Raw genomic sequence first — 55,019 nt, 5'->3', positions numbered from 1 at the left:
GCCCCCAAGATCATCGCCATCTTCGTCTCCCTGCTTCTGTTCCTGCCGCTGATGGGCGGGCTGCTCGGGGCCTTCATGCGCACGATCGCGGCGCGCATCTCGGGCATGTAGGGCTGGCGGGACGCCAAAAAGATGGATCCCTACGCGACCGCCGATCAGGTCTGGGCCGGCGGGCTGATCTTCGCCCGGATCGGCGCGATCCTGCTGAGCCTGCCCGGCATCGGCGAAAGCTATGTGCCGCCCCGCATCCGGCTGTCCCTGGCGCTGGTGGTGTCGCTGGCGCTCTGGCCGATCGTGTCGCCGTCGCTGCCGGCCCTGCCCGAGACGATCGGCGGCATGGTCGGCTGGATCATCCGCGAGGTGGTGACCGGCCTGATGATCGGCGCGATCCTGCGGGCCTTCACCGGGGCCCTCGCCACCGCCGGGGAGATCGTCTCGCTTCAGACGACGCTCAGCTTCGCCCAGACCGCCAATCCGCTGCAGGCCCAGCCCGGTGCCACGATCTCTGCCTTCCTGATGATCCTGGGCACGGTGCTGGTGTTCGCGACCAACACCCATCACCTGTTCATCGCCGGCCTGGTCGGGTCCTATGAGCTGATCGCGCCCGCACGGCCTCTGATCATGGCCGACTTCACCGAACTGGCCATCCGCACCATCGCCGACAGCTTCATGCTGGGGGTGCAGCTGGCGGCCCCGGTCATCGTCTTCGCCCTGATCTTCAACCTGGCGTCGGGGCTGGTGGCGCGGGTGATGCCGCAGTTTCAGGTCTTCTTCGCCGCCGCCCCGCTCAGCGTCATCCTCGGCCTGTCGATCTTCGCCCTGTCGCTGGGGGTGATGGGCACGGTCTTCATCGACCGCTACCGCGCCCTCGCCCGACTGTTCGTCCCGGGAGGCAGCATTGGCTGAAGACGCCGATCCCGAGTCCAAGACAGAAGAGGCGTCACCTCAGAAACTCGAGGAGGCGCGAAAGAAGGGCGACGTCGCGAAATCCGCCGACGTCGCCCCGGCCCTCAGCCTGCTGTGCGTCACCGGCGTCCTCATCATGGGCGGGGGCTATTTCGCGACCAATATGGCGCAGGGTTTCCTGCCCTTCATCGCCGCGCCCCACGCCATGCTGGGCGGGCTGGAGGCCGGCGGCGGAGTCGAGATCGGGGCCCGCGTCCTGTGGGTCGTCGCGCCTTTCCTCGGCGCCGTGATGCTGGCCGCGATCCTGGGCGGGGTCGGCGGAAACGTGGCCCAGTCGGGCCTCGTCATCTCGGCGGAGAAGATGAAGCCCAAATGGAGCAAGGTCAGCCCCATGGCCGGCTTCAAGCGCATCTTCGGGCCCGATGGCCTGATGCAGTTCGCGCAGACCCTTCTCAAACTGGTGGCCGTGGGCGTGATCTGCTGGATGGTGCTGAAGCCGCACGCCCGACAGTTCGAGACCATGGCCGCCATGTCTCCCCTGACGATCCTGCCGCTGGCACGCGATCTGATGATCGCGCTGATGAGCTCGGCCCTGGTCTTCCTGGCCCTGACCGCCGGGGGGGACTTCGTCTGGCAGAAGATGCGCTTCGCCAAGCGGATGCGGATGTCGAAGGAAGAGCTGAAGGAGGAGTACAAGCAGTCCGAGGGCGACCCGCACATCAAGGCCAAGCTGAAGCAGATCCGCATGCAGCGCAGCCGCCAGCGGATGATGCAGAACGTGCCCAAGGCCACCGTGATCGTGACCAACCCGACCCACTATTCCGTGGCCCTGCGCTACGAGGCCGGCGACGCCGCCCCCGTCTGCGTGGCCAAGGGCGTGGACGCGGTCGCCATGCGCATCCGCGAGGTCGCGCGCGAACATGACGTGCCGATCGTCGAGAACGTGCCGCTCGCCCGGGCGCTCTATGCCGCCGTCGACATCGACGAGACCATCCCGCGGGAGCATTTCGAGGCGGCGGCCCGGGTCATCGGCTTCGTGATGAAGAAGCGCCAGCCGGGCATGCGCCGCGCCGGGGGCTGATCCCCGTCGCCGACGATAAGATCCGCAGGCCGTCGGCCATCAGGGCGGCCGGCGCGCGTTCCCGGAACTTGAAGAAGCCCCGGGTCGCCAGCGGCCACAGTCGGTCGTCCCACGATCGGCGCACCCGGATCAGGGCGATCCCCTGTTCCGTCAGCTCGGCCTCCAGCCGCTCAAGAGCATCCGCCATGGGGCCCACCGGGGCCTCCAGCACGACCACCCGGTCCACCGCGGCCTCCCTTGCGGCATCCCGGATGGCGTCGTGTGAGGCCATCGGCATAACCCGGGCGGGTCTGTCGAACCGGGCCGCGCAGCGCATGGCCGCATCCTCGGCCGCCGCGGCCGCGAACCGGCCTGGGTCGCCACCCGCCATGACGACGATCGCCTCGGGTTGCCACGCGACCGAAAAGGCGCTCTCCGGGTTCAGGTCTTCGCCGGTCACCAGCAGAAGGCTCCGTCCGGCCGGCGGCGAGGCCTCCAGCATCGGGAGCGGTCGGGCCGCCGGCAGAGGGTCTTCGCTCAGCGGCAGGGCCCGCGTCGCCAGCCCCCTGGGCTTGAACCGGCCGTTGGTGAACCGCTGGATGTTCTCGGGCGTCGCCAGATAGGTCTTGCCCACGGTCTGCAGTCCCGCCACCCAGCGCCAGGACAGGGTGTTCGAGGCCGGGTCGCCGTCCAGCAGATGGCGCAGAAAGAAGTCCGCACCCAGCGCCCAGGGCAGGCCGAGGGTGAAGATCCAGATCGAGGCGAACCACATCCGCGCGTGGTTGTGCAGGTAGCCGGTCCGGACCAGCTCCCGCGCCCAGTCGTCAAAGCCTTCGATGCCCGTCGCCCCCGCCTCGGCCTGGGCGACCGCCCGCTCCAGGCCCGACGCGCGCGGCGCGTCCCGTTCGGCCTGGTATCGGGTCCAGACCTCGGGGTTCATCTGCAGCCAGCCCTTCCAGTAGGTGCGCCACAGCACCTCCTGGATGAAGCGCTGGGCCGCGCGCGGGTCGTGGCGCTCCAGCACGCCGGCGACGACCTCGCGTTCGGTCAGCAACCGGTGGCGCAGCCATGGCGAAAGCCCCGACACTGCCAGATGTCCCCCGGGTCCGGCATCGGTGTTGCGCCCCATGGCATAGGCCTCGCCCGCGTGCGGCACGAAGTCCGCCAGCCGTTGAAGGCCGGCGGCACGGGTGGGCGGAAAGCGATCGAGCGGTTCGGGCATGACTGATGGCCATAGCGCAGGCCCCGCGCGTCGGGGCTGCGGCCGATCGCGCGGGGGCGGCCTGTCCCGCATTTCGCCAGTCGGCCGGATCGCGCGTATGCTTCGTCCCTGCGATTCGCGGGAGCGACCCCATGACCACAACCGGATCGACCCGCCCCAGCCCGCCGGTCGACATCACCCTGATCCTGATGGTGGCGGGCTTCACCGTCGCCATTGCCGCCCTGGCCTGGCCGATGTTCCGCGCCGCCCCGCTCTCGACGCCGCACATGATGCTGATGATGGCGGTGACGGGTGTGGCCCTGGTGGGCCTGTTCGTCTTCGGCCGTCGCGAGGTCCACAAGCCCGCCCGGCCCGACGGCGACGTGGCGGTCGAGATTTTGGACGCCATGGCCGAACCGTCGGCTCTGGTCACCGGGTCAGGCCAGGTCCTGGCCTTCAACGGGGCATGGGTGTCGCAGAACGGCGCGACCGTCGCCCTGCCGCGAGCCCAGTCGGCCCAGGCGCTCTACATGGCCTTCGCCCAGGCGCGGTCCGGCCGGCAGGGCCGCGCCATCGTGACCATCGGCAGCCGCGAGATCGAGGTCCTGATCGGTCCGGCCGGGGAGGGGCGGTTCCTCGTCCGCGAGGCTCCCGAGGCGACCCTGACCACCCCGCCGCCGCCGGTGGCCGGAAATGCCTATGTCGCCCAGGCGGGCGAGGGGCGGGCGATGGCTGCGGGAGCCCCGTTCGGCTCGGCGGTGATCGGCGGCGAGGACCTGTTCGCGGGGCGGGCCGAGGACAGCAACCCGGCCTTGGCGGTCCTGACCGGTCCTGCGGCGGCGCGCGACGCCGCCTTCGGTCATCTGTTCGATCCGACCGGTGTCGTCGAGGCGCGCGAGCGGATGGCCGCCGGATCGACGGGGCCGATCGAGCTGGTCGCCCGCGCCCACCCCGACCGGATGCTGCACCTGTATGTGGCCCCGGAGGGCGACAAGCGCCGCGTCTGGCTGTTCGACGTCTCCGCCCAGAAATCGATGGAGCTGCAGCTGTCGCAGGCCCAGAAGATGCAGGCCGTGGGCCAGCTGGCCGGCGGCGTGGCACACGACTTCAACAACCTGCTGACCGCCATCCAGCTGCAGCTGTCCGAGCTGCTGGAGCGCCACCCGGTCGGCGATCCCTCCTATGACGGCCTCAACCAGATCCGCCAGACGGGGATCCGCGCCGCCGACCTGGTGCGCAAGCTGCTGGCCTTCTCGCGCAAGTCGACGGTGCGGCGCGAGCGTCTGGACCTGGGCGAGCTGGTCGGCGAGTTCGCGGTCCTGCTGCGTCGCCTGCTGCGCGAGGACGTGCGGCTGGAAACCGACTACGGCCGCGACCTGCCGATCGTGCTGGCCGACAAGTCCCAGCTGGAGACGGCGGTGATGAACCTGGCCGTCAACGCCCGCGACGCCATGCGCGGCGTGGTCGAGCCGGGCGCCGGGGTGGTCACCATCCGCACCCTGCGGCTGACCCAGGAGCAGGCCCGGACCCTCGGCTGGCGCGAGGCCCCGGCGGGCGACAGCGCCCTGATCGAGGTGTCCGACACCGGCCCCGGCGTTCCGCCCGAACTGCTGGACAAGATCTTCGAGCCCTTCTTCACCACCAAGGCGGTCAACGAGGGCACCGGCATGGGTCTGGCCACCGTCTACGGCATCGTCCAGCAGGCCGGCGGCCACATCGGCGTGACCAACCTCGACGGAGCGGGCGCGGCCTTCCGCATCTTCCTGCCCGCCGCGACCGAACAGGAGCTGACCGAGGTCGCCCCCATCGAGATCAAGATGAAGGCCGCGCCGCGCGACCTGTCCGGCAACGGCCGCATCCTGTTCGTCGAGGACGAGGCGGCGGTGCGCGGCATCGCCGCCAAGCTGCTGCGCCAGCGCGGCTATGAGGTCATCGAGGCGGCCGATGGCGAGGAGGCCCTGATCCTGGCCGAGGAATGGGCCGGTCAGATCGACATGCTGATCTCGGACGTCATCATGCCGGGCCTGGACGGGCCGTCCCTGCTCAAGAAGGCCCGGCCCTTCCTCGGCGACGCGCCGGTCATGTTCATCTCGGGCTACGCCGAAAGCGACTTTTCGGACCTGCTGCAGGACGAGGTCGGCGTGTCCTTCCTGCCCAAGCCGCTGGACATCAAGACCCTGGCCGAACGGGTCAAGCAGGAGCTGCGGGGGGGCTAGGCAAAGAAAAAGGCCCGGTGTCTCCACCGGGCCTTCCTCAGATCAGCGATGACCTGAACAGATCAGGCCGCTTCGGCTTCCGAATCCTCGTCGGCCACTTCGGCGACGGGGGCGTTGGCCTTCTTGGCGCTCAGCGACTTGGACAGCAGCTGGACGGCGGCGTCCTTGTCGATGCGGTTGGCGGCGGCGACTTCGCGGGCCATCCGGTCCAGAGCCGATTCGTACAGCTGGCGCTCCGAATACGACTGTTCCGGCTGGCTGTCGGCCCGGTGCAGGTCGCGGACGACCTCGGCGATGCAGACCAGATCGCCCGAGTTGATCTTGGCTTCGTATTCCTGCGCGCGACGGCTCCACATCGTGCGCTTGATGCGAGCGCGGCCCTTCAGCGTCGACAGGGCCTTGGTCACGACGTCTTCCGACGCCAGCGAGCGCAGGCCGGCGGTCTTGGCCTTCTTGGTCGGGACGCGCAGGGTCATCTTCTCGTGGTCGAAGGTCACGACGTAAACCTCCAGCGACATGCCGGCGACTTCCTGGACCTCGACGGCCGCGACCTTGCCGACCCCGTGGGCCGGATAGACGACCGCGTCGCCAACCTTGAATTCCAGAACGCTCTTGGTGGTCATGTCATTCCTTTCCCGGACGCAGGGGACGGGCGAGACGCAGGCACGAAAGACAATTGCTCCGCCGACCGGTGAACTCGAACCGGTCGGGCTGTCTCAATCGTCAAACGTGGATACGGATCACCGAACCTCTGGCCGACCTCGTCTCGATGGACGAGGGTCTGTCGCAAACGCGGGCGGCGCGTGAAAAACGCAATCCGCCCGACCCAATGTGAAGGAACCTATCACAAAACGAGGCAATTTCAAAACGTCGCATGCAGACAGGCCGACCCGTGCCGAATCCCGGACCCCGGATCGGCGTTCGTTCAGGAGCCCTTGCCCGGCTCGGGGCTGAAGTATTTCTCGAACTTGCCGGTCTCGCGTTCGTACTGTTCACGATCGGCCGGCGGCGTGCCCTTGACGGTGATGTTGGGCCAGACGCGCGCGTACTGGGCATTGATCTGCAGCCATTTGCCGTCCGGTTCATCCTCGGTGTCGGGCTTGATGGCGTCGACCGGGCATTCCGGCTCGCAGACGCCGCAGTCGATGCATTCGTCCGGCGCGATGGCCAGGAAGTTCTCCCCCTCATAGAAGCAGTCCACGGGACACACCTCGATGCAGTCCATGAACTTACATTTCACGCAGGCGTCGGTGACGATGTAGGTCATGGGCAGGAAAATCGGCGTTTTGAAAGGATGGACGAAAGGCCCGTTCGGGCGTTCGGACATGGCAGGCGCGCCTCGCCCCTGTCAACACATCCGGCGGGCATCGATCGACGCATAAACCTTGCCCTTCCCGATAGCTCGCCTATTTGCATCAGTGCTGATTGCAGTTAGCGCTGTTTTTCCCACTCCAGGAGTTTGCCCCATGCTGAACCGTCGCCTGCTCGTTCGATCCACCGTCGCCGGGGCGCTTGCCCTTGGACTCGTCGGAGGTGGGGCCGTCGTCGCCCAGTCCGCCCTGACCCAGAACCCCGCCGAAGTCCGCGCCGGTGCCTATGCGCTGGATTCCGGCCACGGCAAGATCACCTGGTCGGTCAACCACCTCGGCTTCTCGACCTATTACGGCCAGTTCGTGAACGTGAAGGCGGACCTGACCCTCGACCCGGCCAACCCCTCGGCCAGCACCCTGACCGCCACCATTCCCCTGACCGACGTCGCCCCCAATGACGACCGGCTGAAGGCCCACCTCCAGACCGCCGACTTCTTCGACACGGCCAACCACCCGACCGCCACCTTCGTGTCGCGCTCGGTGACCGTGGACGCGGACGACGCCAATGAGGCCACGGTGGTCGGCGACCTGACCCTGCGCGGCGTCACCCGGCCCGTCACCATCGAGGTCGAGTTCAACCAGGCCGGCACTGCCATGGGCGGCTACAAGGCCGGTTTCGACGGCGAGGCCACCATCAAGCGCTCGGAGTTCGGCATCAACTACGCCCTGCCGGCCGTGTCCGACGAGGTGAAGCTGCACATCGAGGGCGAGTTCAACATCGCCGAGTAAGGCTGCTCAAGAGAGCTTGATGCACGCTTTCGGTGACCCACGAGGTGGGCCACCTCAAACGATCAAGCTCTACTCGGGGTCATCCCCGATCGAGACATAGAGGGCGCGGGCCTCCGCCGGGGGTCCGCGCCGCTCGCCCAGGGCCTCAACCCGCACGACCGTGATCCGGCCGTCGCGGGCGAAGACGATCTCGTCGCCCGGGTGAACGACCCGGCTGGGCTTGTCCAGCCGGGTCTGCCGTCCCTGATGCGTCAGCCGCACCGCGCCGCGCTCGACCAGGGCCGCGGCCAGCGACCGCGTCTTGGCGAACCGCGCCCGCCACAGCCAGACATCGATCCGGACGCTCTCGGGGCTCAATCGGCCGCCTTCCTGCGCCGTGTCCGCTTGCGGCGCTGCGGGGCGGCCTTCGCCGTCAGTTCCGCCAGCTTGGCGAAGGGCGAATCCTTCACGACCACGGGGGCCTTGCCGTCCCGATCCGGCATCTGGGCCCGCACGACCTTCAACGCCGCCCAGATCGCCTTCGCGTCCGCGGCGGTCCAGCCCAGGGTCTGCAGCGCCTCGTCCGAAAGGACGCCCTTGTTGTCGCGCCGCAGCATCTCGGCGCGTTCAAGGTCCTCGACGGGCACGGCCCAGCGCCCAGCGGCGCGCAGGCCGAAGGCCGCCAGCGCACGGGCGGACGGGGCGGGGCTCGGCAACAGGGTCAGGCCCTCCGGCCTGGCCCGGAACGGCTCGTCCGCGACGAAGGCCTGGGCCATCGCCCGGGCCCGGGGCTTCAATACGCCCGGCAGCCACACCGAATGGGTGCCCACCCGGATGGCAAAGGTCTTGATCGTGCGCCGCTCGACCTGACTGAGGGCGGCCAGGTCCCGCTCCACGTCGCGGCGGTCGATGACCCCGCCCGCCTCCAGCAGCCGGAAGGCGATGCCGCGCGGCAGGCCTTTCAACGCGCCGCTCTCGATCGCCGTCTTCAGGCGTCGCAGGTCGCGCAGCGCCCGTCCGGCCTCGGCCGCCAGCCAGGCCTCGATGCGCCGCTGGGCCCGGTCGCGGGCGGCCTGGGGCCCCAGATCCCCGATCAGGCGCACGCGGGGGCTGAACGGTTCGGTGTTGATGATCCGGGCGGCCAGGGCCCCCGACCACAGCACGTCCCCCTCGGGCGTGACCGAGAAGGCCTCGTCGCCATCGCCGGCCAGTCTGCCCAGCCGCCGCGCGATCTCGGGCCCCACCGCGCGCAGGGCCGCGGTCTTCAGCGTCCGGTCGGCCAGGGCCGAGCCGCCGGCCGCCACAGCGAACCGCACGCCCTCCAGATGCCCCACCGCCTCGCCGTCGACACTGACCACGCCGTCGTCAGCGACCTCGGCCATCGTGCCCTCGCGGTCGTGGAGGGATCGCATCAGGGCGGTGGTCTTGCGGTCCACGAACCGCGCGGTCAGCCGTTCGTGCAGCACATCCGACAGCCGGTCCTCCAGCGCCCGCGTCCGTTCGCGCCAGCCCTTCATACCGTCCAGCCAGTCCGGTCGGTTGGCGATATAGCTCAGCGTCCGCACCCCCGCGAGCCGCGCGGACAGTTGGTCGATCTGGCCGTCGTCGCGATCGACCTCGGCGAAGCGCGGCGCGAACCAGTCGTCGGTCAGCCGGCCGTGCTTGCCGGTCAGGGCGTGGAAGACGTCGCGCGACAGTCGGACGTGCTCCTCCAGCGTGGTCTTCTGGAAGTCGGGCAGCTGGCAGGCTTCCCACAGCCGCATGATGGTCCCGCGCGATCGGCCGATCCGCTTGACCTCGTCGTCCTGCAGGGCCCGGCGCAACAGGGTCTCGTCCAGCGCCTGTCCGGTCAGCTTCAGGCCCGGGACGCCGGGCGTCTGGACCAGCGAGCGCAGCAGGTCGGGCAGGGTGTCGAAATCCAGCCGGGCGTTGCGCCACTCGATCGCCTGGATCGGGTCGAAGCGGTGCTCGACCACCTGTTCGACCAAGTCCTCGTCCAGCTCCTCGGCCTCGCCCGTCACCCCGAAGGTGCCGTCGCGGATGTGGCGACCGGCCCGGCCGGCGATCTGGGCGATCTCGTGGGCGTGCAGCCAGCGGGTCCGCCGGCCGTCGAACTTGCGCATCCCGGCGAAGGCGACATGGTCGACGTCCATGTTCAACCCCATGCCGATGGCGTCGGTGGCGACCAGGAAGTCGACCTCGCCGGACTGGAACAGGGCCACCTGGGCGTTGCGGGTGCGGGGGCTGAGCGAGCCCATCACCACGGCGGCCCCGCCGCGCTGGCGCCGGATCAGTTCGGCGATGGCATAGACCTGCTCGGTGCTGAACGCGACGATGGCGCTCCGTCTCGGCAGACGGGTCAGCTTCTTGGACCCGGCATAGGTCAGCTGGGACAACCGCTCGCGGGTGACGATCTCGACGTCCGGGATCAGCCGGCGCATCAGGGGAGCCATGGTGGCGGCCCCCAGGAACATGGTCTCGAACCGGCCGCGCGCGTGCAGGAGGCGCGAGGTGAAGACGTGGCCGCGCTCGGGGTCGGCGGCCAGCTGGATCTCGTCGATGGCCAGGAACTCGACCTCGCGCTCCAGCGGCATGGCCTCGACGGTGCAGACCCAGAAATGGGGCCGGGACGGGATGATCTTCTCCTCGCCCGTGATCAGGGCGACGGCATTAGCCCCTCGCTGCCTGACGATCCGCTCGTAGATCTCGCGCGCCAGCAGGCGCAGCGGCAGGCCGATCATGCCCGAGGCGTGACCCAGCATCCGCTCGACCGCCAGATGGGTCTTCCCGGTATTGGTCGGCCCCAGCACCGCGACGACGCGGGAGGGCGGCAGGCCTGTCGAGCGGTCGCTCATGATTTCAATAAGGTGGCGATTCGCCCGGGGTTCCTCAACCCGCGTCGTGGACCGATCGACGCGCCAGACCCGCCCGAACCGCCATATAGGTCAGAAGCCCGACCGGGCCCGCCATCAGGGTCAGGAACAGGACCGGGATCATGGCCCAGTGCGGCACGCCCCGCTTGCCGGCATCCTCGATCGCCCAGGACCCGACCCACAGGTCGAAGGCCAGGTAGTGGACCCAGCCGACCAGCACGGCCTCCGGCTTGCTGAATCCCTCGGTCAGGCCCGACAGGGTGGTCAGGTCGCCGCCCAGCCCGCCATTCGCGACCGCCTGGACCAGAAGCACGCTGTAGGTGACGGCGAGGGCGACGGCGATGCAGCGCGCCGCCGCGATCACCAGGCCGCGCAGTAAGGGGGCCAGCGCCAGGACGATCCACCCGACCAGGGCCACGGTGTTGGCGACGTTGAACAGGGTGTCGAGGGTCATCGGCGTCTCCTGGGCAGCGGAGCTTAACAGGCTGATGCGGCTCACCGGAACAGGGGCGAAACGAATCAGGACCGAATCAGTGACACCGGCCGATTCGGGATTTGTTCACCCCAACATAGTGTAGCTTAAGGGCGATTAACCACAAGGGCGGACCGGTTCGCGCGAGCGTTCCAGACCGGGTGTGGCGCTCGAATTCGCCGGGCCATCTTCCCCGTCGGGGCGTGACCCGCTAGGACGCGGCCAACGGCTCCGTAGCTCAGCTGCATAGAGCAAGGCTTTCCTAAAGCCGAGGTCGGGGGTTGGAGTCCCTCCGGGGCCGCCACGTCCTCTGTGAGCCACAGCGAGGCAACCCGGACTCCGGGCCGACCATCCCGCTCCAGGGGTCGGCACAGACGGTGCCGTGCCCGCTCAACCGCCTCGAGGCTCAGGCCGCGTCGAACGCGAACCGATCGACGAGCGCCCACGGCCCGCCGAGATAGCGCCAGAGCAGCAGGCCTTCGGCGAAGATGGGGAAGGGCTCGAACTCCAGTTGCAGCTGCTCGAGCAGCCGGCGGGCCTCATCCGGCTCCGCCTTGTTCTGGACGGTGATGTGCGGCCGGTACCGGGCCTGATCCTGGCGGGTGAGCCACGGTGCGAACGCGCCCGCCAGTTCGGCCCGCAGCTGTTCGAGGTCGGTCGAAGCGAGCCGGTAGGCGACGCCGTTCCCCAGGAACCACGGGCCCCGCACGTCCACCTGCACAGGACGGCGGCGCGCGCACGCCGCCCGCAGCGTCTCCACGACCGCGTCCTCGTGTTCGCCGGGCAGGGCGTGAAAGAGCGTCACATGCGCCGGGACCTTGTTGCGGTGGCGCGGGAAGTGCGACTGGCGCAGATCCTCGAACCAGGCGAACGCCCCGTCGTCGAGGGCCGCCGTGACGATGAGGGGCGAAGGGTCGGCCATGGCTCAGACGACCGGTCGGGCCAGGCCGCGGCGCCAGGCGTCGGCGGCCGCGCGGTGAAGGATGGCGTGGCGTCGCGCCAGGCGGTCGATGTCGTCGTCATAGCCGCCGCCGATGACGCCGACGACGGGCGCGGCGGGCAGGCAGGTTTCGAGTACATAGGCGTCACGCGCGGACAGCCCTTCGTTGCTCAGCCCCAGCCGGCCGAGCCGGTCCTCCCCGTGCGGATCGACGCCGGCGAGGTAGAAGACGAGGTCGGGCTCGACGCGGTCCAGCAGCCCGGGAAGGACCGAACGCAGGGCGGCCAGGTAGGCGTCGTCGCCGGTGCAGTCCGGCAGGTCGATGTCGAGGTCGCTGGGCCCCCGCCGGACGGGATAGTTCTTCTCGCCGTGCATGGAGAAGGTGAAGACCCGCGGCTCATGCTCGAAGATCGAGGCGGTGCCGTCGCCCTGGTGGACGTCCAGATCGACGACCAGGGCCTGCCGGATCTCGCCCGCGTCGATCATCGCGCGGCCGGCCACGGCGATGTCGTTGAAGACGCAGAAGCCTGCGCCGCCCTTGGGCCCCGCATGGTGGCTGCCGCCGGCGGTGTTGCAGGCCAGCCCATGGCGCAGCGCCAGGCGTGCGGCCATCAGCGTTCCGCCGACCGCCGCCTGGACGCGATCCGAGACCTCGCGGGTCACCGGCAGCCCGATCACCCGCTCGACCTCGGGCGGAACAGCGGCGTCCAGCACCTGGCGCACATAGCCGGGGTCGTGCACGGCGGCGAGCATGTCGAAGCTGGCGGGCTCGGGCGTGTAGAGCCCCTCCGGCCCGACGAGACCCTCGTCCTCGAGCACCTGGGCCAGCCGGGCGTATTTGAGCATGGGGAAACGGTGACCGGGCGGAAGCGCCATACTGTAGGCCGGGTGGTAGACGACCGGAGGAAGGGGGCGCGCCGTGCTCATGCCGCCTGAGTAGCAGCCCGGGGGCGTCGGGGAAGCGGCGTCGAGGCCGCAGCCGTGTTCGGAGCGATGGTTCTGAGAGGGGCTCATCCATCCCCGACCCCGGCTGAAGGGGCCCCGACCGGCGACCCCTAACGGGATCCGTCCCCTACTGTGTGTCCAGCCGGGGTCGGAAGCCGGGATCGATCAGGCAGGCCTCGGCCGAGCGCTCGACGAACGTCGCGCAAAGGGCGGAGACGTCCGAAGCGGACGGTCGCTGTCCCGTGTCCAGCCAGTGCGTCAGGGCGGCCAGGATCGCGAGGTATTGCGGGGCGCTCAGACGGCTGTGCAGGGCTTCGGTCGTGAACACCTGGCTGAGCAGGTCGGATCGACCGGCCAGGCCCACCGTCCGGGCATAGATGGCTTCGTGGGTCACCGACACGGTTGGATCGTAGCGCGCATGCAGCGTCACGGTCGGCAGGACGATGTGGCCGGTCAGGTCGGCGTCATAGGCCAGGGCCGCGACGGCGCGAGGGTCCGCCTCGAACCGCTCGACGCCCTGGTTTAGGGCGACGTCGTCGTCCGCCCCGACATAGGTCGTGCCGGCGTTGGAAAAGGGATTGGCACCGCCCAGCCGCTGCCGGACCATGTCCTGAAACAGGGTGGTGGACCAGGCCAGATGCGCCACCAGGGTGTCGGCCGTGACCCCGGTCACCGACAGGATGTTGCGCAGGGCCGTCGCCTGGGCCGGTGTGCGGGTCTCGGGCGACAGGCTGAGACCGGTGCATTCCTCGACCCGGGCCGCCAGGTCCGCGCGGGGCATGGACGCGCCCTCGGGGAGTCCCTGCCACAACGGATAACGGGTCTCCGAGGGGCGCGGATGGTTGTGGCAGTAGAATTGGTAGACCGCGCGCAGGTCGGCGCGGAAGGTGTAGCCCCGCGTGCCGCCCGCCAGCAGGCCGCTGGTCAGGATGACGCCGTCGTAGTTGCGGCTGCCGTCGGCTGCGACGGCGTAGAGCTCCGCCGCCTTGGCCGCGACATTGCCGCCCCAGGACTGGCCGTGCAGGATCGTGCGCCGGGGTTTGCCGAACTGATCCCAGACGATCTGGCGCAGATCGTCGGTGTCCCGCGCCGCCATGCGGACGCCATAGCCGCCCCGGCGATAGGTGGATCCGGCCCAGGCATAGCCTTCGCGCACCATCATCGAAAACCGGTCCAGGTCCTCGACCGGATCGTCGCGCCGGGGCTCGCCCGTGCGCGGCCCCCCGTGGGCATGCACGACCAGGGTCCCGTTCCAGTCGCGCGGATAGGCGACCCAGTACCAGGCGCCGTCGACCGACCGGCCGGAGGAACAGCGGGTGCCCTCCGGCAGGCTGGCCGGACAGGTCGCGGGCTCGGGATCGACCGCCTGGGCCGAGGCGGGCGTCGGGACACCCACCCCGGTCAGGCCCGCGAAGGCGAGGATCGACAGGACTGCACGCATCGTTCCCGGCCGTCGCGACATGGGCTCAGAACTCCTTGGCCAGGCTGGCGTACCAGTAGCGGCCATAGGGGCGATAGAGGGAGCCGAGATAGCCGGACGAGGCGAGGGGCGGGGCCTCGTTGGTGATGTTGCGCACGCCCAGCCGGATGCGGCTGTTGGAGGCGAGGCCGGCATCGTCCTCCCACTCGTACTGGCCATAGAGGTTGCCGGTGATCTGGCTCTCGACCTCCCAGGCGTTGCCGGCCGCGTCGAGGAAGCCCGTCTCGTCCACCGCCGAGATGTACTGGGTGAAGGCCCCGAACTGCCACGGTCCCTGGCTCCAGGTCAGGGAGCCCGACAGGCGCCATTCCGGGCGACCGTTCTGGGCCAGCAGGTCGCTCGAGTCGGGCAGGGGCGTCGCGGCGTTGATCACGCCGGCGGTTCGGGCGGCATACAGTTCGTCCACGGCCGGGCCGGCCTCGCGGCCGAACTTGATCAGCTTGGCGGCGTCGACATTGACCCGGAAGTCGCCCCAGGGCGTGCCGCGCAGACGCCAGTTGAAGCCGATGTCGAGGCCCTCGACGTCCTGCGGCAGCAGGTTCACGAACCGGTCGCTGATCGAGATGATCTGACCGGCGGGCGCGATGCCGGTCCCGGCGAACAGGGCGATGTCGTCGGCGTTGACCGGCGCGCGCGTGACCAGCGGATTGGACCGTCCCTGCACCCGCTCGGCATAGTCCAGCACGACCGCGTTCGGGCCGCCGAACAGACCGACGATCTTCTCCTGCTGGATCCGCCAGCGGTCGACGGTGAAGGTGAAGCTGCCCCATTCGGCGGGCAGGAACTGCGGCTGGAAGACGACGCCGTAGGACTGGTTCTTGCTCTCTTCCGGCTCAAGATCCGGGTTGCCCGAGACCAGCAGCGACGCGCCGATCGACCGCGAGCAGGCCCCGAAGGTGGCGATGCGCCCGGCCCGCAGATCCGCCTCGCAGCGGATGTAGTCGGGGTTGGTGGACAGGCGGCCGTAGGTGGCGGTGTTGACCTGTTCCAGGTTCGGAGCCCGGAAGCCCTCGGAATACGAGCCGCGCAGGCGCAGGCCGTCGAAGAGGTCCCAGGCGGCCGCGATCTTGGGCTTGGCCACGTCGCCGAAGTCCGAATAGTGCTCGGCGCGACCGGCGATCTGGACTTCCAGATTGTGGACCAGAGGGATGTTCATCTCCGGCGACACCAGCGGCACGGCGAACTCGATATAGGCCGAGGTCACGGTGCGTTCGCCGTGCGTGTCCGGGTTCTGGCTGACGGCGATGGCGTTCGACTGCTGGACCGCTCCGGTCACGGAGTCCCGGAAGACATTGGTGCCGTCCAGATTGGCGTCGCGGTCGTCGTTCTGGTTCTCCTTGCGGGCCTCGAAGCCGAAGGCCACGCCGACGTCGCCGGCGGGCAGGCTGAACAGGTCCGCCCGCGAGACCTTGAAGTCGTACATCGTCAGGGTCGTGCGCGATTCCCGCTTCAGGCGGAAGGTGATGGCATCGAGCGCCGTCTGGGAGCTGGGCGAACAGTCGCCGAAGCTGGGCTGGCCCACGCAGCCGCCGCTGAACGGGTTGTACGCGTCCGGGGTCGACAGGGCGAGCGAGGCCTGCAGCGCCGTCGTGTTGACCGCGTCGGATTCATCGACGGCCTCGGCCTCCGAATAGACCAGCGCCGTCTCCCAGTCGAAGCCGCGCCATTCGCCGCGCAGACCCGCGAGGGCCCGGGCCTGGTAGTTGCTGACGTCGACCTGCTGATAGCCGGCGTCGACGAACCGGTACTGGTTCAGGGTGATGGCCAGCCCCTGCACGGGGACGTTGGTCAGGCCCGCGATGCGGTTGGGGTTCGCGCGGCCGTCGGCGAAGGTCACCGGCCCGAAGGGGTTCCAGTAGTTGGTCGAGGGGATGGTCAGGGTGTTCAGGTTGATCACCGGCGGCTGGATCCGCTGGGTGTCGGCCGTGTAGTAGCCCAGCTCGCCGAAGGCGGTGATGCTGTCCGTCAGGTCGTAGTGGCCGGTCAGGAACAGGTTCAGCCGCTGGGTGTCGGGCTGGATGGTGGTGCCCGGCGCCGTGTCGAAGCGCAGGTTGCGCTGGGCCCCGTTGAAATTCAGGGCTCCCGAGCCCAGGCAGATGTCGCCGTTGGGCACCAGGCAACCGGTCAGGGTCGTGGGCTGGATGTGGAAGGCGCCGGCTGCCGTGGTCAGCGCCGTCGTCCCGCGCCGGATCGCCGTCGTCGCGCCGACCACCGCCAGGTTGGCCCAGGCCCCGCGCGTATTGCGGCCGTCGGGGGTCAGGCTGGACCCGAAGGCGGGATCATTGGCGAACAGGAAACGCAGATCGTCGGTGGCCGTGTACTGCTGGTCCTCCGCGCGCAGGGCCGTGCGGTCGGTGTAGTCGATGAAGGCCGAGACATTGCCGCGCTCGAAATCCTTGCCCGCGAAGACCCCGATGTTGAACTCGCGCAGGTGGGTCCCCTCCGCTCCGCCGTACTGGGTGTTGATCTTCAGCCCGTCGAAGTCGTCCTGCAGCACGGTGTTGACCACGCCGGCCACGGCGTCCGCGCCGTAGATCGCGGCCGCCCCGTCGAGCAGGACTTCCAGCCGCTCCAGACCCGTCACGGGAATGGCGTTGGAGTTGTAGGACAGCACCGGCACCGTGCCGGTATCGGAGGTGCCCTGGCTGGTCGGGTGCTGGACGATCCGGCGACCGTTCAGCAGCACCAGGGTGTTGCCGACGCCGAGCGAGCGCAGGTTGACCGAGTTCACGTCGCCCCGCGCCGCGTTGGAGGTCTGGGGGTTGTTCGCCGCGCTGAACAGCACGTCGCCCATCTGGGGGATGGAGCGCAGCAGGTCGTCGCCGTTGACCGCGCCGGTGGCCAGGATCTGCTCTTCGCTCAGCACCGTCACCGGCAGGGCGGCCGTGACGTCGGCCCCCCGGATCTGAGAACCGACGACCACGATGTCGTCGACGGACGAGGCGTCCTGACCGTCGTCTTCGGCCTGGTCGGCGATGGCCTGGGACGCCTGCGACAGCTGGGTCGTCGAGGGCACGGGGGCCGGCGTCTGTTGCGGGGTCTGCGTCTGGGCCCAGGCGGCGGGCGCGAGGCTCAGCAGGGCGGCTGCGGCGGTGGTCGCCAGCATCGCGGTCTTGTTGGTGTTCATGTTCATCCTCCCAAAGTCTTTTTTGTTTTCAGGCACGTGAAGCGGTTTCAGTCTTTCGCCACCACCAGATCGTCTCCCGGACCGGCGGCCGGATCGGGCGCGGCGGCCAGGGCGCGGGGTTTTCCGTCGAGGGCCTCGCGCAGGGCGTCGCGGTCCAGCTCGCCCTCCCAGCGGGCCACGACCAGAGTGGCCACCGCATTGCCGATGAAGTTGGTCAGGGCCCGGCATTCGCTCATGAACCGGTCGATGCCGAGGATCAGCGCCATGCCCGCGATCGGCACCGAGGGGACCACCGCCAGCGTAGCCGCCAGGGTGATGAAGCCCGCGCCGGTGATGCCCGCCGCGCCCTTGGAGCTCAGCATCGCCACCAGCAGCAGCAGGATCTGGTCCTGCAGGCTCAGGTCGATGTTCAGCGCCTGGGCGATGAACAGGGCCGCCATGGTCATGTAGATGTTGGTGCCGTCCAGATTGAACGAATAGCCGGTCGGCACGACCAGCCCGACCACCGACTTGGACGCCCCGGCCCGCTCCATCTTCTGCAGCAGACTGGGCAGGGCGGCTTCCGACGACGAGGTGCCGAGCACCAGCAGCAGCTCCTCCTTGAGGTAGCGGATCAGCTTGAAGATGGAGAAGCCGTTGGCGACCCCGACCAGGCCCAGCACCCCGATCACGAAGATGGCGGCGGTCAGATAGAAGGTGGCGACCAGGGCGATCAGATTGGCGACCGTGGCGATCCCGTAGGCCCCGATGGTGAAGGCGAAGGCCCCGAACGCCCCGATCGGCGCGGCCTTCATGACGATGGCAACCAGCTTGAAGAAGGCGCTGGAGACGGCCTCGAGGAAGGTCAGGACCGGCTTGCCCGCGTCGCCGACGCCGGCCAGGGCGATGCCGAACAGCACCGAGACGAACAGCACCTGCAGGATGTTGCCGGTCGAGAAGGCGCTGACGAAGGTGTCGGGGATGACGCCCAGCAGGAAACCGATGATCGTCGTCTCGTGGGCGGCGGTCGAATACTGGGCCACGGCGGCCGGATCCAGGCTGGCCGGATCGATGTTCAGGCCCCGGCCCGGCTGGACCAGATTGCCGACCTCCAGCCCCACGATCAGGGCCAGGGTCGAGAACACCAGGAAATAGCCGAAGGCCTTGGCCGCCACCCGGCCGACCCGGCCGAGGTCCCGCATGCCGGCGATGCCTGTGACGATGGTCAGGAAGATCACCGGGGCGATCACCATCTTGACCAGCTTGATGAAGCCATCGCCCAGCGGCTTCAGGCTCTCGCCGAACGCCGGGAAGAAATGGCCGATCAGACCCCCCAGCAGGATCGCGCCCAGAACCTGAACATACAGGTGGCGGTACCAGGCGCGCTTGACGCCCGTCTCGTGCACTCGATCGCTGGCGTGGATCACCCGAACTCCCTTGCGACCATGGCCGCCGTTTCCTTCACGGTCTGCGCCGTGTCTTGCGGTCGAGTGTGGCCGCAATTCCGCCCCGCACAAGCGCGCGGCCTTGGCCGTTCAAGTCTCTGTAAAGGCTGATGTTAGACTCGCCGGGAGTGCGAAGCGTGCAGTTTTTCACACCCGTATCTGGCCAGTTTGTGCGGAAAACCGCATACATCGCGTATGGCAAGCGGGGGCACAGCGTTGAGGGGGTTTGCGGGCCTCGCCCGGTTGTCCCCCGTCTGGATCGGGCTGATCCTGATGTGGCTGATCGCCACCGGCCTGGCGATGACGGTGGCCGGAGAGGTCGCGCGCCGGGGTGCCCAGGCCGATCTGGCGCGTCAGGCCGAGGCCGGCGCCGCTCTCCATGCCGCCGTGCTGCGCAGCGAACTGGAGAAGCATCGATCCTTTCCCCTGGTCCTGTCCCAGGACCCCGCCGTGATCGCCATGCTGGGCAGCCGCGATCCGGAGCGGGCGGATGCGGTCAGCGCGAAACTGCAGACCCTGTCCGAACAGGCACGCGCCGCCGCCATCTATGTGCTGGACGGTCGCGGCGTCGCCCGGGCCGCCAGCAACTGGCGCGAGCCCACCAGCTTCGTGGGGTCCGACTACAGTTTCCGGCCGTACTTCAGCGGGGCGATGCGCGACGGCGCGGCGGAGTTCTTCGCGCTGGGCACCGTCAGCGGTCGGCCCGGCCTCTATCTGGCGCGCCGCATCGGCCCCGCCTCGGCGCCGCTGGGCGTCGTGGTGGTCAAGGTCGAGTTCGACGCGCTGGAGGCCGAATGGCGGGGGTCGGGGGAACCCGCCTATGTCACGGATGGGCGGGGCGTCGTCCTCGTGACCAGCATCCCCGAATGGCGCTTCCGCCGCAGCCGACCGCTGACGGAGGCCGAGCGGCAGTCGATCATGGCGGACCAGACCCTGAGCGGACAGTCGCTGGCGCCCCTGCCGTTCGACCCGCCCGTGGTGGACGACCGCACCATGGTTCGCGCGGCCGTCGACGGTCCCGCAGAGGACTGGATGACCGCGCGGGCCGCCACCGACACCCCCGGCTGGACCCTGCATCTTCTCAGCCCCGTGGGCGGGGCCATCGTCGCCAACGTCGCCAGCGCCCGGGCCGTCGCCGGTCTTCTGGTGACCCTGCTGGCGGTCGGCGCGGGCGTCCTGCTGCGCCGCCGCCAGCAGGCGATGGCGAAGGCCCTGGCCGAGGAGGCGGCCCGCGCGGAACTCGAAAGCCGGATCGACGAGCGCACCATCGAGTTGCGGGCCGCGAACGCGCGGCTGAGCGAGGAGATCGACGAGCGGCAACGCGCCGAGGCCAGCCGCGAGATCCTGCGCGAGGAACTGGTCCAGGCCAACAAGCTGGCCACGCTTGGCCAGATCGCCGCCGGTGTCGCTCACGAGATCAACCAGCCCGTGGCGGCGATCCGCACCCATGCGGAAACCGCGGTCGCCTATTCGGACCGGGGCGATGTCGAGGGGGTCCGGCGCAACCTCGGACGCGTGACCGATCTCACGGAGCGGATCGGCACGATCACGGACGAACTGCGCGCCTTCTCGCGCAAGTCCAGCCAGGGCGTGTCGCCGGTCAATCCGTGCGAGGCGATCGACGGCGCCATGCTCCTGATGGGGGCCGGTCTCCGCGCCGGCATGGTCGATCTGGTCCGGACCGGGCTGCGTGACGTCCGCGTCCTGGCCGAGCCGATCCGGCTGGAGCAGGTCATCGTCAACCTGGTGCAGAATGCCTTCGAGGCCATGGTCGACCACGCCGTGCAGAGCCCGCAGGTCGTGATCGACGTGGCGCGCCGTGATCAATGGGTCGAGATCTCGATTTCCGACAACGGCCCGGGTGTCGATCCGTCGGTCGCCGACGCCCTGTTCACCCCCTTTGTGACGACCAAGACCAAGGGGCTGGGCCTGGGTCTGGTGATCTGTCGCGATATCATCGCCGGGTTCGGCGGCGAGCTGAACCTGCAGCCCGGCAGGACCGGCGCGGATTTCGTCATCGCCCTGAGGCCGGCCTGATGAAATTCTGCCGCCCCCGCGCCGTCGCCCTGATCGATGACGACGACGATTTTCGTGAAGCCCTGCACGAGCGCCTCGCGCTCGAAGCTTACGAGGTCCAGGCCTTCGGCTCGGCCGAGGCCGCGCTGAAACGGATCGGCCCGGACTTTCCCGGCGTCGTCGTCACCGACCTGCGCATGCCGGGCATCGATGGCCGGGCCCTGCTGTCGCGCCTGCAGGCGATCGACGACGGCCTGCCGGTCGTGATGATCACGGGTCATGGCGACATCGCCGAGGCCGTCGACGCCCTGACGCAGGGGGCCTACGACTTCGTCGCCAAGCCCTTCGCGTTCGAACGCCTCGCCACCAGCCTGAACCGCGCGCTCGAAAAGCGCGGCCTCGTCCTCGACAACCGGGCGCTCGCGGCCGCGCTGCCGCCTCCGGAAGCCTCGCTGGCCCTGCTCGGCGAGAGTCCGTCGATCGTGCGGTTGCGCGGGGTCATCGACCAGATCGCCGACGCGGGCATGGACGTCCTGATCGAGGGCGAAACCGGCGTGGGCAAGGAGGTCGTCGCCCGCGCCCTGCACAACAGCGGCCGGCGTCGGGTCCATCCGTTCGTCGCCGTCAACTGCGGCGCCCTGCCGGAGGGTCTGATCGAGACCGAACTGTTCGGTCATGAGCCCGGGGCCTTTCCGGGGGCCCTGCGCCGGCGGATCGGGCTGGTCGAACAGAGCCATCGCGGGACGCTGTTCCTCGACGAGATCGAGAGCATGCCGGAACAGGCGCAGATCAAGCTTCTGCGTGTCGTCGAGCAGCGCGAGATCCAGCCCCTGGGGGCCGAGCGACCCCGGCCGCTGGACCTGCGGATTCTGGCCTCTTCAAAGACGGACCTCGAGGACGCCGTGGCCCGCGGGGCGTTTCGCGACGACCTGTTCTACCGCCTGAACGTCCTGAAGCTGGTCGTCCCGCCGCTGCGCGAGCGCCGCGAGGATGTCAGCCTGCTGTTTTCCCACTTTCTGTCGCGGGCCGCCGCGACCCGGCAGCTCACGCCCCCCGCGATGACGCCCCGCGTGCGCCGCATCCTCATGGATCACGACTGGCCCGGCAACGTCCGCGAACTGGCCCACTTCGCCGAGCGGGTCTGTCTCGGACTGGAGGGGATCGCGAACGACACGGTGGCCGTGGACGACGGCAGCCTCGCCGACCGCATGGACCGGTTCGAACGCGAGCTGATCGAAGAAGCGCTGCGGCACCATCAGGGCGACGTGGGCGCGATCACCCAGGCGCTCCGGATCCCTCGCAAGACGCTCTACGACAAGTTCCGACGCCACGGCCTGCGACCCGCCGCGTTTCGATAGGGCCTGCGCTCGGCCGCCGGGCCCCGATGCCGGGCTGCGACTGATGGCCCGGTCGGTGCGGTTTTGACTTCGGTCAAGGCGCGCGACCGGCCTTCCCGGCATCAAGGTTGCAGCCACAGAACCCAAGGGGAAGATCATGACCGATTTCCAGCATATCCGGCTCGCCCTGGCGCGCGAACCCGGGCACCCGAACGGCGATCCGGGCAACGGCTGGGACATCGTCGCCCCGCTCGACGCCGGAGGACGGCTTGACCTCCGGGCTTGCCGGGCAGAGCCGGAGCGGTGCCACGTCCGCCGCTTCGTCGACGGCGAGACCCTGGCGACCGGGCGTCTGCATCACGGCGTGGGCGACCGGTGGCGGCTGGACCTGGACGGACGCGACGACCTCGACGCGCGGGGCTTCCGGCTGGGCGAGGAGCGGTTCGTGGTCGGGGAATACGTCTCGATCCTCTCGGCCGACGACAGCGCCCACACCTATGTCGTGGAACGGGTCGGTCCCGTCGCCGGCGGGCCGGAGCGGGCGGGCGCCTCATGACCCGGGTCCTGATCCTGGACGGCCATCCGGACAGCAACCCCGCGCGCTTCTGTCATGCCTTGGCCGAGTCCTATGCCGCGGGGGCGACGGGGGCGGGGCATGAGGTGCGCCGGGTCCGTCTGTGCGATCTCGACTTCTCCGATCTGACGCGGCGCGACGACTGGCAGACCCCGTCCACCCCCGCCGCCGTCGTGGCCGTGCAGCAGGACATCACCTGGGCCCAGCATCTCGTCATCATCTATCTCCTGTGGCTCGGCAGCATGCCCGCGCGTCTGAAGGCCCTGTTCGAACAGGCCTTCCGTCCGGGCTATGCCTTCGGCCAGGGCGAGCGGTCGATCGGCGACGGCCGGCTGAAGGGCCGGACCGCCCGGGTCATCGTCACCATGGGCATGCCCGCATCGATCTATCGCGGCTTCTACCTGTCGCATTCGCTGAAGGCGCTGAAGCGCAACATCCTGGCCTTCGTCGGCATCGGCCCGACGCGTGCGACCCTGGTGGGCAATGTCGAGGGGATCGACGAGGCGCGACTGCGGCGCTGGCTGGGCGAGGTCTCGGCTCTCGGAGCCCGGGCGAGGTAGCCGGCAGCGGCACCAGCCCGACCGCTTTGACGCAGGTCAAGGCGGGGGCGGTGCCAGGCCTTCATCGTGGTCCCCTGGAGGGACCACCGTCATGCGCCTGCCCACGACCGCTGCCGCCAGCCTGTTGGCCGGAATCCTGATCCTCGGCTGCGCCCCCGCGCCGACCCCGCCCCGGCCGGCCGCCCAGGCGGCCTCCGTCCCGATCTTATTGGGGGCGTCCGCCCGCGATCGCGAGGCGACCGCCAGAGGGGCCCGGATCGCCAACGGGGTCTGCGCCGGCTGCCATGCGGTGGGAACTTCTGGAGACAGTCCCCATGCCGCCGCGCCACCCCTTCGTGACGTCGTGAGGCGTCGCTCGCTGGAGGACCTCGAGACCGCCATGGCCGAGGGCCTTCTGACGCCGCATCCCGAGATGCCGGCCTTCGCCTTCCGGGCCGGCGAAATCGACGATCTGATCGCCTATCTGGAGACGCTTCGTCAGGACGGACGGCGCTAGCGCCACTTCGTCCCGTCGCCGTGGCCGCCGGTGCTTTCCCATTCGGGCGGCGCGGCCTTGTGGACGTACTGTTCCGACACAAGCCAGCCCTTGAACGGCCGCAGGACCAGCAGACACGCCGCCGCGATCAGCGGGAAGGTGACCGCGAAATGCACCCAGATCGGCGGGTGGACGGTGAACTCGAACCCCATGAAGGCCATCATGCCCAGGATGCCGATCGCGGACATGGCGAAGAAGGCCGGGCCGTCGGCGGGCTCGGCGAAACTGTAGTCCAGACCGCAGGCGGGGCAGGCCGGGCGGATGGTCAGATAGCCCTGCAGCAGCGGTCCCTTGCCACAGCGCGGACAGCGGCACCGCAGGCCGGTCGAGAGCGTGGACAGTCTGGGATATTCGGGGGCGGCGGGGGATGACATTCTGAACTCCTGACCGGCATCACGTCGGCCTTATTGGACAACGCTTCAAGGGCCGATCGGTCACAAGCCGTTAACCGCGTCGAAAGGGCGTTCGCGCGAGTGTGCGCGCGTATGGCCGCTGCCCGCTCCAGGACCGCGTTAGGACGAACCACGGTGGCGCTCGGCGCCGCCGGGACGATCGCGTTCGCCCCGATCGCCGGGGCCGTTCCCGCGATCGCGCAGGAAGTCACCGCCGCCCTCGACCCCATCACCATCCGGATCGGGGCCAACCAGGGCTTCACCCGGGTCGAGTTCGCCGGCGTCGTCGGCTCCCGGGCGCGCATCCGCCGCGACGGACAGAGCGTCATCGTGCGCATCGGCTCGACCGCCGCGCCGGACGTCACCCGCCTGAAGGTCGACCCGCCCCCCGGCGTCGAGAAGGTCGAGACCCGCGCGGCCCTGGACGCGACCGAACTCGTCCTGACCCTGGCCGAGGGGGCCGAGGCCCGCTCCGGCACGGCCGACGGGGCCGTGTGGCTGAACCTCTATCCTACCGGATCGGCCGCAGCGACCGCGGCTCCGGCCAGCGCGGTCCCTTCGGGCGGTGTCGTGCCGGTCACGGCGACGAAGACCGACCAGCAGGTGGCCCTGAAGTTCGGCTGGGCGGCCCCCGTGGGCGCGGCGGTCTTCCGGCGCGGCGCGGCCGTCTGGGTCGTGTTCGACACCGCCGCCCGCATGGACCTGTCGAAGGCGACCGACCTGGGCCCGGGGCGCGAGGCGCGCTGGGCGGTCGGGCCGGACTATACGGCCATGCGGATCTCGGTGCCCGAGGGTCAGGCCGTCACCGCCGTGGGCGAGGGCGCGACCTGGACCGTCGTCATCGGCGGTACGCAGGGGGCCGCGAGGGGGGTGGAGGTCACGCGCGACGACACCACCGACGCCGCCATCATCGCTCGTATGGCGGGCGCGACCAAGGCCATCTGGCTGACCGATCCGATGGTCGGCGACCGGTTCGCCGCCGTCACGGCCCTGGCCCCCGGCAAGGGGTTCGGCGACCGGCGCCAGAGCGTCGACCTGACCTTGCTGCCCACCGCCCAGGGTCTGGCGGTCGAGACCCCCACCGACGACCTGTCGATCCGGGCCGAAGGCGATCTGGTCACCCTCACCCGACCCGGCGGCCTGTTGCTGTCGGCCCCCTCCGATGCGCTCGACGCGGCCGCGCCCGCCGAGGACACGGGCCCGCGCAAGGCTCCGTTCCCGGGCCTGATCCTGTCCGACTGGGCCAACCCCGGCGCGGAGGGCTTCGCCGCCCGCTATCGCAAGCTTCAGGACGCGGCGGCGCAGGAGACCATCGCCGCCACCGACAACCCCCGCGCCCCTATCGAGGCGCGGATGGCCCTGACCCGCTTCCTGGTCGGCTCCGGCCTGGGGTACGAGGCCATCGGCGTCGTCAACGCCCTGATCGCCGAGACGCCCGCCATGCAGGGCGAGCCCGAGGTTCGCGGCCTGCGCGGCGCGGCGCGGGCCGCGATCGGCCGGCTGGAGGAGGCGACCCTCGATTTCTCCGCCGGCTCCCTCGCCAACGATCCCGCCACCAAGGTCTGGCAGGGCTACCTGGCCGCGGAACAGGGCGACTGGCTGGCGGCGCGCGCGGCCTTCGCCGGCGGGGCCTCGGTGATCGACCAGTTCCCGACCGAATGGCGCGCCCGCTTCGGGGCCGCCCATGCCATGGCGGCGCTGGAGACCGGCGATCTGGCCGCGGCGCGCGCCCTGCTGGAATACAGCTTTTCCCAGAACGCCCCGGCCGCCGACCAGCTGACCGCCCGCCTGGTCCAGTCGCGGCTGTTCGAGCTCGATGGTCAGACCGACCGGGCCCTGGCCGTCTACAAGGCCGTGGCGCGCGCCCCGCTGGACGGGATCGCCACGCCCGCCAAGCTGGGCGTCATCAAGATCGAGCTGGCCAAGGGCACGATGACGCCCGTCGAGGCGGCGGCCCAGCTGGAACAGCTCAAGTGGCGCTGGCGCGGCGACGCGACCGAACTGGCCGTGATCCGCACGCTGGGCGGCCTCTATCTGACCCAGGGTCGCTATCGCGAGGCCCTCGATGCCCTGCGCGGCGCGGGCAAGCGGCTGGGCGACCTGCCGGGCGCGGTCGAGCTCCAGGCCGATCTGCAGAACGCCTTCCGGGCCCTGTTCCTCGATGGCGCGGCCGACGGGCTTCAGCCGGTCCAGGCGCTGGCGCTGTTCTATGACTTCCGCGACCTGACGCCGGTCGGGGCCGACGGCGACGAGATGGTCCGGCGTCTGGCGCGACGGCTGATCGACGTCGATCTGCTGGACCAGGCGGCCGAGCTGCTGAAGCACCAGGTCGACAACCGGCTGGAGGGCGTGGCCAAGGCCCAGGTCGCCACCGACCTGGCCACCGTCTATCTGATGGACCACCAGCCCGAACCGGCGCTGCAGGCCATCTGGGCCTCGCGCACCACCCTGCTGCCCACCGCCCTGAACGCCGAGCGCCGGGCCCTGGAAGCGCGCGCCCTGATGGATCTGGGCCGGTTCGACCACGCGCTCGAGACGCTCGCCGACGACCAGAGCCCCGCCTCGCGCGATGTCCGGGCCGAGATCTTCTGGAAACAGGAAAACTGGGCCGGCGCGGCCGCCCTGTACGAGGCCCGGCTGGGCGACCGGTTCAAGGACACGGCCACGGCCCTGACGCCGGACGAGGAAAGCCGGGTGATCCGGGCAGGCGTGGGCTATTCCCTGGCCCGCGACGCGGCCTCGCTGGCCCGCCTGTCGCGCAACTATGCGCCATTCGAGGCCGGGGCCCGGTCGGGTCCGGCGCTCCGGATCGCGCTCGATGGTCTGGACGGGATGGCGGGCGCCGCCAGCGCCCAGGACTTTGCCGGGCTGACCGCCTCGGCCGATACCTTCACCGGCTGGGTCGCCCAGATGAAGACCCAGCTCAGAGAAAGAACGGGCGGGAATCGTGCTGCCACGACGCCCGCCCGTCCTGCACCTCAAGCCGCCGCGAGACCCGCGGGCGGCTAGGCTTTCAGTCCTACTTGTTGACCGCGTCCTTGAGCGGCTTGGACACGCGGAAGCGCACGGCCTTCGACGCGGCGATCTTGATGGTCGCGCCCGTGGCCGGGTTGCGGCCTTCGCGGGCGGCGCGGGCGGCGGTGTCGAAGACGCCCAGGTTCGAGATGCGAACGTCGCCACCGGCGATCAGCGAGGAATGGATGTTCTTGACGAAGGCTTCCAGCACGCGACCGGCGTCGGCCTGCGAGACACCAGCGTCCTTGGCGACGGCGGCGATGAGTTCAGCTTGGGTGGTCATAAGGGTCGTTTCCCGAAAAGCTCGCTCGATTCCCGAGCGATGACGGGGGGATCAACACGCCTTTTGGTCGGCTTGGCAAGCGCCACGGCGCGGAAAGCCTTTGAGGGTGGGGATTCACCCCGCCCCGGAGGCCTGTCGGAAGCTCTCGACCAGGCTTCCGGCCACCAGTCTCCAGCCGTCCACCAGGACGAAGAAGATCAGCTTGAACGGCAGGGAAATCACCACCGGCGGCAGCATCATCATGCCCATGGACATGAGCACGCTGGCGACCACCAGATCGATCACAAGGAACGGAACGAAAAGAAGAAATCCGATCTCGAAGGCCTTCTTCAGCTCGCTGATCATGAAGGCCGGCGTGACCACCCGCAGGGGCAGGTCGACGGTCTGGGTCGGGGCCTCGATCCGGCTCAACCGGGTGAACAGCGCCAGGTCCCCCTGGTCCACCTGGGCCAGCATGAAAGTCTTCACAGGTTCCGACGCCAGATCGAACGCCTGGGGCAGTTCCATCTGCTGATCCATCAGCGGCCGGATGCCCGAATCATAGGCGTCCTGCCACGTCGGGGCCATGACGATGGCGCTCAGGAACAGGGCCAGCGACACCAGAACCGCGTTCGGTGGCGACTGCTGCATGCCCAGGGCGGTCCGCAGCAGCGACAGGACGACGATGATCCGCACGAAGCTGGTGGTCATGATGACGATCGACGGGGCCAGCGACAGGACGGTCATCAGGCCGACCAGCTGCACCACCCGCTCGGTCAGCCCGGCCCCGGTGCCGAGGTCCAGATTGATCGCCGCCCCCGACTGCGCCGCCGCCGCCGCGTCCTGGGCGAAGGCCGCGATGGGCCAGGCCAGGCAGATCAGCGTGGTCAGCACGGACAGCTTGAGCGCGTTCTTCAGCTCCGCGCGGCTGGGGATCTGGAACCACGTCTCCTCCCCGCGCCGAAGGCGTGGGGAGGTGTCACGGCGCCACTTCGCGCCGTGACGGAGGGGTTCTTGACGCGAGGAAGAACCCCTCCGTCTCTTCGCCTCGCTGCGAGACACCTCCCCATCGCCAAGCGGCGACGGGGAGGAGACGATATCGCCGCCCCTCATTTCCCGTCCCCCCGCGGCTCGATCAGCTCGCGCCCCTCGCCCAGCAGGATCAGCCGCTCCTCGTCGTCGATCTTGACCAGGACCAGACGCCGGGCGGGATCCAGCACCAGGGTCTCGACGACCGTCATCCGTCGTTCGCCGCGCTCGGCGCTCAGCCTGGCCATGATCTGGGGCGCGTAGCGACGCGCCGCCCAGGCGGCCAGGCCGATCAGGCCCAGGGTGAAGGCGAGGCCGAAGATGGCCCGCGCGAGATCGAGGAAGTTCATGCTGTGGCGGCCCCGGAAAGCCCGCCGAGACTTAACGATCAGGGTTAACGCCGCGTTTAGATAACCCCCTGTTAACCACGCAGACGGCATTTTCTGCCTATCACGGGCGTGGTCGGCTGAGGCGTTCGCGCCGACGCCGGGAATCAGGCCCGAACAGACCTGCGAGGACGATCCAGATGGGCGTCGCCGACATCCCGCTGCTGGGCCAGATCAAGGGCCGCCTGTCCTGGCTGGACGAGCGCCAGCGGGTCGTCGCCCAGAACGTCGCCAACGCCGACACGCCGGGCTACGTGGCCAGGGACCTGAAGGCCCCGACGGATTTCGCCGCGGCCATGCGCCAGGGCGGGGGTCTGGGCATGGCGCGCACCAATGCCGCCCACCTGACGACCGGAGCGCCCGTAGCCCGCTTCACCTCTTCGGCGTCCCCGGATTCGGAGACGACGCTCGACGGCAACTCGGTGGTCGTCGAGGAGCAGATGCTGAAGATGGCCGAGAGCCGCATGGCCTACGACGCCGCCATCGGCCTGTACCAGAAGTCGATGTCGATGCTGCGCATGGCCGCCAAGGCGCCGGGCCGGTGAGGGGGCACGCTGAATGACCGATCCCGTCAACGGCCGGAACGGGGCACCCCGCAACAGCGCCATGGCGGTCGCGGCCTCGGCCCTGACCGCCCAGCAGTCGCGCATGCGGATCATCGCCGAGAACATCGCCAACGCCGAATCCACCGCCCGTACCGCCGGCGGCCAGCCCTATCGCCGCCAGATCCCCGTGTTCGAGGCGCGCCAGATCGACGGCGCGACCGGTGTGTCCCTGGCCGAGGTCCGGCCCGACCAGAGCGACTTCCGTCGCGAATACGACCCCTCGCACCCGGCCGCGGACGCCGACGGCTATGTGCTTCGGCCCAATGTTGACAGCCTGATCGAGTCGATGGACATGCGCGAGGCGCAGCGCGCCTACGAGGCCAATCTGAACGTCATCGAGACCGCGCGGACGATGGAAAGCCGCACCCTCGATATCCTGAAACGCTAGGACGTAACTGATGAACCCCTTGATGGCGGCACGGGCCTATGCGGCCACGCAGGGCACCGGCGGGGCCAGCGCCGGCGCGGCCGTGGCGGGCGGGCCCGACTTCTCGCAGATGCTCCAGGGCGTCATGGGCAACATGACGCAGCAGACCCGTGCGGCGGAGACCCAGATGACCCAGGCGGTCCAGGGGCAGGGTTCCATGATCGACATGGTCACCGCCGTTTCCAGCGCCGAAGCCTCGCTGGAAACCGTCATCGCCGTCCGCGACCAAGTGATTCAGGCCTACCAGGAAATCATGCGGATGCCGGTGTAGCGGCAGAAAACCGTCTCCCTCCCCGATCGGGGAGGGGGGTCGGAGCGCAGCGGAGACCGGGTGGGGCGGGCAAGGCGAGCCAGACTCAGGTCGGTGCGGCCTTGCCTAGCCGTCCCCACCCGGTCGCTGCGCGACCTGCCCTCCCCCGAGGGGGAGGGAGACGGTTTGTGTCTGCTCCCTACCGTCGAGTTGTCCGCGCTGGCCCCGAATTCCCCAATCCGATCAATGCCAGATCCTCACAGGCAGCGTCCGGACGCGCCTGCATCGGAAACGCGTTTATCCTTTTGCCGTCCCGTTGCGAGGGGAAGGCGTCCTGGGCCCAGGACCCGGACGCGCGGCGGGGTCGATCGCAGGGCATGCCGGGGCGAAACCCCGGGTCCGGCGGCGCACTGGGCGTCGTCGCCTGTCGTGGGCTAAGACTCGGAAAGGGACAAATCGGGACAGCACCAAGGCGTCGGGGAAGAGGCCCCCGGCGTTGCCCGACACAAGACATCCCGCCCCCGAACGCTTGCGAAAACCGGTCGAGCGGAGCCACGGCGACCACGCCGAAACTCTTCTACAGGCGGCCGTCGGCGACGGCGGTCGTCACGGTCCCGGGCGAGATCGCCCTGGCTCCGCCGCTTCCCCGACCCGTTCACAGCGGAAGAGCGATGATGCGTGCCCGCGGTCTCCTCCCCATCGCCGAAGGGCGATGGGGAGGTGGCACGGAGCGTAGCGAAGTGACGGAGGGGGCGACCGGGTCTCGCCAGGCGAGCACCCGAAGCCCTCACCCCAGACACCGTCTCGCCCCCTCCGTCACGGCGCGAAGCCGCGCCGCGACGGAGGACGGCTCGCATACGAGCCGCCCGCAGCCCCATCCTTCGGACGGGGAGGAGAGGTCTAGATCGAGAAACTGACCCCGCAGCCGCAGCTGGTCGCCGCGTTCGGGTTGCGGATGACGAACTGGGCCCCGGCCAGCTCATCGACCCAGGCGATCTCGGATCCCTTCAGGAAGGGAACGGACACCGGATCCACCAGCGCCGCCTGGCCGGCCGTCTCGATGCGGAGATCGTCCGCCTCGCCGGTCTCGACCAGATCCAGCCGGTACTGGAAGCCCGAACAGCCGCCGCCCTCGACGGCCACGCGCAGCAGGACGGGATGACCCTCGATCTCGGCCAGTTTCGCCAGGCGCTTCGCCGCGCTGTCGGCCAGCACGATCCCCTCGGGCGCGCGGGTCGACAGGGTGAAGGTCGGGGCCTCGGATTGGACGCTGGTCATGGTGCCCTATATGAGACCGCAAAGGCCGGTTCGCAAAGGCCGGACGGATGAAGCCTTACATCGTGAGACACTCAACGCCGCACAGTCCCTATGCCGAGACGCCCGACGCCTCGCGCGGACGCCTGATCCCCGAGGCGCCCAGCCGGACGCGCAGCGCCTTCGCCCGCGATCGGGACCGCATCATCCACTGCACCGCCTTCCGCCGTCTGAAGGAGAAGACCCAGGTCTTCGTGGCGCACGAGGGCGACCACTACCGCACCCGCCTGACCCACAGTCTGGAGGTCAGCCAGATCGCCCGGTCGCTGGCGCACGCGCTGGGGCTCGATCAGGATCTGGCCGAGACCATCGCCCTGGCCCACGACCTGGGGCATCCGCCGTTCGGTCATGCCGGCGAGGACGAGCTGCAGGCCCAGATGGTCGCCTGGGGCGGGTTCGATCACAACGTCCAGACCTTCCGCGTCGTGACCGACCTGGAGGTCCGCTATCCGGCCTGGCGCGGCCTGAACCTGACGTGGGAGACGCTGGAAGGCGTCATCAAGCACAATGGCCCGGTCACGCACCGGCTGGACGATCCGGCCTGGAAGGCGATCGCCGACTATGGCCGGGGCTGGGATCTGTCGCTGGACGGGTTCGCCTCTCTGGAGGCCCAGTGCGCCGCCATCGCCGACGACATCGCCTACAACAACCACGACGTCGACGACGGGGTTCAGGCCGGTCTGTTCACCCTCGCCGATCTGGCCGGGGTGCCGCTGATCGGGCCGGTGCTCGAGGCGACGCGCCGCGACTGGCCTGATGTCGACGAACGAATGATCCGGCTGGAGGCGGTCCGGCGCATGATCGGCGTCATGGTCGACGACGTCCTGGCCGAGACGACCCGCCTGCTGGCCGAACACCGCGTCGACTCGGTCCAGGCCGTGCGCACCGCCCCCCGCGCCCTGGTCCAGTTCTCGCCCGGCATGCTGGCTGATCTGGGGGTGCTGCGACGGTTCCTGTACGAGCGGATGTATCGCCACTACCGCGTCAACCGAACCCGCAGCCAGGCCCGGCGCATCCTCGCCGAGATGTTCCAGCTGTTCATGGCCGAACCCGAGGTTCTGCCGACCGAGTGGGCCTTCGCCGCCGAGGGTACCGAGGCCCGTCGGGCGCGGGCCGTCTGCGACTACATCGCCGGTATGACCGACCGCTTTGCGATCGAGGAGCACTCCAAGCTGTTCAACCTCGACATCGGCCTCGATCTCTGATTCTACGAAGGGGTCGGGACGGGCTAGACTGGGCGGCCGCCGCATCGATTCGCGCCCGGTCCGATGGAGACGAAACGCCATGTCCCACGACGACGATCATCGCCCCCGGGAACGCGGGGCCTATACGCCCCCGACCGACGACGATCTGCCCTTCAACCGGGGTGGGTTCGACGCGCGTCGCGGCCCGCCGGCCAAGGCTCCGCCGGTCACCCTGATCGTCAGCGCCGGCGTGCTGCTGGTGCTGATCATCGCCGTGGTCCTGTTCTACCGTTCCGGCCTGCGGTCCTCCAACGACGCGCCCCCCGCGATCGGTACGCCGGTGCCCCAGATCCGGGTCGAGCCGACCGAGGACGCCCAGCCCGTCAATCCCGAATCCGGCGTCGGCCTGTACGACGAGGCCGAGGACACGGCCACCGCGCCCCAGTTCACGGCACCGCCCGAAACGCCCCAGCCCCGGCCCCTGCCGCGCCCGGTTGATGCCGCTCCCGTGACGCCGCCCGTGACCCGGCCCGCACCGGCACCGGCACCCGCGCCGACGCGCCCCGCCGCGACGACACCTCCTCCCACGGCCGCCAACGGCGCGGGCGGATCGGCCGCCGTCCAGATCGGTGCCTTCTCCTCGACCGCCATCGCCGATCGGGAGTACGCCGCCATGGCCGCGCGCTTCCCGCAGTTCGCGCGTAACGCCACCAAGCGGGTGCAGGAGGTGACGGCGTCCAACGGCTCGACCGTCTATCGCACCACCTTCACCGGCCTGAGCGCCGAGGATGCCCGCAGCTTCTGCTCGGCGATCAAGGCGGGCGGCGGCGACTGCCTGGTGCGGTAGGGATTTGACCACCGCCGCCATCTACGGCTGCTCGGGGCTGGTGCTGACGGAAGAGGAACGCGCCTTCTTCGCCGACGCCCGGCCGTGGGGCTTCATCCTGTTCCGGCGCAATGTCGACAGCCCGGAACAGGTCCTGCGCCTGACCGACGCGCTTCGCCACAGCGTCGGCTGGGACGCGCCGGTTCTGGTCGATCAGGAGGGCGGACGGGTCCAGCGCCTGGGCCCGCCGCACTGGCCGAAATACCCGCCGGGCGACGCCTATCTGAAGGCCACGAACGATCCGCTGACGGCCCGCGAACTGGCCCGGCTGGGCGGACGGCTCATGGCCCATGACCTGAAGTCGGTCGGCATCAACATCGACTGCGCCCCTGTCCTGGACGTCCCGACGGCCGGCGCTCACGATATCATCGGCGACCGGGCCTATGCCCAGGATCCGGCGACGGTCACGCAGCTGGGCCGGGCCGTGGCCGAGGGCCTGCTGGCCGGGGGCGTCCTGCCGGTCATCAAGCACATGCCCGGCCACGGCCGAGCCTTCGCCGACAGCCACAAGGAACTGCCGACCGTCCACGCCGGGCTGGAGGCGCTGGACGCCTGGGACTTCGCGCCGTTCAAGGCCATGTCGGACATGCCGATCGGCATGACGGCCCACATCGTCTTCACCGCCATCGACCGGAAGCGTCCCGCGACCCAGTCCCGGAAGGCCATCCGGATGATCCGGGACCACCTCGGTTTTGGCGGGCTGCTGCTGTCCGACGACCTGGTCATGAATGCCCTGTCCGGCACCCTGACCGAGCGGGCCGAGAAATCGCTGAAGGCCGGATGCGATCTGGTGATCCACTGGAACGGCGAGATGGACCAGATGCGTCAGGTCGCCGAGGGCGTCGGCCGGCTGAAGGGTGGGGCGGCGCGCCGCGCGCAAGCTGCCCTGGCCCGGATCGTCCATACGCCCGAGCCTCTGGACGTGTTCGAGGCCCGGGGCCGGTTCGACGCGATGCTGGCCGGTCGCCTGGAGGCCTCGAAAGGGCCGGACGTCGGCGAGGCGCAGGCGTGAGCCCGCCTCAAGCAGCGCGACCGCGCGGTAGGCCAGCGGAATGAGCCAGACCTTCCAGCCCAACCTGGATTTCACGGCGGTGGCCGAGGTCGACGACCGCGACGCCTTCGTGGTCGATCTGGACGGCTACGAAGGCCCGCTGCACGTCCTCTTGGCCCTGGCGCGGAACCAGAAGGTCGACCTGCTGAAGCTGTCGATCACCCGGCTGGCCGAGCAGTATCTGGCCTTCGTGCACGAGGCGCGGCGGCGCAATTTCTCGCTGGCGGCCGACTATCTCGTGATGGCGTCGTGGCTGGCCTATCTGAAGTCCCGACTGCTTCTGCCGCGCACCGACAAGGGCAAGGGCGACGAACCGCCGGCCGAGGAGATGGCGGCCACCCTGGCCTTCCGGCTGCAGAAGCTGGAGGCGATGCGCAAGGCCTCGGACGCCCTGCAGGCCCGGCCCCAGCTGAAGCGCGACGTCTTCATGCGGGGCGACCCGCAGGCGACGGTGATCGTCCCGTCCGACCGGATCGACGCCAGCCTGTACGAACTGATGGCCGCCTATGTCGGCCAGCGCCGCCGCGAACAGGCCCGCCACTACAATCCCGGCCAGCGGGTCGAGGCCTATCCGCTGGAGGAGGCCCGCGACTGGCTGCGCGACATCCTGCCCCGGCTGTCCGACTGGACCCCGCTGGAGCGGGTGGCACCCGTCCGCGACGGGGAGGGGCCCTCGCAGGCCTCCCTGACCGCCTCCACCCTCTCCGCCGGCCTCGAACTGGTGAAGGAGGGGGCCATGGATGTCCGCCAGGAGAAGGCGTTCGATGAAGTCTGGCTGAAGCGGCGTGGTCTGGGACAGCCACTGGAGCTGACGCCGTGAGCGGCCTGACCTTCGCCCCCGACGAGGCCGAGATCGAGCGGCGGGTCGAGGCCCTGCTGTTCGCCGCCGTCGGCCCGCTGTCCGCGGCCGACATCGCGCGCCGCCTGCCAGAGGGGGCCGACGCCGGCCGGGCCATCGCCGCCTTGCGGGCCCGGTATGAGGGGCGGGGGGTCGAACTGGCCTGCGTCGCCGATCGCTGGGCCTTCCGCACTGCGGCGGACCTGTCGTTCCTGATGACCGAGGAGCGCGAGGAGCCGCGCCGCCTGTCCAAGGCCGCGCTCGAGACCCTGGCCATCATCGCCTACCATCAGCCCGTCACCCGGGCCGAGATCGAGAGCGTGCGGGGCGTGTCGATCTCGCGGGGGACGCTCGATCTGCTGCTCGAGATGGGGTTCGTGCGACTGCGGGGACGCCGGCGGACGCCCGGCCGCCCGGTCACCTATGCGACCGCCGACCGCTTCCTCGAGCATTTCGGTCTGGCCAGCCTGTACGACCTGCCGGGCGCGGCCGAGATGAAGGCCGCCGGCCTGCTCGACCTGTCGCTGCCGACAGGGTTCGAGGTGCCGGACCCGTCGCGGTCCGGGCCGGACGACGAGGATCCGATCGAGGACGGAGACGCTCCGGAGTTCGCCCAGGATTTCGTCGGCGACTGACCGCCGCAGGGCGGGGAACGCAACCCTTCGTCGGGCTTGGCCGTTTGTCATCGAACGCCGATCCATTCGAGGAGACCGACCATGCGTATCACGTCCGCATCGCTTGCCGCCCTGACCGCCCTGGCCCTGGCGGCCTGCCAGCCCGCTGCCGAGGAGCCCGCCACGGCCGCTCCGCAACAGCCGATCGAATCGACGACGGCTCCGTCCGTCGGAGGCCCGACCGAACTGCCCACGGACGGCGGCGTGACTCCCGCGCCCGACGCCATGGCCGACGCCACGGCCGAGGAGGTCGCCGCCCCGGCGTCGCCGGCCGAAGCCGCCGTGCTGTCGGGCGGCGAGCAGAACAAGCAGTAGGCCACGCGGCTTGACGCAGGCAGGGGGCGTGGCTATACGCACGCCTCCGCCGCTGGGGCTTCCTTGCGGCTTTTCTGTTTTCGTTTTGCCTCCAGCCCGCGCTGAAGCCGCAAGCCGCCGAGCGGCGAGCGTTCAGCGCCACCAAGGATTTCCGACCATGAAGGTCCGCAGCTCGCTCAAGTCGCTCAAGACCCGTCACCGCGACTGCAAGGTCGTGCGCCGCAAGGGCGTCGTCTTCGTGATCAACAAGACCGACCCGCGCTTCAAGGCGAAGCAGGGCTGACTGGCGCGCGCCCGACGGGCGCGCTTCCAACGATCCACAGGCTGCGGACCTTGTCCGCGGCCTTTTTCGTGTCCGGCGTTGAGCCGGGGGCCGGGACATGGTTAGCGTCCCCGCTCGATTTTCCGGAGACTTCCCCATGGCCGACGACGCTTCCTTCGACGCTTCGCCCGACGTTCTGAACTCGGCGGCCCAGGGCCGGTTGAGGACCATCATCGAGCGGATCGAGCGTCTGGAAGAAGACAAGGCCGCCGTCATGGAAGACATGAAGGAGGTCTTCGCCGAGGCCAAGGGCGAGGGCTACGACGTCAAGATCCTGAGGAAGGTCATCCGCATCCGCAAGCAGGACAAGGCCAAGCGCCAGGAAGAGGACGCGATCCTGGACTTGTATCTGTCGGCGCTCGGCGAGATCTGATCCTGAAGCGGACGCCCATCACGGGCGGTCCGAAGACCCAACCCCGGGACAAGGGGGGCGGGTCCCTCAAGCGCTCGTCCGGGTTCAAGCCCGGCTTGGGGTTCCAGAAGAAGGACAAGCCCGCGCCCAGCCCGTTCGAGGCCGAGCGCGAGGCCGCGCGCCGCAAGGCCCTGAATGCGCTCAAACGCGCGAAGCGCGCGGCCGACAAGGCCGGGATCGCCCTGTCCGAATGGGAGGGCGAGTTCATCGAGGGCGTCACGGACCGCATCAAGACCTATGGCCGGGCCTTCGGCGATCCGGAGAAGGGCGCGCCGGGCCAGGCCCTGTCGTCGATGCAGGGCCGCAAGCTGAAGGAGATCACCCTGAAGGCGAACGGCGAAGAGCCGAAGCGCCGCTGGGGGCGTAGGGGGCCGGGGGCGTCGGAGGGCTAGGTCGCCGAGACGGACGGGCCGAATGACGGACAGGGGTGGAATGAGGACGTCTGCGATGGGCCTGTCTGCGCCCCATCGCGTCGATGGATGCGCGGCGTCCTCCGCTTTCCGTGGGCTTTGGAGCGGTCTGCGCGGCACCGTTTCGGCAGCGGCCGGGGAATTGGAAAGACAAGCGCTCGCCCGGGTGGAACACCGACGCCGTCAGAACTCGTCACATTGACTGTCGCTGCCACGCGCCGTTTCTTCCGCCACGCGATCAGGGGGAAAACATGCTGAACCGACGAGGACTGGTGGGAGCGGCCCTTGCGGGGATAGGCCTTGCAGGCTGTGGACCGGATGCAGTGTCGGAACCGCAGCCGGACGTCGCGGGCGATGGATCCCCGCCGCCCTTGCCTGAAACCGTGGCCGAGACCCTCGGCGCGCTCGTGAGCGGCTCCGGCAGCGTGGGCGGGGTGGTGGTGGCCGCCCGCCACGGCGAGCCCGCCGGGGTCTTTGCCTGGGGCGACGCCCGACGCTCCCCGCGCCGACCGGTAACGCCGGAAACGCTGTTCCACATCGGCTCGAACGGCAAATTCGTCACGGGCCTGGCGGTGCTTCAACTTCTGCAGGCGGGCCGGATCGCCCTGAACGATCGACTTGGCGCCCATGTGACCGGTCTGCCCCCTGTGCTGGCCCGGACGTCGATCGCAAACCTGCTGCACCAGACCTCGGGCTTGCCGGACTATCTGGATCAGGTCGAGGACTGGTCCGAACCGGTCAGCCGACGGATGGTCTTCGATGCGGTGTCAGAGGGCCGCGACTTCGAGCCCGGCGAGTCCTGGGCCTATTCCAACACGAACTATCTCGTCCTCGGCTGGCTGATCGAGGCAGTCAGCGGAATGACCTATGCCGACTATCTGCGCGAGCGAGTCTTCGCCCCCGCCGGCCTTCCCTTCGCGCGCCCGGACGCGACCGCGACTGACATCGCCGCCCGCGCGCAGGGCTTCACCTTGAGCGGCGACAAGCTGTCCAAGGCTGACCAGATGGAGGACGAGATGAGCCGCGCCGCCGACGGCGGTGTCCTGTTCAGCGCTCTGGACTGGGCGCCCTGGTGCAAGGCCGTCGCCGCCTCGACCCTGATGTCACCGGAGACCGCAGCCCTGGCCTGGCAGCCGGGGAGCCTCCGCACCGGCCGCGCTGCGCCTTACGGAGCCGGGGTCTTTCTGGAGCGGTGTCGCGGTCAGTCGCTCTATCACCATACCGGGGCCGTGCCCGGGTTCGTTTCCCAGACGATGGCGTTCGGCGGATCGGGCATCCAGGTCCTGGCTGTCTGCAATACCGACGAGGACGGTGAGCCGCCGCTGGAGGACCTGGCCCTCGCCATCGCCGAGGGGCTTGCCCCGGGCTCGACCTATCTGACCCAGCCCGTGATGGCCGAGGACGCCCGGACCGCACGCTTGCGCCGCGCCTTTCGCCGCGCCGACGCTGATCTGCCGGATAGCCTGCTGGCGTCCGAGATCATCGCCGCGGGCGGGGAGACGGCCCCGTCATGGGGCGTCCGACCCGAACACGTCTTCGCACCGGTCGAGCAGTGGTCAGTCACGGGAGGCGAGATGGTCCGGTATCGGTGGATCGGAGACGACGAGGAACAAGGCCACATTGTTGTCGGCTGGACCGAGAACGACGAGGTGTTCTGGATCTACTGATCCGCTTGGGCGGCACCGCGGCAATGCAGTCGGTTCAAGCCCTGCGCCATGTCGGGGAATGGGCTGAGGCGTGGCGATGAGGCCAGGGTCCGCCTGGATCGAACGCCGTCGGTTCTTCCCCGCCCCAAAGGTGAACGAGCCGGCAGGCGCCGGGCCGCTTTTGGGGTTCGGCCTCAAAGGCATCGACCGCGCCTCGGCTGTCGAAGGCGATGGCCGGCGGGGAGCCGTCACGGGCTGTGAGAGGGGTGGCATGCCAGAAAAACAGGGTGCCAGCGTGCCAATCGCCGGGACCGCTTTAAGGAAATCAGAGGCTTGCGGACGCGCGGGTGGCACCCCGGCCATGATTATCGGAAATGTCGGGCGTCCTTCGTCGGGTGCGCCACCGGGTTCGGATGTCAAAGACCGCTCCGCAAATGGTCGGCGTTGCGGTGCCTTCAAGGGGCAGTAAGGAATTTATTCCTGTTCAATGCGATGCTATCCCTGCGGGGGCCACACCTGCATCGCCTGTGCCGCCACGCGCAGCAGCTTTTCGCGGGAGGCCCCGTCGCGGGCCAGGGTCGACAGGCCCTGGGTCATCGCCATCATGTGGCCGGCCAGGGCGTCGGCGTCGGTGTCGGCCGGCAGGGCTCCGCGGTCGATGTCTTTCTGGATCCGCGCGCGCAGGGCCCCCTCGATGCCGTGGCGGATCGCGGCGATCTCGGCCTGGACGTCGGCGGCGGCGGTCGAGCAGCTGAGCGCCGAGGTGGCCAGCAGGCAGCCCGTGGGGGTGTTGTCGCCCGTCACGCCCTCGGCCGAGGCGGTCAGCAGACGCTCGGCGGCCGCGCGGGCGGACGGGGCCGCCGCGATCGTGGCCTCGGGCGGTTCGCCGGACAGGTAGAGCGCCACGGTTTCCCGGAACAGCCGCTTCTTGTCGCCGAACGCCGCATAGAGGCTGGGGGGCGTGATGCCCATGGCGGCGGTCAGGTCCGCGACCGAGGTCGACTCATAGCCATGCCGCCAGAAGGTCAGCATGGCCGCATGCAGGGCGGCGTCGCGGTCGAACGACAGCGGCCGTCCGGTCTTCTTTCGAGGCTGCGTCATCGTTTCCATAACGATCAATATGAAACTCTTGACGCGGAACGGCAAGGGCGACTACGGGTTCTGTAGCAATCACTAGGAAACGCCGTATGCCGCTCTCCGATTATCGCACCCTGGGTCGTTCGGGCCTGGTCGTCAGCCCTCTGGCGCTGGGCACCATGACCTTCGGCATGGCGCGGTGGGGCCTGGGCGAGGAGGGGTCGCAGGCGGTGTTCGACGCCTATGTCGAGGCGGGCGGCAACTTCGTCGACACCGCCGACGTCTATTCCAGCGGCCGAAGCGAGGAGATGGTGGGCGAATTCATCGCCGCGCGCGGCCTGCGCGACCAGATGGTGGTGGCGACCAAGGCCGGGTTCGCGGCCGGGGCGGGGGCGCACAGCGGCGGTGCCGGTGCGCGGCATCTGCACGCGGCGCTGGACGGGTCCCTGAAGCGATTGAAGACCGACCATGTCGACCTGTACTGGCTGCACGTCTGGGACGGGGTGACCCCGGCCGAGGAACTGCTGGAGACGATGTCCGGCCTCGTTCGCTCGGGCAAGGTTCGCTACTGGGGCCTGTCCAACACGCCGGCCTGGTACGTGGCCCAGCTGGCCACCCTGGCCCGGGCCCACGGGATGCCGGGGCCGATCGCGCTGCAGTATTTCTATTCCCTCGCCAACCGGGACGTGGAGGACGAGCACGTCCCGCTGGCGGCCGAGTTCGGTCTGGGTCTGCAGCCCTGGAGTCCCCTGGCCTATGGCCTGCTGACCGGGAAGTACGACCGGGCGACGGTCGAGGCCGGGGCCCCGCGCGCCGGTGGCCTGCCGCGCGAGGCGGCGACGGGCACCGGGCAGCGGCCCGAGGACGACAAGCGGCTGGACGGCGCCAATCCCTTCGGCGACAGCCTGTTCACGGAGCGGAACTGGCGCATCGTCGATGAACTGCGCCGCGTGGCGGACGAGGCCGGCGAGAGCCCGGCACGGATCGCCCTGGCCTGGGTGATCGGCCGTCCCGGCGTCGCCTCGACCCTGATGGGCGTCAGCAAGGCGGCCCAGGTGGCGGACAATGTCGCGGCGCTGGACGTGGTCCTGTCGCCGGAGCACCGGGCGGCGCTGGACGCCGTCAGCGCGCCGGAACCCCGGCTGATCTATGGGCTGCAGTCGCGCGAGATGCGCCGCCAGGTCGTGTTCGGCGGGGCATCGGTGCGGGGCTGGGGCGAGAGCTAGCGCCGCCGCCCGGTGGGCTGAGCCTGCCGCTGATCCTTCCGGCGAGGTGCCGGGGCAAGAAGGTTCATCACAAAGGGCACCAAGGCAGCCACGAAGGACACGGAGGGCGCGGAGTCGCTTTTGAGATCGATCTCTTCTTTCAAGGTGCATCGTTCGCGGCGTACGCCGCATTGATCCAAGGGCGAAGACAGGACTGGTGCGGGCAACGTCACAGGACTCGTCGTGCCCTTTGTGGCTCTCTTCGTGTCCTTTGTGATGAACCGCTTGCCGCCCGGGACGAACCCGGACGGCGCATCGATGGACGATCTAGAACAGGATCTTGCGGAAGGTCAGGGTGACGACCCGGCCCTGGGGGTCGAGGAAGTCAGGCTGGTAGTTGAAGCCGACGTCGCCGGTGGACGAGCGGACGTCCTGACGGCTGTCGAACAGGTTCTGGATCCCCAGGTTGATGCGCGACCCCTTCAGCCAGGGGTATTTGGCAACCCAGGTCGGGCGAGACGACAGGTCGGCGAAGACGTTCAGGTTCACGGTCGTCTGCGACCCGAAGGTCAGGTCCGATCCGCCGAGGCCGCCGTCGACCTCGGTCCCCTCAAGCCAGTTGGCGTTGACGAAGGCGCCCAGGCCGCTCTTGAACACGCCGCCCTGGACCTGGACTTCGTTGCGGGGCGTGCCGCCACGCGATCCGGTCGCGGCGCCGTCCAGCAGGTCGAGGACCGGCAGGCCGTCGGCGATCACGATCCGGTCGGTGAAACGGTAGGTGTGATAGACCGACAGGTTGAAGCGCCCCTGGCCCGGCTGTCCGCCGCCGAAGCCGCCGCGTCCACCACCGCCGAACATCATGGTGCCGCCGCCCGGACGTCCCTGGCCGCCCCCGGCACCCGCAGGCGGGCCGCCCGCGCCACCCGGACGGCCGCCGCCCAGACCGGGCATGCCGCCCGCGCCGGGCGCGCCGGCGGCCGGAGGCGTCGGCGTTCCGAAGGCACGCGAGAAGTTGAATCCGGTCCGCAGCTCCTCGCGGCGCGTCTCCGAATAGTTCAGCGGGCGGGCGTCGATCGAGATCAGCTGACCCGAGGAATCGCGGGTGAACCGCGACGGCAGGGCGGCCTCCAGATCGGCCGTGATGGTCGGGAAGGCGCTGATCGCGTTCTCGATGGTGGTGCTGGTGTAGTTGGTGCTGACGCTGAAGTCCCGGGCCGACCACGGCTTGAAGTTCAGGCCGACCTTCCAGACGTTCCGGTTATCGGAGTCCAGGCCGGCGTTGCCGCCGTCGATGCGGTTGACCAGAACCGTCTGGCCGGTGCGGAAATCGAACACGGCAGCGTTGGGCGTAGTGATGACCGGGTCGTTCAGCTGCTGGATCGTCGGCGCGCCCTCTTCGTCCGTATAGCTGACGATGACGCTGAGCGGATCGGCGGGAACCCAGTTGAATCCGGCCCCCAGGGTCATCAGGCCACCGAAGTCCGACGCGTGGTCGTAGCCGGCGTTGAAGTTGACCGACAGGTCACCGAGGAAGCCCAGGATCTCGCGGCTGGGGTCCGAAACGGGCAGGGTGAAGTTGGCCAGACCATAGGCGCGGTCGCGCCCGATCGAGCGGGCGCTGAAGAGGCCGGCCCGGGTGCTTTCCGAATCCAGCGTGCGGGTGTCGCCCCCCAGCTTCAGCGTCATGTTCAGACCGCCGGCGGGGGCCTCGAACAGGTCGCCGCTCACGACGGCCTCGAGGTTTCCGCCACTGGCGACCGAGTTGGCGGTGTCGACCAGACGGGTGAAACTGGACGGGCTCAGGGCCCCGAAGGGGTTCAGCGTCCCGGCGGTCACGGCCGCCTGCGCCGCCGTGGCGTCGAGCCCGCGGCCCGTCGTCGTGTCCGTCTCGACCCGGTCGTAAGCCCCGGACACCGACCAGCGATAGTCGCCCAGATAGCCGTCCAGCAGCAGGCCCAGATTGCCGCTCAGGGTCTCGCTGTCGCGCGTCACGGCACCGGGATCGGCGATGTAGCGATAGACGGCCACGTCGCGCGAGAAGGGCGAACCGTTCCGGCCGGCCGGGGCCTGCAGCGTCACGCCCGGCAAGCCCAGGTAGCTGAAGCTGGCGGTGTCGTTGAGGCTCAGGCTGACCGTGCCCTTGATCGTCTCGTTCAGGTCGCGGGCCCACGAGGCCGTCAGCCGGGTGGTGTCGCCGCGCGGCAGCAGGGTGCGATAGGCCCCCAGGTCACCCGTGCGCGGGGCGTTCGCGCCGGCCGCGAACTGGGCCAGGGTCGGGTTGGAAACACCGGGGTTGGCGGCGACCGTGACGGGCGTGCCTGCCAGAGTCGTCAGGGCCGGATCGATCTGGCTGCCGTAGGGAATGCCCGCGACATTGCCGATCAGGTCGAACGGCTGGGAGCCCGGCGAGCGGTTGATGTCGCGCTCGTCCTCGAACAGGGCGGTATTGTGGGTCTGCTCCAGCTCGAAGTTCCAGCGGTCGCGGACGTTGACCTGGAAGGCGCTGATCTGGGCGCCCGTGGTCGTGCGACCCCCCTGCGACGGTCCGCTGACGCGTCCCTGCAGCGAGCCCTGGCGGAAATCGGCCTTCAGGATGATGTTGACCACCCGCTGGTCGGCCGCGAAGCCATAGGTCAGGGCGACCTCTTCCGGCAGGATCTCGAACCGCTCGATCGCCTCGAACGGAATGCCGCGGATTTCCTGGAAGCCGGAGGTGCGACGTCCGTTCAGCAGCACCACCGGTCCGCCGTCGCCGCGCCCGCGACCGCTGCGGGTCAGGGGTTCGACCGCCGCCAGCAGTTCGGCGACGTTGGTGGCGCCATAGGCCGCCAGCTGCTCGGAGGTCAGGGTGATGTCGGGTTCGATGTCGCCGCGGACGCTGCCGCGCGCCCTGGCGCCCGTGACCAGGACGTCCTCGACGACGTCCGCGTCTTCGTCATCCGTCGTCGCGGGCGCGCCGGACGGCTGTTGATCCTGCTCGTCCTCGGCCGTGGGAACGGGGGGCGTCTGGGGGGCGGTCTGCACGGGCGCAGTCTGAAGGGCGCCCGAGGCGAGGGCGTAGAGCAGGGCTGCGGCGATGGTCATGAAACGGTCCGGACAGAACGAGGAAAAGGCCCGGCGATTTCAGGCCTGCGCGCATGCGGCCCTGTCCGACGGTCGTTGTTATACGGCCCTGCTATCGGTATCCGTCGCGGCGTCAATGAGGCCAATTGTGTCGCGGACACGTCCGGGTTGCAACCTGCGTCCCTGCGGCCACAGTGCGCTCAGGAGGCTTCCTTCAGCACGCCTTCCAGACCCTGTTCGCGAACCTTGCGGTACAGGGTCGACCGACCGATGCCGAGGCGGCGCGCGATCTCCGACATGTGACCGGCATAGACCTCGATGGCGTGCTGGATCAGGTCGCGCTCGATGTCCTCGAGCGTGCGCAGGTGACCGCGTTCGTCGAGGATGCGGATGGGCTGCTCGGGGAGGGGCGGCAGGTCGGCATAGCTGACGATCGCGGCCGAGGGCCGGTCGTGCGGTTCCAGCGGCATGGCGATCCCCGAGATGGCCGGGAAGTCGTGCGATTGCAGGAACGGCGCGTCGGCCAGGACGATGGCGCGATAGATGGTGTTCTCCAGCTGGCGGACGTTGCCGGGCCAGTCGAAGGCGGTCAGCAGGGCCAGGGTGTCGGGCGCGGCCCCGGCGATCCGCTTGCCTTCCTCGACGTTGAAGCGGCCGATGAAGTGGTCGATCAGGGCCGGAATGTCCTCGCGGCGCTCGCGCAGGGACGGAGCCTCGATCGGGAAGACGTTCAGGCGATAGAACAGGTCCTCGCGGAACCGGCCCTCGGCCACGGCGCTCGACAGGTCGCGGTTGGTGGCGGAGACGATGCGGACGTCGACCTTGACCGCGCGCTTGGCGCCGACCGGGTCGATCTCGCCCTCCTGCAGGGCGCGCAGCAGCTTGACCTGCATGTCCAGCGGCAGTTCGCCGATCTCGTCCAGGAACAGGGTGCCGCCGTTGGCCTCCATGAACTTGCCGAGGTGCTTGTCGGAGGCGCCGGTGAAGCTGCCCTTCTCGTGGCCGAACAGGATGGATTCGACCAGGTTGGCGGGCAGGGCCCCGCAGTTGACGGCGACGAAGGGCTTGCCGGCGCGGTCGCTGGCCCCGTGCAGGGCGCGGGCGATCACTTCCTTGCCGACGCCGCTCTCGCCGGTGATCAGGACCGGGATGGTGGAGCGGGCGGCGCGCGTGCCGAGCTGCTTGACCATCTGCATGGGGCGGCTGTCGCCGACCAGATCAGCGAAGGTGACGCGACCGGCCACATGCTTCTTCAGGCGGCCGACCTCGGCGGTCAGCTGGGTCAGCTGCAGGGCGTTGCGGATGCCGACGAGGATGCGTTCCGGGCTGGCGGGCTTGATGAAGAAGTCCTGGGCCCCGGCCTGCATGGCCTTGACCACGGTCTCGATGCCGCCGTTCGCGGTCAGGACGATGACGGGGGTGGTGACGCCGGCGGTGCGGATCTCGGCCAGGGCCTCCATGCCGCTCATGCCGGGCATGACGAGGTCCAGCAGGACGACGTCGGCGCCGCCGCCCTTGGTCAGGCGATCGATGGCCTCGCCGCCGCTCTCGGCATGGACGACGACATAGCCCTCACGGTCCAGCACGGCCTGAACCAGGCGGCGCTGGGTCGGATCGTCGTCGACCACCAGAACGGTCTTGGCCATAGGGCACCCTCATCACCGGATCGGCCGTCGCGCGACGAAGCGTGACTGGCTCGTTTCGGGACGCTTTTAGGGCCGGCGCGGTGAAGATCGGGTGAGAGGGCGTGGTGTCCGGTCGGTTAACAGGGCGGCGGCGGGGTCGGGAAGGCGCTGGTCGAGAGGGTGGACGACCCGCGGCCCTCGACCGCCAGATCCTTCCAGCCCCCCGGGGCGACAGGGACCAGCTTGCCGTCCCGCAGCAGTTGCCGGGCATCGCCGGGCCGTGCGCCGTCGCAGGTGGGGATGGCATAGTCGCCGACCGGGACGAAGGCCTCGGCGTCCTGGCGCGCGAACAGGGTGATGCGGTCTTCCTGCACGAGCAGGATTTCCAGCGGCGGCTGTCCATTCATGTCGCGCTGGACGGCGAGGCAACGTCCGGGAAGGGTGCAGTTGCGCCGCGGGTCCTCCAGCGGCGGCGTCGCCAGGAAGGCGACGGGCAGACCGGCCTCGCCCGGCAGGGTCTCGATGGACGCGGCGAAGGTCTCGGTCGCCGGATCGTCGGAGACCGCGCCGTCCTTCGCCGCCTGGGCGCGCTTGGCGACGTCGGGATCCGGCGAGGCGATCAGCCGGTCCAGCGCCGCTGTACCCACACGGCCGCTGTCGAAGGCCAGGAACCGGTAGTCGAAGGTCTGCGGCGTGACCTTGCCGCTTTCCAGCCGCGCGACCTGATCGGCGACCGACAGGCGCGCCGGGTCCGCCAGGGGGCTGAACAGAGCCAGGATGACGACCACCTCGAGCACGGCGGTGGCGATATTGGTGCGCTCCAGCGGCTGCATCCAGTCACCCTTCGACCAGAAGGTCCGGAGCGCCGCGAAGCCGTAGCCGCCGGCATAGGCGGCACCGACGAGGGCGCAGGCCACGGCGATGATCCGGTCGGGCGTCAGGCCGTGCTGGCCGATCCGCAGGCTGAGGCCCCACGCGGCGATCAGGATCAGGGGCGTCAGCAGGACCGAGGCGACGCGGACGGCCAGCCGGAGCACGGCGGGCGGCAGGTTGTCGGCCCGGCCGTCCTGATAGGCGGCGTTGATGAGGACGATCAGGGCCCCGGCGGCGGACAGGACCAGGGCGGTCGCGCTGCCCGTCTCCCACAGGCCATCCAGCCCGGTGAAGGGCAGGGCGGCGAGAAAGCCTCCGACCAGCACGGTCAGGACCAGCAGCAGCCAGGACAGCAGCATCAGGGCCACGGTGCGCACGCCCCGGATCAGGCCGTCGCGGACATCGGTCAGCTGGACGGCGGTGGCGAAGGCCAGGCCGGTCAGGGGCAGCGAGAACCAGGCCTCCTCCAGCAGATCGCCCAGGAAGCTCAGGCCGATGATGTTGAACAGCGCCGCGCCCAGCCACAGCAGCAGCCAGAAGGCCCCGGCAAAGGCGATCGACAGGGCCAGCTGGACCCCGGCCATCCAGGCGACGTCGAAATAGGTGGCGTAGTTGGCGATCGGGCGTCGCTCGCGGTCGGCCGGGACGATCAGATGGTGGGCGATGAACAGGGCGGTGGCCCCGAAGGCCATCAGGCCAAAGGTCAGCTGGGTGTTTTCGCCGGCGGTCTGACGGGCGATGTCGTGCCAGGCCAGCAGGGCCAGAACGACGGCGGCGATGCCGGTCCAGATGGCCAGGGTCAGCAGCCGCAACCGACCCACGCCGGCCAGCAGGACCAGCGGCAAATAAAGGGACACGATCAGCAGGGGGCCGAACAGGGCCGGCTCCGTCGCGGGCCAGGTACGCGGGCCGCCCTCGGTCGACTGGACCAGCCAGTAGAGCAACACGCCCTGCACCAGCCCGATGGCCAGCCGCGCCAGACCGATGGCCCGGCGATCGCCGGTCTGGCCCAGGGTGTCGCGGCCCGCGCCGGATTGATCGGTGGTTTCTGTCGTCATGGTCCGCCCCTTGCGCCTCACGGCCACCCACATGACCTCAAGCGCGGCCGTCAGGAAAGCGATGGTTCCTGACGAACAGCCCGGGCGAGGTAGCAGCCGCGAGGCGCGAAGTGGATGTGGACTTGCTGCGTCGATGGATGGTCGAACCATTCGGCCAGGCGCGCGTCGAGGTCGGTGCCGTCGATCACGAGACCGTCCAGCATCATGTTCCGGCGATCGTAGATGCGCAGCGACAGCGGGCGTTTGCGCAACATGTCCGGTGCCGCGCCCTCGACAGGGGCGGCCTGCTCGGCGGCCTCGCGGACGAAGATGGGCCCAGACGCGCGATAGGGCGAGGTCGGGTCGGTCATATGGACGTGGTTGACCAGGACCAGCCTTTCGCCGGCCTCGGCGTCGCGAAGGCTGACGCGGCAGGGAGCGCGGCCGGGCGCGTCGGCGACCCAGCGCCGCGCGCCGACGGCGGCCAGCTCGGCGTCGGTCATGGCGAAATAGGGCGCGAACGGCGCGACGGGCAGGGCTTCGATTCGATAGGTCACGGGGTGATCTCCTGTGTGAGTGGCCCAGCGTGCGACGATCCATGCCGGTCGTCTGGCGGCTTTCGGCCGTTGCGCCGCGCCGCCCGCGACCCCACAACGAGGGGCATGAACGCGCCCTTCAAAGCCCCGCCCCATTCCGATCCCGCCGAGCCGCCGCTGTGGGACCTGTCCGACCTCTATGGCTCGCGCACGGATGCGAGGATCGCGGCCGATCTGGAGACCGCGCGGCAGGGCGTGGCCGAGATGAATGCGCTCAAGGGGCGGTTCGTCGCGCAACGCGGCGATGCGCCGGCGCTGGGGGCGACGCTGAACCGGGCGATCACCCTGTACGAACAGGCCAGCGAGCGCCTCGGCGCCCTGGGGGCCTATGCGTTTCTGGCCGCCTCGACGGCGCGTGACGATGCGGGAGCGCAAGGGTTCGAGGCCGACCTGCGCGAGAAGATCACGACCATCGCCACCCCGACGGTCTGGCTGACGCTGGAGATCAACCAGCTGGACGAGGCGGAGATCGAGGCCGCGCTGTCGGCCGATGCTGACGCGGCGAAATGGCGACCCTGGCTGCGACGCGTGCGGGCCATGAAGCCGCATGAGCTGTCGAGCGAGCTGGAGACCTTCATCGCCGAGCGGATGCCGATCGCGGCCCAGTGGCCCCGGCTGTTCGACGAGACCCTGGCGGCGCTGCGGGTCGAGAGCGGCAAGGAGAGCCTGACGCTGTCGGAGGCGCTGAACCAGCTGTCCGATCCCAAGGAAGCCAAGCGTCGCGGCGCGGCCGAGGGGCTGAACGCCGCCCTGGCGGCGCGAACCTCGACCCTGGCCCTGGTGCTGAACACCGTCGCCGCCGACAAGGCGATGGAGGACCGCTGGCGCGGCTTCAAGCGGCCGGCCGACAGCCGCCACCTGGCCAACGAGGTCGACGGCGAGGCGGTCGACGCCATGGCCGATGCGGTCGCTGCCGCCTATCCGAAACTGTCGCACCGCTACTATGCGCTGAAGGCGAAAGCCCTGGGCAAGGCAAAGCTGGACCAGTGGGATCGCAATGCACCGCTGGAGACGACGGCCCCGCGCGGGTTCGACTGGACGCAGGGCCGCGCGCTGGTGCTGGAGAGCTTCGGCGACCTGGGGTCCGAATTCTCGGACCGCGCCGGACGGTTCTTCGACAAGCCCTGGATCGACGGACGCGCGCGGGCGGGCAAGCAGTCAGGAGCCTATGCCCACCCGGTCACGGCCGACCGGCACCCCTATGTCTTCCTGAACTGGATGGGCGAGCGGCGCGACGTCCTGACCCTGGCGCATGAGCTGGGTCACGGCGTGCACCAGACCCTGGCGGCGGAAAGGGGCACTTTGCTGGCCGACACGCCCCTGACCCTGGCCGAGACGGCGTCGATCTTCGCCGAGGGGCTGACGTTCGACCGGCTGCTGGCCACGGCTCCCAAGGCCGAGCAGCGCGGCCTGCTGGCCGGGCGGATCGAGGACGGGCTGAACACGGTGGTGCGTCAGATCGCCTTCCACCGCTTCGAGACCCGCTTCCACGACGAGCGGGCGAAGGGCGAGGTCTCGGCCGACCGCCTTGGCGACCTGTTCATCGAAGAGATGGGCGCGTCTCTGGGACCCGCGGTGACGCTGAATCCCGGCTACGAGACGTGGTGGAGCTATGTCAGCCACTTCGTCCACTCGCCCTTCTACGTCTATGCCTATGCGTTCGGCGACCTGCTGGTCGCGGCCCTGATGGAGACGCGGCGAAAGGACCCGGACGGGTTCGCGCCGCTGTACCGGGAACTGCTCGCGGCCGGTGGAACGAAGACCTACGTCGAGGCGCTGGAGCCTTTCGGGCTGAATCCGCGCGACCCGGCGTTCTGGACCATCGGGACCCGGCGGCTGGAACGGCTGGTCGATCAGTTCGAGGCGCTGGGCTGAAAGCCTTGAGCCTGACGCCCCTGTCGCTATAAGACCCGCCACAACGCTTTCACGACCGGACCCCTCCCATGGCCGACCATCAGCACGACACCCTGCACGACGCCGCCGACCACGATGCGGAGGCCTATGTGCACGGCACGATGACGATCGAGGAGCAGTCGGCGACCTGGGCCCTGTTCCAGGACCTGGCCAAGTGGGGCTCGCTGATCATCGCCTGCGCCCTGCTGTTCCTGACCCTGGCTTTCCAGCCGGGCGGCAGCATGATCAGCGGCCTGATCGCGGCCGTGGTCGTGGGCGTGGCCGGCTACTTCTTCCTGAAGGGCGGCAAGAAGACCGCGCACTAAGCGATCGGCGCTACCGCTCGACGCGCGGCGTCTGGCTGCTTGAGCGCATTCTTCTGGAGACGCTACCGCTCGGCTCGCGGAGCCTCCCTGCTTGAGCGGGGGTTTGTCGGAAGATCGGTGCGCCGTATCTCGCTGTTTCTGCGCGTGAGTCGCAGCGTTCGCCTTTGACGCCGTCGCCTTCCAACGCCTAACGTCGATCGATCCGCTTCGGATGGGGAGATTCGCTTGGCCGTTGCCATCGCCGTGACCCGGGAACGTCGTGAAGGCGAGACGCGCTGCGCCGTCACGCCCGAGACCGTCAAGAAATTGATCGCGCTCGGCGCGTCCGTGACGGTCGAGGCCGGCACCGGCGTGGGGGCCGCCATTCCCGACAGCGAATACACCGACGCCGGAGCCTCGGTGAAGCCGGACACCCGCGCCGTGCTGGAAGGGGCCGATCTGGTCCTGAAGGTCCGCGGCCCGACGGCGCAGGAAGTCAGCGCCATGAAGCCGGGCGCGGTGGTCGTGGCCATGCTGGATGCGTACCGCGAGAAGGACACCGTCGCGGCCATGGCCGGGGCCAATGTCACCGCCTTCGCCATGGAGTTCGTGCCCCGGATCACGCGCGCCCAGGTCATGGACGCCCTGTCGTCCCAGGCGAACCTGGCCGGATACCGGGCCGTGATCGAGGGGGCCTATGCCTATGGCAAGGGCTTCCCGATGATGATGACGGCGGCGGGCACGGTCGCCCCGGCCAAGGTCTTCATCATGGGCGTGGGCGTCGCGGGACTGCAGGCCATCGCCACGGCGAGGCGTCTCGGCGCGGTGGTCACCGCCACGGACGTCCGTCCCGCGACCAAGGAACAGGTCGAGTCGCTGGGCGCCAAGTTCCTGGCCGTCGAGGACGACGAGTTCAGGAACGCACAGACCGCCGGCGGCTATGCCAAGCCAATGTCGGAGGAATACCAGGCCAAGCAGGCGGCCCTGACCGGCGAACACATCAAGAAGCAGGACATCGTCATCACCACCGCCCTGATCCCCGGCCGCGCTGCGCCCGTGCTGGTCAGCGCCGAACAGGTGGCCTCGATGAAGCCGGGCAGCGTGCTGATCGACCTGGCGGTCGAGGCCGGCGGCAATGTCGCGGGATCGAAGGCGGGCGAGGTCGTGACGACGGCGAACGGCGTGTCGATCGTCGGCTACACCAACCTGCCGGGCCGGATCGCCTCGGATGCTTCGGCGCTCTACGCGAAGAACCTGGTGGCCTTCACAGGGCTGCTGATCAAGGACGGCGCGCTGGCGGTCGACCTGGAGGATGAGATCCTGAAGGCGTCGGTCGTGACCCATGGCGGGGCCGTGGTGCACGAGGGGGTCAGAGGATGAGCGCCGACGATCTGGGTGGATTTGCCAGTCCGCGACAGCTCCGTGCATGGAAAGTGCTCGATCGGGACGACGTCACCGGCCTCCGTGTCGCGAGGCTGGTCGCCTTCGGTGTGTCCGCCTTCGTGGTCTTGATGAAATTCGCATTCGTGTTCCAGCAGCGCGAGATGGACGCCTCACTCGAGGGCCAGGCCAATCTGTGGGGGATCGGCGGCATCGCCCTGGGCGTGGTTCTCGGCGAGGTGATCAGGCTGAAACTGCGGGTCATCGAACTCGAGAGGCGCTCGCTTCCAACGCAGACCGGAGCCAACTAATGGAACACGTCGATCCCACCGTCTTTCGCCTGGCTATCTTCGTGCTGGCGATCTTCGTCGGCTACTACGTCGTCTGGTCAGTGACACCGGCGCTGCACACGCCGCTGATGGCCGTGACCAATGCGATCTCCAGCGTCATCATCGTCGGCGGCCTGATCGCGGCGGCGGCGGTATCGGGCGATGTCGCCGGGCCGAACGCCTGGATCGCCAAGGGGGCGGGTGTGGCGGCCGTGACCCTGGCCAGCGTGAACATCTTCGGCGGCTTCATGGTCACGCGGCGGATGCTGGCCATGTACAAGAAGAAGGAACGGCCGGCCAAGGTCGAGGCCAAGGCCTGACCCCATGTTTCTGATGATCTTTTTTTCGGTCGCAGCGATCCTGGCCCTTGCGGGGGTTCTGGTGTTCGTCGCCACCAGCGGACGATTGAGCGCCGATACGCGACGCAAGATCGAACTAGGATTGATCGTCGTCTTTTATCCCATCTGCGTGTTTTTCATGAGTTGGCGCGCGTTCGATAGTTTCGTCCAGCAACACTGGGTGACAGCGGTCCTCTCCGCAGGCTTGGCCGTATTCCTCGGGGCTGACGGCTACCAGAAGCTTCGCAGTCGCCTGCTTTCCGACAGGGTCGCAACGTGATTCACGACGCCTTCAACCTGTCACCCGGCTCCATCGCCTGGACGGCGTCGTGGATCGCCACGGGCGTCGGGCTGGGCATGTGGCTGTGGAGCTGGCTGGGCGAGAAGAACGCGATCCAGAAACTGCGCTGGCGCGACTGCGGCGTGGTGATGCTGTTCTCGGGCATTCTGACCCGGGTGGTGATTCAGGACCGCCCGATGATGGCGTGGGACTGGGCCATGGTGCTGCTGGGCCCGCTGTTCATCGCCGCCGCCCTGTGGCGGCTGGCGCGGACGGCGCAGGGCGCCGCGGAAGGACTTTGAGGGGAATGGAATGAACGCATCGATCGCGGCCCTGGCCTATCTGGCGGCGGGCGTCCTGTTCATCCTCAGCCTGCGCGGGCTGTCCAGCCCGGAGACGAGCCGTCAGGGCAATACGTTCGGCATGATCGGCATGGCCATCGCCGTGGGCGTGACCCTGCTGACGCTGGGCACGACCGGCGCCCTGGATCCCGTGACCCTCGCCTTGCTGGCCGGCGGCGTGATCGTGGGCGGCGGGGGCGGGGCCTTCATCGCGTCCAAGGTCAAGATGACCGACATGCCCCAGCTGGTCGCGGCCTTCCACTCGCTGGTCGGGATGTCGGCCTGTCTGGTAGCGGTCGGAGCCGTCTATGCGCCCGACGCCTTCGGGATCGCCGACGGCTCGGGCGGCATCAAGGTGCAGTCGATCGTCGAACTGGCGCTGGGCGTCGCCATCGGGGCCATCACCTTCACCGGCTCGGTCATCGCCTTCGCCAAGCTCAACGGCAACATGAGCGGCGCGCCGATCATCCTGCCGGCGCGGCACCTGATCAACATCGGCCTGGCGCTGGCCCTGATCTTCCTGATTGGGATCATGATCGGATCGGGCGGCACGGCGGTCTGGGCCTTCTGGGGCATCTTCCTGTTGGCGCTGATCCTGGGCGCGACCCTGATCATCCCCATCGGCGGGGCCGACATGCCGGTCGTGGTGTCGATGCTGAACAGCTATTCCGGCTGGGCGGCGGCGGCGCTGGGGTTCACGCTCGAGAACATCGCCCTGATCATCACCGGGGCCCTGGTCGGGTCGTCGGGCGCGATCCTCAGCTACATCATGTGCAAGGCGATGAACCGCAGCTTCATCAGCGTGATCCTGGGCGGGTTCGGCGGCGACAGCGGTCCGGCGGGCGAGGCCAGGGTCGAGACCCGGCCGGTCAAGCAGGGCAGCGCCGACGACGCCGCCTTCATCATGAAGAACGCCTCCAAGGTCATCATCGTCCCCGGCTACGGCATGGCCGTGGCCCAGGCCCAGCATGCCCTGCGCGAAATGGCCGACAAGCTGAAGGAGGAGGGGGTCGAGGTGAAATACGCCATCCACCCCGTCGCCGGCCGCATGCCGGGCCACATGAACGTCCTGCTGGCCGAGGCCAACGTCCCCTATGACGAGGTGTTCGAGCTGGAGGACATCAACGCCGAGTTCGCCACCGCCGACGTCGCCTTCGTCATCGGGGCCAATGACGTCACCAACCCGGCCGCCAAGACCGATCCGACCAGCGCCATCTACGGCATGCCGATCCTGGACGTGGAGAAGGCCGGGACCGTGCTGTTCATCAAGCGCGGCATGGCGGCGGGCTATGCCGGGGTCGAGAACGAGCTGTTCTTCCGCGACAACACGATGATGCTGTTCGCCGACGCCAAGAAGATGGTCGAGGGGATCGTCAAGGCGCTGTGACCCTGCCGGACGGCAAGACCTGGCGGCAGCCCGTCGAACCTGCACCGGAGCCGGTCTCGAAACGGGGAATGGTGTTCCTGGTGATCCTGGGCACGATCCTGATCGGCTCGAGCGTCTGGTCGCTCTGG

General features: G+C 69.4%; 55 protein-coding genes and 1 tRNA gene (2 of these 56 running past the window's edge). 35 read left to right on the top strand and 21 right to left on the bottom strand.

From position 1 onward, the window contains the following. The 3 genes in view from fliQ to flhB are tightly spaced (at most 21 nt apart) and all read left to right on the top strand, a layout consistent with a single transcriptional unit that may run on beyond the window. Positions 1-111, top strand: partial view of a flagellar biosynthesis protein FliQ gene (gene fliQ, locus BRESU_RS15095; protein WP_013270426.1) — the final stretch only. 153 nt of this gene lie to the left of the window's left edge; 111 of the gene's 264 nt are visible here — the last part of the coding sequence; its start codon lies beyond the left edge, outside the window; it ends in the stop codon at positions 109-111. 21 nt (positions 112-132) lie between these two features. Continuing rightward, positions 133-906, top strand: a complete 774-nt coding sequence (gene fliR, locus BRESU_RS15090; protein ID WP_013270425.1) for a flagellar biosynthetic protein FliR — start codon at positions 133-135, stop codon at positions 904-906. After that, entirely contained in the window at positions 899-1,987 is a 1,089-nt protein-coding gene (flhB, locus tag BRESU_RS15085; protein WP_013270424.1) for a flagellar biosynthesis protein FlhB, read from the top strand. The genes fliR and flhB overlap by 8 nt, the downstream gene beginning before the upstream one ends. Here the strand turns inward: flhB and BRESU_RS15080 are convergent. After that, positions 1,932-3,188 carry an FAD-binding domain-containing protein gene (locus BRESU_RS15080; RefSeq protein ID WP_013270423.1) on the bottom strand — a complete coding sequence of 419 codons (1,257 nt, stop codon included), beginning with the start codon at positions 3,186-3,188 and terminating at the stop codon, positions 1,932-1,934. The two genes, flhB and BRESU_RS15080, sit on opposite strands and share 56 nt — an antisense overlap. 131 nt (positions 3,189-3,319) lie before the next feature. On the opposite strand from BRESU_RS15080, the gene cckA reads away from it, so the two are divergent. Continuing rightward, complete coding sequence (gene cckA / locus BRESU_RS15075; RefSeq protein WP_013270422.1) at positions 3,320-5,383, top strand: cell cycle histidine kinase CckA; 2,064 nt, start codon at positions 3,320-3,322, stop codon at positions 5,381-5,383. Between the two features lie 62 nt (positions 5,384-5,445). Here cckA and BRESU_RS15070 read toward each other — a convergent pair whose 3' ends face one another. Both BRESU_RS15070 and fdxA read right to left on the bottom strand, forming a co-directional pair. Then, positions 5,446-6,006: a CarD family transcriptional regulator gene (locus BRESU_RS15070; RefSeq protein WP_013270421.1), complete on the bottom strand. Its 561-nt coding sequence runs from the start codon at positions 6,004-6,006 to the stop codon at positions 5,446-5,448. Between the two features lie 302 nt (positions 6,007-6,308). Then, on the bottom strand, positions 6,309-6,650 hold the full coding sequence (gene fdxA, locus BRESU_RS15065; RefSeq protein ID WP_041762782.1) for a ferredoxin FdxA: 342 nt from the start codon (positions 6,648-6,650) through the stop codon (positions 6,309-6,311). A gap of 199 nt (positions 6,651-6,849) precedes the next feature. Between fdxA and BRESU_RS15060 the strand changes: the two genes are divergently transcribed. Further along, the gene (locus BRESU_RS15060) at positions 6,850-7,482 is read left to right on the top strand and encodes a YceI family protein (protein WP_013270419.1); all 633 of its coding nucleotides are present in this window, start codon (positions 6,850-6,852) and stop codon (positions 7,480-7,482) included. A gap of 69 nt (positions 7,483-7,551) precedes the next feature. Here the strand turns inward: BRESU_RS15060 and BRESU_RS15055 are convergent, their stop codons facing one another. The 3 genes from BRESU_RS15055 to BRESU_RS15045 are packed head-to-tail and all read right to left on the bottom strand — an operon-like array spanning position 7,552 to position 10,788. Then, positions 7,552-7,839 (bottom strand): RNA-binding S4 domain-containing protein, encoded by a 288-nt coding sequence (locus BRESU_RS15055; RefSeq protein ID WP_013270418.1) that lies wholly within the window; start codon positions 7,837-7,839, stop codon positions 7,552-7,554. After that, complete coding sequence (locus BRESU_RS15050) at positions 7,836-10,316, bottom strand: helicase-related protein (protein ID WP_013270417.1); 2,481 nt, start codon at positions 10,314-10,316, stop codon at positions 7,836-7,838. The genes BRESU_RS15055 and BRESU_RS15050 overlap by 4 nt, the downstream gene beginning before the upstream one ends. A 34-nt stretch (positions 10,317-10,350) precedes the next feature. After that, positions 10,351-10,788 (bottom strand): ABA4-like family protein, encoded by a 438-nt coding sequence (locus BRESU_RS15045; RefSeq protein ID WP_013270416.1) that lies wholly within the window; start codon positions 10,786-10,788, stop codon positions 10,351-10,353. Between the two features lie 245 nt (positions 10,789-11,033). On the opposite strand from BRESU_RS15045, the gene BRESU_RS15040 reads away from it, so the two are divergent. After that, positions 11,034-11,110, top strand: a tRNA-Arg gene (locus tag BRESU_RS15040). Positions 11,111-11,212: 102 nt separating this feature from the next. On the opposite strand, the gene BRESU_RS15035 is transcribed toward BRESU_RS15040, so the two are convergent. From BRESU_RS15035 to BRESU_RS15015, 5 genes are all read right to left on the bottom strand, one after another. After that, a complete protein-coding gene (locus BRESU_RS15035) occupies positions 11,213-11,728 on the bottom strand; it encodes a 2'-5' RNA ligase family protein (RefSeq protein WP_013270415.1) in 516 nt (171 codons plus the stop codon). A 3-nt stretch (positions 11,729-11,731) separates the two neighbouring features. Next, positions 11,732-12,673, bottom strand: a complete 942-nt coding sequence (locus tag BRESU_RS15030) for a histone deacetylase family protein (protein ID WP_013270414.1) — start codon at positions 12,671-12,673, stop codon at positions 11,732-11,734. Positions 12,674-12,818: 145 nt separating this feature from the next. Further along, positions 12,819-14,132, bottom strand: coding sequence for an alpha/beta hydrolase family protein (locus BRESU_RS15025; RefSeq protein WP_156796186.1), 1,314 nt, complete (start codon positions 14,130-14,132; stop codon positions 12,819-12,821). Between the two features lie 25 nt (positions 14,133-14,157). Continuing rightward, entirely contained in the window at positions 14,158-17,298 is a 3,141-nt protein-coding gene (locus BRESU_RS15020; protein WP_013270412.1) for a TonB-dependent receptor domain-containing protein, read from the bottom strand. A 47-nt stretch (positions 17,299-17,345) separates the two neighbouring features. Next, positions 17,346-18,704: a dicarboxylate/amino acid:cation symporter gene (locus BRESU_RS15015; RefSeq protein ID WP_013270411.1), complete on the bottom strand. Its 1,359-nt coding sequence runs from the start codon at positions 18,702-18,704 to the stop codon at positions 17,346-17,348. Between the two features lie 261 nt (positions 18,705-18,965). Here BRESU_RS15015 and BRESU_RS15010 point away from each other — a divergent pair, with 261 nt between their 5' ends. From BRESU_RS15010 to BRESU_RS14990, 5 genes are all read left to right on the top strand, one after another. Continuing rightward, positions 18,966-20,759, top strand: a complete 1,794-nt coding sequence (locus BRESU_RS15010; protein WP_245528572.1) for a sensor histidine kinase — start codon at positions 18,966-18,968, stop codon at positions 20,757-20,759. Next, positions 20,759-22,096 carry a sigma-54-dependent transcriptional regulator gene (locus tag BRESU_RS15005; RefSeq protein WP_013270409.1) on the top strand — a complete coding sequence of 446 codons (1,338 nt, stop codon included), beginning with the start codon at positions 20,759-20,761 and terminating at the stop codon, positions 22,094-22,096. The genes BRESU_RS15010 and BRESU_RS15005 overlap by 1 nt, the downstream gene beginning before the upstream one ends. 136 nt (positions 22,097-22,232) lie before the next feature. Next, a complete protein-coding gene (locus BRESU_RS15000; RefSeq protein ID WP_013270408.1) occupies positions 22,233-22,631 on the top strand; it encodes a hypothetical protein in 399 nt (132 codons plus the stop codon). Further along, complete coding sequence (locus BRESU_RS14995; RefSeq protein ID WP_013270407.1) at positions 22,628-23,209, top strand: NAD(P)H-dependent oxidoreductase; 582 nt, start codon at positions 22,628-22,630, stop codon at positions 23,207-23,209. The genes BRESU_RS15000 and BRESU_RS14995 overlap by 4 nt, the downstream gene beginning before the upstream one ends. 91 nt (positions 23,210-23,300) lie before the next feature. Further along, complete coding sequence (locus tag BRESU_RS14990) at positions 23,301-23,705, top strand: c-type cytochrome (RefSeq protein WP_013270406.1); 405 nt, start codon at positions 23,301-23,303, stop codon at positions 23,703-23,705. Here the strand turns inward: BRESU_RS14990 and BRESU_RS14985 are convergent. Further along, positions 23,702-24,118: a DUF983 domain-containing protein gene (locus BRESU_RS14985; RefSeq protein ID WP_013270405.1), complete on the bottom strand. Its 417-nt coding sequence runs from the start codon at positions 24,116-24,118 to the stop codon at positions 23,702-23,704. The genes BRESU_RS14990 and BRESU_RS14985 overlap by 4 nt on opposite strands. Before the next feature lie 153 nt (positions 24,119-24,271). Between BRESU_RS14985 and BRESU_RS14980 the strand changes: the two genes are divergently transcribed. Then, complete coding sequence (locus BRESU_RS14980; protein WP_013270404.1) at positions 24,272-27,145, top strand: hypothetical protein; 2,874 nt, start codon at positions 24,272-24,274, stop codon at positions 27,143-27,145. Positions 27,146-27,155: 10 nt separating this feature from the next. On the opposite strand, the gene BRESU_RS14975 is transcribed toward BRESU_RS14980, so the two are convergent. From BRESU_RS14975 to BRESU_RS14965, 3 genes are all read right to left on the bottom strand, one after another. Beyond that, positions 27,156-27,434: an HU family DNA-binding protein gene (locus BRESU_RS14975; protein ID WP_013270403.1), complete on the bottom strand. Its 279-nt coding sequence runs from the start codon at positions 27,432-27,434 to the stop codon at positions 27,156-27,158. A gap of 114 nt (positions 27,435-27,548) precedes the next feature. Then, positions 27,549-28,526, bottom strand: a complete 978-nt coding sequence (fliP, locus tag BRESU_RS14970; protein WP_013270402.1) for a flagellar type III secretion system pore protein FliP — start codon at positions 28,524-28,526, stop codon at positions 27,549-27,551. Continuing rightward, a complete protein-coding gene (locus BRESU_RS14965) occupies positions 28,523-28,792 on the bottom strand; it encodes a FliO/MopB family protein (protein WP_013270401.1) in 270 nt (89 codons plus the stop codon). The genes fliP and BRESU_RS14965 overlap by 4 nt, the downstream gene beginning before the upstream one ends. A gap of 176 nt (positions 28,793-28,968) precedes the next feature. Between BRESU_RS14965 and flgB the strand changes: the two genes are divergently transcribed. The 3 genes from flgB to fliE are packed head-to-tail and all read left to right on the top strand — an operon-like array spanning position 28,969 to position 30,131. Then, complete coding sequence (gene flgB / locus BRESU_RS14960) at positions 28,969-29,373, top strand: flagellar basal body rod protein FlgB (protein ID WP_013270400.1); 405 nt, start codon at positions 28,969-28,971, stop codon at positions 29,371-29,373. A 13-nt stretch (positions 29,374-29,386) separates the two neighbouring features. Further along, positions 29,387-29,821: a flagellar basal body rod protein FlgC gene (gene flgC, locus BRESU_RS14955; RefSeq protein ID WP_013270399.1), complete on the top strand. Its 435-nt coding sequence runs from the start codon at positions 29,387-29,389 to the stop codon at positions 29,819-29,821. 10 nt (positions 29,822-29,831) lie between these two features. Continuing rightward, on the top strand, positions 29,832-30,131 hold the full coding sequence (fliE, locus tag BRESU_RS14950; RefSeq protein WP_013270398.1) for a flagellar hook-basal body complex protein FliE: 300 nt from the start codon (positions 29,832-29,834) through the stop codon (positions 30,129-30,131). Positions 30,132-31,010: 879 nt separating this feature from the next. Here fliE and erpA read toward each other — a convergent pair. Continuing rightward, complete coding sequence (gene erpA, locus BRESU_RS14945; protein ID WP_013270396.1) at positions 31,011-31,388, bottom strand: iron-sulfur cluster insertion protein ErpA; 378 nt, start codon at positions 31,386-31,388, stop codon at positions 31,011-31,013. 47 nt (positions 31,389-31,435) lie between these two features. Here erpA and BRESU_RS14940 point away from each other — a divergent pair, with 47 nt between their 5' ends. From BRESU_RS14940 to BRESU_RS14895, 10 genes are all read left to right on the top strand, one after another. After that, positions 31,436-32,629: a deoxyguanosinetriphosphate triphosphohydrolase gene (locus tag BRESU_RS14940; RefSeq protein WP_013270395.1), complete on the top strand. Its 1,194-nt coding sequence runs from the start codon at positions 31,436-31,438 to the stop codon at positions 32,627-32,629. A 79-nt stretch (positions 32,630-32,708) separates the two neighbouring features. Beyond that, the gene (locus tag BRESU_RS14935) at positions 32,709-33,455 is read left to right on the top strand and encodes an SPOR domain-containing protein (protein WP_013270394.1); all 747 of its coding nucleotides are present in this window, start codon (positions 32,709-32,711) and stop codon (positions 33,453-33,455) included. Positions 33,456-33,459: 4 nt separating this feature from the next. Continuing rightward, positions 33,460-34,506 (top strand): beta-N-acetylhexosaminidase, encoded by a 1,047-nt coding sequence (gene nagZ / locus BRESU_RS14930; RefSeq protein ID WP_013270393.1) that lies wholly within the window; start codon positions 33,460-33,462, stop codon positions 34,504-34,506. 40 nt (positions 34,507-34,546) lie between these two features. Then, positions 34,547-35,365: a segregation and condensation protein A gene (locus BRESU_RS14925; RefSeq protein ID WP_013270392.1), complete on the top strand. Its 819-nt coding sequence runs from the start codon at positions 34,547-34,549 to the stop codon at positions 35,363-35,365. Then, positions 35,362-36,018 carry an SMC-Scp complex subunit ScpB gene (gene scpB, locus BRESU_RS14920; protein ID WP_013270391.1) on the top strand — a complete coding sequence of 219 codons (657 nt, stop codon included), beginning with the start codon at positions 35,362-35,364 and terminating at the stop codon, positions 36,016-36,018. The genes BRESU_RS14925 and scpB overlap by 4 nt, the downstream gene beginning before the upstream one ends. 81 nt (positions 36,019-36,099) lie before the next feature. Further along, complete coding sequence (locus tag BRESU_RS14915; protein WP_013270390.1) at positions 36,100-36,372, top strand: hypothetical protein; 273 nt, start codon at positions 36,100-36,102, stop codon at positions 36,370-36,372. A 157-nt stretch (positions 36,373-36,529) separates the two neighbouring features. Beyond that, on the top strand, positions 36,530-36,655 hold the full coding sequence (gene ykgO, locus BRESU_RS14910) for a type B 50S ribosomal protein L36 (RefSeq protein ID WP_008263184.1): 126 nt from the start codon (positions 36,530-36,532) through the stop codon (positions 36,653-36,655). 136 nt (positions 36,656-36,791) lie between these two features. After that, positions 36,792-37,067, top strand: a complete 276-nt coding sequence (gene gapR, locus BRESU_RS14905; protein ID WP_013270389.1) for a nucleoid-associated protein GapR — start codon at positions 36,792-36,794, stop codon at positions 37,065-37,067. Positions 37,068-37,162: 95 nt separating this feature from the next. Next, positions 37,163-37,498, top strand: a complete 336-nt coding sequence (locus BRESU_RS14900; RefSeq protein WP_013270388.1) for a hypothetical protein — start codon at positions 37,163-37,165, stop codon at positions 37,496-37,498. 341 nt (positions 37,499-37,839) lie between these two features. Beyond that, entirely contained in the window at positions 37,840-39,183 is a 1,344-nt protein-coding gene (locus BRESU_RS14895; protein WP_013270387.1) for a serine hydrolase domain-containing protein, read from the top strand. Positions 39,184-39,657: 474 nt separating this feature from the next. On the opposite strand, the gene BRESU_RS14890 is transcribed toward BRESU_RS14895, so the two are convergent. After that, positions 39,658-40,263: a TetR/AcrR family transcriptional regulator gene (locus BRESU_RS14890; protein ID WP_013270386.1), complete on the bottom strand. Its 606-nt coding sequence runs from the start codon at positions 40,261-40,263 to the stop codon at positions 39,658-39,660. A gap of 86 nt (positions 40,264-40,349) precedes the next feature. On the opposite strand from BRESU_RS14890, the gene BRESU_RS14885 reads away from it, so the two are divergent. After that, positions 40,350-41,465 carry an aldo/keto reductase gene (locus tag BRESU_RS14885; RefSeq protein ID WP_013270385.1) on the top strand — a complete coding sequence of 372 codons (1,116 nt, stop codon included), beginning with the start codon at positions 40,350-40,352 and terminating at the stop codon, positions 41,463-41,465. Positions 41,466-41,771: 306 nt separating this feature from the next. Here the strand turns inward: BRESU_RS14885 and BRESU_RS14880 are convergent, their stop codons facing one another. The 4 genes from BRESU_RS14880 to BRESU_RS14865 all read right to left on the bottom strand — a co-directional run bounded on the left by BRESU_RS14880 (position 41,772) and on the right by BRESU_RS14865 (position 48,599). Then, positions 41,772-44,528: a TonB-dependent receptor gene (locus BRESU_RS14880; protein ID WP_013270384.1), complete on the bottom strand. Its 2,757-nt coding sequence runs from the start codon at positions 44,526-44,528 to the stop codon at positions 41,772-41,774. 179 nt (positions 44,529-44,707) lie between these two features. After that, entirely contained in the window at positions 44,708-46,153 is a 1,446-nt protein-coding gene (locus tag BRESU_RS14875; RefSeq protein WP_013270383.1) for a sigma-54-dependent transcriptional regulator, read from the bottom strand. A gap of 116 nt (positions 46,154-46,269) precedes the next feature. Continuing rightward, the gene (locus BRESU_RS14870; protein WP_156796182.1) at positions 46,270-48,063 is read right to left on the bottom strand and encodes a DUF4153 domain-containing protein; all 1,794 of its coding nucleotides are present in this window, start codon (positions 48,061-48,063) and stop codon (positions 46,270-46,272) included. A 50-nt stretch (positions 48,064-48,113) separates the two neighbouring features. After that, entirely contained in the window at positions 48,114-48,599 is a 486-nt protein-coding gene (locus BRESU_RS14865) for a DUF1203 domain-containing protein (protein ID WP_013270381.1), read from the bottom strand. Between the two features lie 105 nt (positions 48,600-48,704). Here BRESU_RS14865 and BRESU_RS14860 point away from each other — a divergent pair, with 105 nt between their 5' ends. The 9 genes from BRESU_RS14860 to BRESU_RS14820 all read left to right on the top strand — a co-directional run. After that, positions 48,705-50,513 (top strand): M3 family oligoendopeptidase, encoded by a 1,809-nt coding sequence (locus tag BRESU_RS14860; protein WP_013270380.1) that lies wholly within the window; start codon positions 48,705-48,707, stop codon positions 50,511-50,513. A 68-nt stretch (positions 50,514-50,581) separates the two neighbouring features. After that, a complete protein-coding gene (locus tag BRESU_RS14855; RefSeq protein ID WP_013270379.1) occupies positions 50,582-50,857 on the top strand; it encodes an aa3-type cytochrome c oxidase subunit IV in 276 nt (91 codons plus the stop codon). 225 nt (positions 50,858-51,082) lie between these two features. Continuing rightward, positions 51,083-52,216 (top strand): Re/Si-specific NAD(P)(+) transhydrogenase subunit alpha, encoded by a 1,134-nt coding sequence (locus BRESU_RS14850; RefSeq protein WP_013270378.1) that lies wholly within the window; start codon positions 51,083-51,085, stop codon positions 52,214-52,216. Further along, positions 52,213-52,527 (top strand): hypothetical protein, encoded by a 315-nt coding sequence (locus tag BRESU_RS14845; RefSeq protein WP_013270377.1) that lies wholly within the window; start codon positions 52,213-52,215, stop codon positions 52,525-52,527. The genes BRESU_RS14850 and BRESU_RS14845 overlap by 4 nt, the downstream gene beginning before the upstream one ends. Further along, complete coding sequence (locus BRESU_RS14840) at positions 52,527-52,865, top strand: NAD(P) transhydrogenase subunit alpha part 2 (protein WP_013270376.1); 339 nt, start codon at positions 52,527-52,529, stop codon at positions 52,863-52,865. The genes BRESU_RS14845 and BRESU_RS14840 overlap by 1 nt, the downstream gene beginning before the upstream one ends. A gap of 4 nt (positions 52,866-52,869) precedes the next feature. After that, positions 52,870-53,163, top strand: coding sequence for a hypothetical protein (locus tag BRESU_RS14835; RefSeq protein WP_013270375.1), 294 nt, complete (start codon positions 52,870-52,872; stop codon positions 53,161-53,163). After that, positions 53,160-53,465 (top strand): hypothetical protein, encoded by a 306-nt coding sequence (locus BRESU_RS14830; RefSeq protein ID WP_013270374.1) that lies wholly within the window; start codon positions 53,160-53,162, stop codon positions 53,463-53,465. Before BRESU_RS14835 ends, BRESU_RS14830 begins: the two co-directional genes overlap by 4 nt. Before the next feature lie 10 nt (positions 53,466-53,475). Next, the gene (locus tag BRESU_RS14825) at positions 53,476-54,891 is read left to right on the top strand and encodes an NAD(P)(+) transhydrogenase (Re/Si-specific) subunit beta (protein ID WP_013270373.1); all 1,416 of its coding nucleotides are present in this window, start codon (positions 53,476-53,478) and stop codon (positions 54,889-54,891) included. Next, positions 54,888-55,019: the start of a hypothetical protein gene (locus BRESU_RS14820; RefSeq protein ID WP_013270372.1), read on the top strand. It continues 456 nt past the right edge of the window; 132 of the gene's 588 nt are visible here — the first part of the coding sequence; it begins with the start codon at positions 54,888-54,890; its stop codon lies off the right edge, out of view. Before BRESU_RS14825 ends, BRESU_RS14820 begins: the two co-directional genes overlap by 4 nt.

The sequence above is a fragment of the Brevundimonas subvibrioides ATCC 15264 genome (genome assembly GCF_000144605.1).
GTDB lineage: Bacteria > Pseudomonadota > Alphaproteobacteria > Caulobacterales > Caulobacteraceae > Brevundimonas > Brevundimonas subvibrioides.
Note: the sequence above shows the minus strand (reverse complement) of the source record. Positions and strands in the feature narration are given on the sequence as shown.

Excerpts from the sequence above, each read along its gene's own strand:
- fliR (WP_013270425.1), top strand. The coding sequence starts at position 133 with ATGGATCCCTACGCGACCGCCGATCAGGTCTGGGCCGGCGGGCTGATC.
- BRESU_RS15080 (WP_013270423.1), bottom strand. The coding sequence starts at position 3,188 with ATGCCCGAACCGCTCGATCGCTTTCCGCCCACCCGTGCCGCCGGCCTT.
- cckA (WP_013270422.1), top strand. The coding sequence starts at position 3,320 with ATGACCACAACCGGATCGACCCGCCCCAGCCCGCCGGTCGACATCACC.
- BRESU_RS15070 (WP_013270421.1), bottom strand. The coding sequence starts at position 6,006 with ATGACCACCAAGAGCGTTCTGGAATTCAAGGTTGGCGACGCGGTCGTC.
- fdxA (WP_041762782.1), bottom strand. The coding sequence starts at position 6,650 with ATGACCTACATCGTCACCGACGCCTGCGTGAAATGTAAGTTCATGGAC.
- BRESU_RS15060 (WP_013270419.1), top strand. The coding sequence starts at position 6,850 with ATGCTGAACCGTCGCCTGCTCGTTCGATCCACCGTCGCCGGGGCGCTT.
- BRESU_RS15050 (WP_013270417.1), bottom strand. The coding sequence starts at position 10,316 with ATGAGCGACCGCTCGACAGGCCTGCCGCCCTCCCGCGTCGTCGCGGTG.
- BRESU_RS15045 (WP_013270416.1), bottom strand. The coding sequence starts at position 10,788 with ATGACCCTCGACACCCTGTTCAACGTCGCCAACACCGTGGCCCTGGTC.
- BRESU_RS15035 (WP_013270415.1), bottom strand. The coding sequence starts at position 11,728 with ATGGCCGACCCTTCGCCCCTCATCGTCACGGCGGCCCTCGACGACGGG.
- BRESU_RS15030 (WP_013270414.1), bottom strand. The coding sequence starts at position 12,673 with ATGAGCACGGCGCGCCCCCTTCCTCCGGTCGTCTACCACCCGGCCTAC.
- BRESU_RS15025 (WP_156796186.1), bottom strand. The coding sequence starts at position 14,132 with ATGCGTGCAGTCCTGTCGATCCTCGCCTTCGCGGGCCTGACCGGGGTG.
- BRESU_RS15020 (WP_013270412.1), bottom strand. The coding sequence starts at position 17,298 with ATGAACACCAACAAGACCGCGATGCTGGCGACCACCGCCGCAGCCGCC.
- BRESU_RS15005 (WP_013270409.1), top strand. The coding sequence starts at position 20,759 with ATGAAATTCTGCCGCCCCCGCGCCGTCGCCCTGATCGATGACGACGAC.
- BRESU_RS15000 (WP_013270408.1), top strand. The coding sequence starts at position 22,233 with ATGACCGATTTCCAGCATATCCGGCTCGCCCTGGCGCGCGAACCCGGG.
- BRESU_RS14995 (WP_013270407.1), top strand. The coding sequence starts at position 22,628 with ATGACCCGGGTCCTGATCCTGGACGGCCATCCGGACAGCAACCCCGCG.
- BRESU_RS14990 (WP_013270406.1), top strand. The coding sequence starts at position 23,301 with ATGCGCCTGCCCACGACCGCTGCCGCCAGCCTGTTGGCCGGAATCCTG.
- BRESU_RS14985 (WP_013270405.1), bottom strand. The coding sequence starts at position 24,118 with ATGTCATCCCCCGCCGCCCCCGAATATCCCAGACTGTCCACGCTCTCG.
- BRESU_RS14975 (WP_013270403.1), bottom strand. The coding sequence starts at position 27,434 with ATGACCACCCAAGCTGAACTCATCGCCGCCGTCGCCAAGGACGCTGGT.
- fliP (WP_013270402.1), bottom strand. The coding sequence starts at position 28,526 with ATGAGGGGCGGCGATATCGTCTCCTCCCCGTCGCCGCTTGGCGATGGG.
- BRESU_RS14965 (WP_013270401.1), bottom strand. The coding sequence starts at position 28,792 with ATGAACTTCCTCGATCTCGCGCGGGCCATCTTCGGCCTCGCCTTCACC.
- flgB (WP_013270400.1), top strand. The coding sequence starts at position 28,969 with ATGGGCGTCGCCGACATCCCGCTGCTGGGCCAGATCAAGGGCCGCCTG.
- flgC (WP_013270399.1), top strand. The coding sequence starts at position 29,387 with ATGACCGATCCCGTCAACGGCCGGAACGGGGCACCCCGCAACAGCGCC.
- fliE (WP_013270398.1), top strand. The coding sequence starts at position 29,832 with ATGAACCCCTTGATGGCGGCACGGGCCTATGCGGCCACGCAGGGCACC.
- erpA (WP_013270396.1), bottom strand. The coding sequence starts at position 31,388 with ATGACCAGCGTCCAATCCGAGGCCCCGACCTTCACCCTGTCGACCCGC.
- BRESU_RS14940 (WP_013270395.1), top strand. The coding sequence starts at position 31,436 with ATGAAGCCTTACATCGTGAGACACTCAACGCCGCACAGTCCCTATGCC.
- BRESU_RS14935 (WP_013270394.1), top strand. The coding sequence starts at position 32,709 with ATGTCCCACGACGACGATCATCGCCCCCGGGAACGCGGGGCCTATACG.
- BRESU_RS14925 (WP_013270392.1), top strand. The coding sequence starts at position 34,547 with ATGAGCCAGACCTTCCAGCCCAACCTGGATTTCACGGCGGTGGCCGAG.
- BRESU_RS14915 (WP_013270390.1), top strand. The coding sequence starts at position 36,100 with ATGCGTATCACGTCCGCATCGCTTGCCGCCCTGACCGCCCTGGCCCTG.
- ykgO (WP_008263184.1), top strand. The coding sequence starts at position 36,530 with ATGAAGGTCCGCAGCTCGCTCAAGTCGCTCAAGACCCGTCACCGCGAC.
- gapR (WP_013270389.1), top strand. The coding sequence starts at position 36,792 with ATGGCCGACGACGCTTCCTTCGACGCTTCGCCCGACGTTCTGAACTCG.
- BRESU_RS14890 (WP_013270386.1), bottom strand. The coding sequence starts at position 40,263 with ATGACGCAGCCTCGAAAGAAGACCGGACGGCCGCTGTCGTTCGACCGC.
- BRESU_RS14885 (WP_013270385.1), top strand. The coding sequence starts at position 40,350 with ATGCCGCTCTCCGATTATCGCACCCTGGGTCGTTCGGGCCTGGTCGTC.
- BRESU_RS14880 (WP_013270384.1), bottom strand. The coding sequence starts at position 44,528 with ATGACCATCGCCGCAGCCCTGCTCTACGCCCTCGCCTCGGGCGCCCTT.
- BRESU_RS14875 (WP_013270383.1), bottom strand. The coding sequence starts at position 46,153 with ATGGCCAAGACCGTTCTGGTGGTCGACGACGATCCGACCCAGCGCCGC.
- BRESU_RS14870 (WP_156796182.1), bottom strand. The coding sequence starts at position 48,063 with ATGACGACAGAAACCACCGATCAATCCGGCGCGGGCCGCGACACCCTG.
- BRESU_RS14860 (WP_013270380.1), top strand. The coding sequence starts at position 48,705 with ATGAACGCGCCCTTCAAAGCCCCGCCCCATTCCGATCCCGCCGAGCCG.
- BRESU_RS14855 (WP_013270379.1), top strand. The coding sequence starts at position 50,582 with ATGGCCGACCATCAGCACGACACCCTGCACGACGCCGCCGACCACGAT.
- BRESU_RS14845 (WP_013270377.1), top strand. The coding sequence starts at position 52,213 with ATGAGCGCCGACGATCTGGGTGGATTTGCCAGTCCGCGACAGCTCCGT.
- BRESU_RS14840 (WP_013270376.1), top strand. The coding sequence starts at position 52,527 with ATGGAACACGTCGATCCCACCGTCTTTCGCCTGGCTATCTTCGTGCTG.
- BRESU_RS14835 (WP_013270375.1), top strand. The coding sequence starts at position 52,870 with ATGTTTCTGATGATCTTTTTTTCGGTCGCAGCGATCCTGGCCCTTGCG.
- BRESU_RS14825 (WP_013270373.1), top strand. The coding sequence starts at position 53,476 with ATGAACGCATCGATCGCGGCCCTGGCCTATCTGGCGGCGGGCGTCCTG.